At 70.9% G+C, this 57671-nt stretch carries 53 protein-coding genes and 1 pseudogene (2 of these 54 running past the window's edge); 26 read left to right on the forward strand and 28 right to left on the reverse strand.

Translation table 11 applies throughout. From position 1 onward, the window contains the following. From QRO03_RS12020 to QRO03_RS12050, 7 genes and pseudogenes are all read right to left on the reverse strand, one after another. Positions 1-328: the 5' portion of a hypothetical protein gene (locus tag QRO03_RS12020; protein ID WP_285137735.1), read on the reverse strand. The gene continues 290 nt to the left of window position 1, outside the view; 328 of the gene's 618 nt are visible here — the first part of the coding sequence; its start codon is at positions 326-328; its stop codon lies beyond the left edge, outside the window. Between the two features lie 191 nt (positions 329-519). Continuing rightward, positions 520-1374 (reverse strand): 3-methyl-2-oxobutanoate hydroxymethyltransferase, encoded by an 855-nt coding sequence (panB, locus tag QRO03_RS12025; protein WP_285137736.1) that lies wholly within the window; start codon positions 1372-1374, stop codon positions 520-522. Then, positions 1371-2252, reverse strand: coding sequence for a pantoate--beta-alanine ligase (gene panC / locus QRO03_RS12030; protein ID WP_285137799.1), 882 nt, complete (start codon positions 2250-2252; stop codon positions 1371-1373). The genes panB and panC overlap by 4 nt, the downstream gene beginning before the upstream one ends. 2 nt (positions 2253-2254) lie before the next feature. After that, positions 2255-3019, reverse strand: a complete 765-nt coding sequence (locus QRO03_RS12035; RefSeq protein ID WP_285137737.1) for a DUF2520 domain-containing protein — start codon at positions 3017-3019, stop codon at positions 2255-2257. Positions 3020-3108: 89 nt separating this feature from the next. After that, positions 3109-4137, reverse strand: a complete 1029-nt coding sequence (locus QRO03_RS12040) for an agmatine deiminase family protein (protein WP_285137738.1) — start codon at positions 4135-4137, stop codon at positions 3109-3111. 29 nt (positions 4138-4166) lie between these two features. After that, on the reverse strand, positions 4167-7040 hold the full coding sequence (locus tag QRO03_RS12045) for an aminotransferase (protein WP_285137739.1): 2874 nt from the start codon (positions 7038-7040) through the stop codon (positions 4167-4169). A gap of 359 nt (positions 7041-7399) precedes the next feature. Beyond that, positions 7400-9079: pseudogene (locus tag QRO03_RS12050) on the reverse strand (amidase); the annotation flags it as partial. 118 nt (positions 9080-9197) lie between these two features. Between QRO03_RS12050 and QRO03_RS12055 the strand changes: the two are divergent. Then, positions 9198-9878 (forward strand): phosphatase PAP2 family protein, encoded by a 681-nt coding sequence (locus tag QRO03_RS12055; protein ID WP_285137740.1) that lies wholly within the window; start codon positions 9198-9200, stop codon positions 9876-9878. 16 nt (positions 9879-9894) lie between these two features. Next, on the forward strand, positions 9895-10716 hold the full coding sequence (locus QRO03_RS12060; RefSeq protein ID WP_285137741.1) for a DUF1206 domain-containing protein: 822 nt from the start codon (positions 9895-9897) through the stop codon (positions 10714-10716). A 133-nt stretch (positions 10717-10849) separates the two neighbouring features. Here the strand turns inward: QRO03_RS12060 and QRO03_RS12065 are convergent, their stop codons facing one another. Continuing rightward, on the reverse strand, positions 10850-11476 hold the full coding sequence (locus QRO03_RS12065; RefSeq protein WP_285137742.1) for a TetR/AcrR family transcriptional regulator: 627 nt from the start codon (positions 11474-11476) through the stop codon (positions 10850-10852). Positions 11477-11670: 194 nt separating this feature from the next. Here QRO03_RS12065 and QRO03_RS12070 point away from each other — a divergent pair, with 194 nt between their 5' ends. Then, positions 11671-12789, forward strand: coding sequence for a PQQ-dependent sugar dehydrogenase (locus QRO03_RS12070; RefSeq protein ID WP_285137743.1), 1119 nt, complete (start codon positions 11671-11673; stop codon positions 12787-12789). Between the two features lie 2 nt (positions 12790-12791). On the opposite strand, the gene QRO03_RS12075 is transcribed toward QRO03_RS12070, so the two are convergent. The 3 genes from QRO03_RS12075 to QRO03_RS12085 all read right to left on the reverse strand — a co-directional run bounded on the left by QRO03_RS12075 (position 12792) and on the right by QRO03_RS12085 (position 14831). Beyond that, positions 12792-13355 (reverse strand): TetR/AcrR family transcriptional regulator, encoded by a 564-nt coding sequence (locus tag QRO03_RS12075; protein WP_285137744.1) that lies wholly within the window; start codon positions 13353-13355, stop codon positions 12792-12794. Further along, positions 13352-13936: a sugar O-acetyltransferase gene (locus QRO03_RS12080; RefSeq protein WP_285137745.1), complete on the reverse strand. Its 585-nt coding sequence runs from the start codon at positions 13934-13936 to the stop codon at positions 13352-13354. The genes QRO03_RS12075 and QRO03_RS12080 overlap by 4 nt, the downstream gene beginning before the upstream one ends. A gap of 88 nt (positions 13937-14024) precedes the next feature. Beyond that, on the reverse strand, positions 14025-14831 hold the full coding sequence (locus QRO03_RS12085; protein WP_285137746.1) for a DeoR/GlpR family DNA-binding transcription regulator: 807 nt from the start codon (positions 14829-14831) through the stop codon (positions 14025-14027). Between the two features lie 233 nt (positions 14832-15064). Between QRO03_RS12085 and QRO03_RS12090 the strand changes: the two genes are divergently transcribed. From QRO03_RS12090 to QRO03_RS12110, 5 genes are all read left to right on the forward strand, one after another. Continuing rightward, on the forward strand, positions 15065-16360 hold the full coding sequence (locus tag QRO03_RS12090) for an ABC transporter substrate-binding protein (protein WP_285137747.1): 1296 nt from the start codon (positions 15065-15067) through the stop codon (positions 16358-16360). A 70-nt stretch (positions 16361-16430) separates the two neighbouring features. Then, a complete protein-coding gene (locus tag QRO03_RS12095; protein ID WP_285137748.1) occupies positions 16431-17360 on the forward strand; it encodes a carbohydrate ABC transporter permease in 930 nt (309 codons plus the stop codon). 1 nt (position 17361) lies between these two features. After that, positions 17362-18258, forward strand: a complete 897-nt coding sequence (locus tag QRO03_RS12100; RefSeq protein ID WP_285137749.1) for a carbohydrate ABC transporter permease — start codon at positions 17362-17364, stop codon at positions 18256-18258. A 34-nt stretch (positions 18259-18292) separates the two neighbouring features. Further along, positions 18293-19156, forward strand: coding sequence for a ketose-bisphosphate aldolase (locus QRO03_RS12105; RefSeq protein WP_285137750.1), 864 nt, complete (start codon positions 18293-18295; stop codon positions 19154-19156). Positions 19157-19175: 19 nt separating this feature from the next. After that, a complete protein-coding gene (locus tag QRO03_RS12110) occupies positions 19176-20417 on the forward strand; it encodes an ADP-dependent glucokinase/phosphofructokinase (RefSeq protein ID WP_285137751.1) in 1242 nt (413 codons plus the stop codon). A gap of 29 nt (positions 20418-20446) precedes the next feature. Here QRO03_RS12110 and QRO03_RS12115 read toward each other — a convergent pair whose 3' ends face one another. Beyond that, a complete protein-coding gene (locus tag QRO03_RS12115) occupies positions 20447-21550 on the reverse strand; it encodes an FUSC family protein (protein ID WP_285137752.1) in 1104 nt (367 codons plus the stop codon). 98 nt (positions 21551-21648) lie between these two features. Then, positions 21649-22614, reverse strand: coding sequence for an alpha/beta fold hydrolase (locus tag QRO03_RS12120; RefSeq protein ID WP_285137753.1), 966 nt, complete (start codon positions 22612-22614; stop codon positions 21649-21651). A 78-nt stretch (positions 22615-22692) separates the two neighbouring features. On the opposite strand from QRO03_RS12120, the gene QRO03_RS12125 reads away from it, so the two are divergent. Continuing rightward, complete coding sequence (locus tag QRO03_RS12125) at positions 22693-22932, forward strand: DUF3072 domain-containing protein (protein ID WP_285137754.1); 240 nt, start codon at positions 22693-22695, stop codon at positions 22930-22932. A gap of 27 nt (positions 22933-22959) precedes the next feature. Here QRO03_RS12125 and QRO03_RS12130 read toward each other — a convergent pair whose 3' ends face one another. Further along, complete coding sequence (locus tag QRO03_RS12130) at positions 22960-23448, reverse strand: MarR family winged helix-turn-helix transcriptional regulator (RefSeq protein WP_285137755.1); 489 nt, start codon at positions 23446-23448, stop codon at positions 22960-22962. A 136-nt stretch (positions 23449-23584) separates the two neighbouring features. On the opposite strand from QRO03_RS12130, the gene QRO03_RS12135 reads away from it, so the two are divergent. Next, positions 23585-24112, forward strand: a complete 528-nt coding sequence (locus QRO03_RS12135) for a MarR family winged helix-turn-helix transcriptional regulator (RefSeq protein WP_285137756.1) — start codon at positions 23585-23587, stop codon at positions 24110-24112. A gap of 97 nt (positions 24113-24209) precedes the next feature. After that, entirely contained in the window at positions 24210-24464 is a 255-nt protein-coding gene (locus tag QRO03_RS12140; protein ID WP_285137757.1) for a three-helix bundle dimerization domain-containing protein, read from the forward strand. 1 nt (position 24465) lies between these two features. Here the strand turns inward: QRO03_RS12140 and QRO03_RS12145 are convergent, their stop codons facing one another. Then, the gene (locus QRO03_RS12145) at positions 24466-24777 is read right to left on the reverse strand and encodes a DUF7882 family protein (protein WP_285137758.1); all 312 of its coding nucleotides are present in this window, start codon (positions 24775-24777) and stop codon (positions 24466-24468) included. 114 nt (positions 24778-24891) lie between these two features. Between QRO03_RS12145 and QRO03_RS12150 the strand changes: the two genes are divergently transcribed. Continuing rightward, positions 24892-25209, forward strand: coding sequence for a DUF7882 family protein (locus QRO03_RS12150; protein ID WP_055959437.1), 318 nt, complete (start codon positions 24892-24894; stop codon positions 25207-25209). Between the two features lie 41 nt (positions 25210-25250). On the opposite strand, the gene QRO03_RS12155 is transcribed toward QRO03_RS12150, so the two are convergent. Then, entirely contained in the window at positions 25251-25577 is a 327-nt protein-coding gene (locus QRO03_RS12155; protein ID WP_285137759.1) for a DUF7882 family protein, read from the reverse strand. Positions 25578-25694: 117 nt separating this feature from the next. On the opposite strand from QRO03_RS12155, the gene QRO03_RS12160 reads away from it, so the two are divergent. The 7 genes from QRO03_RS12160 to treZ all read left to right on the forward strand — a co-directional run bounded on the left by QRO03_RS12160 (position 25695) and on the right by treZ (position 34515). Then, positions 25695-25832: a hypothetical protein gene (locus QRO03_RS12160; protein ID WP_183418583.1), complete on the forward strand. Its 138-nt coding sequence runs from the start codon at positions 25695-25697 to the stop codon at positions 25830-25832. Between the two features lie 43 nt (positions 25833-25875). Further along, entirely contained in the window at positions 25876-26553 is a 678-nt protein-coding gene (locus QRO03_RS12165; RefSeq protein WP_285137760.1) for a GTP pyrophosphokinase, read from the forward strand. A gap of 50 nt (positions 26554-26603) precedes the next feature. After that, a complete protein-coding gene (locus QRO03_RS12170; RefSeq protein ID WP_285137761.1) occupies positions 26604-27473 on the forward strand; it encodes a transposase in 870 nt (289 codons plus the stop codon). Beyond that, on the forward strand, positions 27470-27958 hold the full coding sequence (locus tag QRO03_RS12175) for a glutaminase (RefSeq protein ID WP_285137762.1): 489 nt from the start codon (positions 27470-27472) through the stop codon (positions 27956-27958). The genes QRO03_RS12170 and QRO03_RS12175 overlap by 4 nt, the downstream gene beginning before the upstream one ends. Positions 27959-28039: 81 nt before the next feature. After that, positions 28040-30262, forward strand: a complete 2223-nt coding sequence (gene glgX / locus QRO03_RS12180; RefSeq protein ID WP_285137763.1) for a glycogen debranching protein GlgX — start codon at positions 28040-28042, stop codon at positions 30260-30262. Positions 30263-30267: 5 nt separating this feature from the next. Further along, on the forward strand, positions 30268-32673 hold the full coding sequence (gene treY / locus QRO03_RS12185) for a malto-oligosyltrehalose synthase (protein ID WP_285137800.1): 2406 nt from the start codon (positions 30268-30270) through the stop codon (positions 32671-32673). Between the two features lie 90 nt (positions 32674-32763). After that, complete coding sequence (treZ, locus tag QRO03_RS12190; RefSeq protein ID WP_285137764.1) at positions 32764-34515, forward strand: malto-oligosyltrehalose trehalohydrolase; 1752 nt, start codon at positions 32764-32766, stop codon at positions 34513-34515. Positions 34516-34639: 124 nt separating this feature from the next. Here treZ and QRO03_RS12195 read toward each other — a convergent pair whose 3' ends face one another. After that, positions 34640-35758 carry an ROK family transcriptional regulator gene (locus QRO03_RS12195; protein ID WP_285137765.1) on the reverse strand — a complete coding sequence of 373 codons (1119 nt, stop codon included), beginning with the start codon at positions 35756-35758 and terminating at the stop codon, positions 34640-34642. Positions 35759-35817: 59 nt separating this feature from the next. On the opposite strand from QRO03_RS12195, the gene QRO03_RS12200 reads away from it, so the two are divergent. Continuing rightward, entirely contained in the window at positions 35818-37968 is a 2151-nt protein-coding gene (locus QRO03_RS12200) for an alpha-galactosidase (RefSeq protein ID WP_285137766.1), read from the forward strand. A 13-nt stretch (positions 37969-37981) separates the two neighbouring features. Here QRO03_RS12200 and QRO03_RS12205 read toward each other — a convergent pair whose 3' ends face one another. The 5 genes from QRO03_RS12205 to QRO03_RS12225 all read right to left on the reverse strand — a co-directional run bounded on the left by QRO03_RS12205 (position 37982) and on the right by QRO03_RS12225 (position 41732). Next, positions 37982-39028, reverse strand: a complete 1047-nt coding sequence (locus tag QRO03_RS12205; RefSeq protein ID WP_285137767.1) for a sodium:calcium antiporter — start codon at positions 39026-39028, stop codon at positions 37982-37984. A 62-nt stretch (positions 39029-39090) separates the two neighbouring features. Next, positions 39091-39237 (reverse strand): hypothetical protein, encoded by a 147-nt coding sequence (locus QRO03_RS12210; protein ID WP_285137768.1) that lies wholly within the window; start codon positions 39235-39237, stop codon positions 39091-39093. An 18-nt stretch (positions 39238-39255) separates the two neighbouring features. Then, a complete protein-coding gene (locus QRO03_RS12215) occupies positions 39256-40071 on the reverse strand; it encodes a TspO-related membrane protein (RefSeq protein WP_285137769.1) in 816 nt (271 codons plus the stop codon). A 91-nt stretch (positions 40072-40162) separates the two neighbouring features. Further along, entirely contained in the window at positions 40163-40891 is a 729-nt protein-coding gene (locus QRO03_RS12220; protein WP_285137770.1) for a glutamine amidotransferase-related protein, read from the reverse strand. Between the two features lie 265 nt (positions 40892-41156). Then, positions 41157-41732, reverse strand: a complete 576-nt coding sequence (locus tag QRO03_RS12225) for a LysR substrate-binding domain-containing protein (RefSeq protein WP_285137771.1) — start codon at positions 41730-41732, stop codon at positions 41157-41159. A gap of 181 nt (positions 41733-41913) precedes the next feature. Between QRO03_RS12225 and QRO03_RS12230 the strand changes: the two genes are divergently transcribed. After that, entirely contained in the window at positions 41914-42306 is a 393-nt protein-coding gene (locus tag QRO03_RS12230) for a DUF1304 domain-containing protein (protein WP_285137772.1), read from the forward strand. A gap of 82 nt (positions 42307-42388) precedes the next feature. Here the strand turns inward: QRO03_RS12230 and QRO03_RS12235 are convergent, their stop codons facing one another. From QRO03_RS12235 to QRO03_RS12255, 5 genes are all read right to left on the reverse strand, one after another. Then, positions 42389-42796 (reverse strand): transferase, encoded by a 408-nt coding sequence (locus QRO03_RS12235; RefSeq protein ID WP_055959412.1) that lies wholly within the window; start codon positions 42794-42796, stop codon positions 42389-42391. 546 nt (positions 42797-43342) lie between these two features. Continuing rightward, positions 43343-44119, reverse strand: a complete 777-nt coding sequence (locus QRO03_RS12240) for a DNA-formamidopyrimidine glycosylase family protein (RefSeq protein WP_285137773.1) — start codon at positions 44117-44119, stop codon at positions 43343-43345. Positions 44120-44358: 239 nt separating this feature from the next. Beyond that, a complete protein-coding gene (locus tag QRO03_RS12245; protein WP_285137774.1) occupies positions 44359-49041 on the reverse strand; it encodes an ATP-dependent helicase in 4683 nt (1560 codons plus the stop codon). 104 nt (positions 49042-49145) lie between these two features. Continuing rightward, positions 49146-50741: an ABC-F family ATP-binding cassette domain-containing protein gene (locus QRO03_RS12250; RefSeq protein WP_285137775.1), complete on the reverse strand. Its 1596-nt coding sequence runs from the start codon at positions 50739-50741 to the stop codon at positions 49146-49148. A gap of 282 nt (positions 50742-51023) precedes the next feature. Next, positions 51024-51782, reverse strand: a complete 759-nt coding sequence (locus tag QRO03_RS12255) for an IclR family transcriptional regulator (protein WP_285137776.1) — start codon at positions 51780-51782, stop codon at positions 51024-51026. An 84-nt stretch (positions 51783-51866) separates the two neighbouring features. On the opposite strand from QRO03_RS12255, the gene QRO03_RS12260 reads away from it, so the two are divergent. The 4 genes from QRO03_RS12260 to QRO03_RS12275 all read left to right on the forward strand — a co-directional run bounded on the left by QRO03_RS12260 (position 51867) and on the right by QRO03_RS12275 (position 56073). Beyond that, complete coding sequence (locus QRO03_RS12260; protein WP_285137777.1) at positions 51867-53318, forward strand: GntP family permease; 1452 nt, start codon at positions 51867-51869, stop codon at positions 53316-53318. After that, the gene (locus tag QRO03_RS12265) at positions 53315-54541 is read left to right on the forward strand and encodes a CaiB/BaiF CoA transferase family protein (RefSeq protein WP_285137778.1); all 1227 of its coding nucleotides are present in this window, start codon (positions 53315-53317) and stop codon (positions 54539-54541) included. Before QRO03_RS12260 ends, QRO03_RS12265 begins: the two co-directional genes overlap by 4 nt. Further along, positions 54538-55452: a hydroxymethylglutaryl-CoA lyase-like TIM-barrel protein gene (locus tag QRO03_RS12270; RefSeq protein ID WP_285137779.1), complete on the forward strand. Its 915-nt coding sequence runs from the start codon at positions 54538-54540 to the stop codon at positions 55450-55452. The genes QRO03_RS12265 and QRO03_RS12270 overlap by 4 nt, the downstream gene beginning before the upstream one ends. Before the next feature lie 186 nt (positions 55453-55638). After that, positions 55639-56073 (forward strand): YybH family protein, encoded by a 435-nt coding sequence (locus QRO03_RS12275; RefSeq protein ID WP_285137780.1) that lies wholly within the window; start codon positions 55639-55641, stop codon positions 56071-56073. A gap of 198 nt (positions 56074-56271) precedes the next feature. Here the strand turns inward: QRO03_RS12275 and QRO03_RS12280 are convergent, their stop codons facing one another. Next, positions 56272-56940: an alpha/beta hydrolase gene (locus QRO03_RS12280; protein ID WP_285137781.1), complete on the reverse strand. Its 669-nt coding sequence runs from the start codon at positions 56938-56940 to the stop codon at positions 56272-56274. Positions 56941-57196: 256 nt separating this feature from the next. On the opposite strand from QRO03_RS12280, the gene QRO03_RS12285 reads away from it, so the two are divergent. Further along, positions 57197-57671, forward strand: partial view of a DUF4916 domain-containing protein gene (locus tag QRO03_RS12285; RefSeq protein ID WP_285137782.1) — the 5' portion only. 140 nt of this gene lie beyond the right edge of the window; the window shows 475 of its 615 coding nt (coding positions 1-475); the start codon lies at positions 57197-57199; the stop codon falls past the right edge of the window.

Genomic DNA, 57671 nt, shown 5'->3' on the forward strand with positions numbered 1-57671 from the left:
CGGGCAGGTCCCACATCGGTGTCGCCGCACAGCTTTCGGCATCGGGTTCTCCGGGCGAGGTGCGGAGGGTGATCATGGCCGCGGTCTGCTCGTCGACCCACGTCGCCGACAGTCCGTCGTCGTTCGCCGGTCCGACCGATTGCGACGCGAGGTCGTACCCGTCGACCCGGGTCGTGAAGACGAGGGCGGGGTCGATGTCGAGCAGGGCGGCCTTTCGCGAGATCGAGGCGCCGTCGGCCGGCGTTGGCGTCCCTCCGCAGGCGGTGATGGCGAGGGTGACGACCGCCGCGAGGCCGGCGAGGAGCGGAGCACGGGAGGCGGAACGCATGACAGCATCTTCGCTCAGCGCGCCCGTGCGGTCGATGGCGCGCTCATCCGCAGCCCGGATCGAGGGGATGCCTGAACCCGGCACGCGTTGCCGCCCGGCCGATCGGCGTCGCCGAATCAGTGGGGCCGATCGGCGTCGCCGAATCAGTGGGGCCGATCGGCGTCGCCGAACCCGCGGGTGGACGGCGCAGGTCAGAGCCCGTCGATGAACTCCCGCACCGCCGTGGCAGCCTCGGCTGCGGCCGGGTACGTGTGCTCGCTCGCGGGGAAGACGCCCTCGCGCACCTCTCGGGCGTACGCCTCGACGCCCTCGACCATCGCATCGCCGAGTGCGGCGTAACGCTTGACGAAGACGGGTGCGCGGCCCTCGGTGATCCCGAGCAGATCGTGCTGCACGAGCACCTGCCCGTCGGCGGTTCCGGCGCCGATGCCGATGACGGGGATCCGCAGGGACCGGCGGATCTCGGCGACGACATCGGCGGGCACGGCCTCGATGACCAGGAGGAAGGCGCCCGCCTCCTGCACGGCGAGCGCGTCGCGCGCGACTCGGACCGCCTCGTCGGACGTGCGTCCCTGGGCGCGGAGCCCGCCGAGCGCGGTCGCGGTCTGCGGGGTGAGACCCACGTGCCCGACGACCGGGATTCCGGCGTCGACGATCGCCCGCAGGCGCGACAGTCGTGCCGGGTTCGCCCCCTCGATCTTGACCGCCTCGGCGCCGGCCTCGTGGACGAAGCGGATGGACGTCTCGACCGCCTGCTCGTCGCTGAGCTCGGTCGACCCGAACGGCAGGTCGCACAGCAGCAGGGGGGTCTCGATCGCCCGGCGGACGGCTTTCGACAGGGTCAGCATCTCGTCGAGCGTCACCGAGGTGGTGTCGGGGTGCCCCAGCACCACCTGGGCGCCGGAGTCGCCGACCAGCACGATGTCGACGCCCGCGCGTTCGGCCACGCGGCCCGACACGTAGTCGTAGGCCGTCACCATGACCAGCGGCGTGCCGGCCTCGGCGAGCTCGCGGAGCCGGCGGAGCGTCACCTTGCGGCGGGTCATCTCAGGCTCCCCTCGAGGGCGATGCGGTCATCGACGCCCGGATCGAGCACCACGTTGTCGATGAGTCGGACCTGCCCCACCCGGACGGCGAGGGCGAGCAGCGCCGGGCGCGCGATATCGGTGAGGGGTTCCAGGCTGTCGGCGTCGACGATCCGCACGTACTCGTGATCCAATCCGGCTTCGGTGAGTCCCTCGTGCACGAGGGACGTGAGGCGATGGGTGTTCCGGATGCCGGAGGCGAAGGCATCCTGAGCGGCGCGGAGCGACCGCGGGATGACCGCTGCGAGTCGCCGTTCCTCAGCCGACAAACGCGCATTGCGGCTGGAGCGGGCCAGACCGTCGGCGTCACGGGAGGTGGGGCGCGCCACGATCTCGACGGGGATGCGGAGGTCGGTGACCATGCGCCGGACGACCACGACCTGCTGAGCGTCCTTCGCCCCGAAGTACGCGCGGTCGGGTCCGACGGCGAGCAGCAGGGTGGCGACGACGGTGGCGACGCCGTCGAAGTGCGAACGACCGCGGACGGCGCCCTCGAGCGTCGAGGTGAGTGCGCCGTGAACGGAGACGGTCGTGGCGAAGCCCGCCGGGTACATCTCGGCCGCCGACGGCGCGAAGACGATGTGGGTGCCGGCGAGCGCGGCCAGTTCGACGTCGGCCTCTTCCGTACGCGGGTAGGCGTCGAGGTCGGCGGCTTCGCCGAACTGCGTCGGGTTGACGAAGATCGACAGCACCACGGTCTCGTTCTCGGCCGCCGCGGCGCGCAGCAGCGAGAGGTGCCCCTCGTGGAGGGCGCCCATCGTCGGCACGAATCCGATCCCTCCGCCGCGGTGGGGTTCGAGAGCGGCGCGCAGCTCGGCGACGGTGCGCACGATGCGAATGGTCACGGGAGGGACTCGATTCCGGGTCGTTGTGCGGTGGCGAGGTCGCGCGTCGCGTCGACGAGCGCGTCGAAGAGCGCCAGACGGTCGGGGAGACGCTCGGCGACGGCCCGCCGTTGCCGAGCCACCGTGGCGTCGTCGCCGCGCGAGACCGGGCCGGTGAGGGCGGCGACCGCTCCGCGTTCCGCCCAGTTGTCGACCGCGGCGCGCACGAGGGGGACGAGGGCTTCTCTCCCGATCCCCGCGGTCGCGGCGAGCTCCTCGGCCATCCCCTCGAGCGTGACGAGGAAGTTCGCGGCGACGGAGGCGGCCGCGTGGTACGCCGCGCGGTCCTGGTCACGCACCTCCACGCCCGTCATCCCGAGGACCTCGGCGAGGGCCGAGGCGATCGCCGAGCCCGCGGGAGTCGTCGCGGCGAGGGCGGCCGTCACCCCGGCGAACGATGCCCCGGCCGCCGTGACCGTCATGAGGGGGTGGATGCTGAAGGCGTCGTGGGGGTGGAGGACCGAGAGGTCGAGGGCCCCCGAGAGGTGGCCGACGGTGCGACCGGGGGCGATGGCGCGCGCGGCGGTGGCGATCGCGGCATCCGGGACCGCGAGCAGAACGATCGCGGCATTCGCCCCCGATGCTCCCCGACCCGCCGGACCGACGACCGGCACCCCGGCGGCGTCGAGGGCGGCCACGAGAGCGCGGCCCATGCGACCGTCGCCGACGACGAGGACGGGGCCCGGCAGCTTCAGGGCGGAGGGGAGGAGTGGCGGTGTCATATGCGTGTGGCGCCGACCCCGGGGGCGGCTTCGCCGCCTTCCACCGTACTCGCTCCCGCCTCGCGCGGAGCAGGGCTCGGGATCGGCCCTCAGCCCACCCGTGGCTGCTGCTGGGTGATGCAGTGGATGCCGCCGCCGCGGTCGAAGATCGGGCGGGCGTCGACCAGAACCACGCGACGCCCCGGGTAGGCGTCGCCGATGATCTCGGCGGCGCGCGCGTCGGCGGCCTCGTCTCCGAAGCCGCAGAGCACGACGCCGTCGTTGGTGACGAGGTGGTTGATGTAGCTCCAGTCGACCCAGCCGTGTCCGTCGTGCAGGGTCGAGGGGGCGGGCACCCCGGTGACCGTCACGGAGCGCCCGAGCGCGGCGAAGGCGGCCGCGAGTTCCTCTCGGACGACGCGCGACACCTCGTGATCGGGGTGGCCGGCATCCTGCTGCTCGTGAACGAGGACGTGATCGGGAGAGGCGAAGGTCGCGACGATGTCGACGTGCCCGTTGGTGCCGAACTCGTCGTAGTCGCGGGTGAGGCCGCGCGAGAGCCAGACGGCATCCGTCGCGCCGAGCGTCCGGGCCATCTCGGCCTCGACGCGGGCGCGGTCGGCGTGCGGATTGCGGCGCGGGTCGCGCTGCACGGTGTCGGTGAGAAGTACGGTGCCGACGCCGTCGACGTGCAGGCCTCCGCCTTCGGCGACCAGCAGCGAGTCGATCACCTCGGCGCCCACGTGCTCGGCCACGACCCGCGCGAGCAGAGCGGACTTCTGCCACTCGGCCCAGTCGGGAGCGCCCCAGCCGTTGAAGATCCAGTCCACCGCGCCGAGGACGCCCGGCCGGTCGGGGTCGGTGACGAAGGTGGGGCCGACGTCGCGCATCCAGAACTCGTCGAGCGGGGCCTCGACGATCTCGATCGACGAGTCCAGCAGGCGACCGGCGCGGGCGATCTCGGTCGGGTCCACCACCATCGTCACGGGCTCGAACTGCGCGACCGCGTGAGCGACCTCGGTCCAGGCGCGGTACCCCTCTTCGCGCGCGGCGGCGGTGTCGCCGAGGGTGACGCCTTCGCGGGGGAACGCCATCCAGGTGCGCTCGTGGGGGGCGGTTTCAGCGGGCATGCGCCACATGGCGTGCTCCTCCAAGGTCGGGTCGAGGGTCAGTAGCCGGTGGTCAGCACGTGATCGAGAGCGTCGACGAAGACGTCGACCGACGCCTGCGTGACCACCAGCGGCGGCTTGATCTTCAGGACGTTCTGGAAGTCGCCGGTGGGCTGCATGATGACGCCGAGCCCGAGCAGGCGGTCGCAGATCGCGGCGGTCTCGGCGGTGGCGGGCTCGAGCGTCTCGCGGTCGCGGACGAATTCGACGCCCACGTACAGCCCCGAGCCGTGCACGGTGCCGATGATCTCGTGCCGGCGGCCGAGGTCTTCGAGGCGCTGCTTCAGGTGTCCGCCGACGACCCGCGCGTTCTCCTGCAGGCCCTCCTGCTCGATCACGTCGAGCACCGCCATACCGATCGCCGACGACACCGGCGAGCCGCCCGTCGACGAGAAGAAGTACCCCTGCGTGCGGTAGCGATCGGCGACCTCGCGCCGCGTGATCACGGCGCCGAGCGGGTGCCCGCCGCCGATCGACTTCGCGACGGCGACGACGTCGGGCACCGCCCCCTGCTGCTCGAAGCCCCAGAACCACTCGCCGAGCCGTCCGTAGCCGACCTGCACCTCGTCGGCGATCGCGAGGCCGCCGTGGCGCCGGATCGCGGCATAGACCTCGCGCAGGTAGCCGTCGGGCAGGGCCACCCCACCGGCGTTGCCGAAGTACGTCTCGGCGATCATCCCGGCGGGAGGGCGACCGGATGCCGCGAGCTCGTCGATCACCGCGACGGCCTCGGGGGCGTAATTCACGGCATCCGGTCCGCGGTGCTTCCCGCGGTAAGAGTTGGCGGCGTCGACGGTGTGCACCCACTCGGGGCGGGTCTCGAGCGCGAAGGGGTTGTCGGCGATCGAGGTCGACACCGCATCGCTCGCGTACGTCCAGCCGTGGTACGCCTCGCGCATCGCGACGATGTCGGGGCGCCCGGTCGCGGCCATCGCCAGGCGGATCGCGAGGTCGGTCGCCTCGGAGCCGGAGTTGACGAAGAACACGGTGTCGAAGCCGTCCGGGAGGGTGGCGGCGATGCGGTCGGCGAAGTCGGTGATCGCGCGGTAGTGGAAGCGCGAGTTGGTGTTCAGCAGGTGCATCTGGCCGGTGCCGGCCGCGACGACGTGCGGGTGGGCGTGACCGACCGAGGCGACGTTGTTCACCATGTCGAGGTACACCCGCCCGTCGACGTCGATGAGGTGCTCGCGCCACCCGCGCTCGATGCGCGGTGGGGCGGCGTAATAGTGCTCCTGAACCTCGGCGAGCACCTCGTGTCGTCGGGCGAGCACGTCGTCGGTCTCGGGGTGGGGCGCCGAGATGCCGAGGGCGGCCCCGGGGTCGCCGGCGAGCTCGCGCCACGCGTCGGCGAGCGCGCGTGTCGTGCGCGGCGGCGGAACGTGGCCGTCGAGGAGCCGGCGCACCGACAGGCGCGTGCGCGCTGGAAGGACCCCGGATGCCGTGCCGGCGGGCACCCCGTCGACCGTCAGGGTCCCGGCATCCGACGTCAGGGTGCGCGCGTCGCCCTCCGTCCCCGCGACGGCGTCGAGTGTCACCGGCTCGGCGAGCCACACGAGCAGGTCGGTCGGCACCGTCTCGGCGGTCGAGGGGAGGGGCGTGGTCGTCCCGGTGAGGCGCGCGCGCCACGCGGAGACGGTGACCACGTCGGCGCCCGCGTCGAGGGCGGCGAGGGCCGCTTCGTCGAGGGTGGCCGCGTCGAGCCATGCGCCCGCGTCGTTCAGCGGCGACTCGGTCGAGGCGTCGAGCTCGACGTGGCGACCCAGCGCGAGCACAGGGGCGCCGGTCCACGCGGGCCGGGCGGCGCGCGTCCGGCCGAGCGCCGCCCGGGTCGCCGCCGTGAGGACGGGGATGGGAACGGATGCCGCCTGCACGAGGATGCGGAACTCGCGGTCGAGCGCGGTGCTGGCGTAGTCGTTCTCGTCGTCGAGGCGCACCTGCGCCCGTCCGCTGAGCACGAGCACCGCGCCGCGGAGGATGACGAGCGGCCAGAGCGCGGTCAGCTCGTCGTCGGAGAGATCGCGCACGCGGTCGAACGCGCGGATCGCGGGCAGGGCGCTCTCGGGGGTCGCGCCGTCGTGGTGCAGCACCGACGAGACGGTCACCGCGATCTCGCCGACCCGCCACGACGCGCACACGTCGCCGAAGTCGATGACGGCGTCGGGCACCGCGGCGCCCGGGGCGCGCAGCACGTTGTCGTCGGTGACGTCGAAGTGCCCGGCCTGTACGGGCAGGGTCTCCTGCACCGGCGCGAGGGCCGCGCGGGCGGCGTCGGCCGCGCGCTGCACGATCGTCCGCACCTCGGCATCCGGTTCGAGGGGGAGCAGCGTGTCGATGACGCGCCCGGCGTGACGGAGGTCCCACTGCAGTACGCGGCCGCTCGCGGGGTGGGTGAAGTCGGCGAGCGAGAGGCTGACCGCACCCGACAGGGCGCCCATGCTCTCCACCACCGCGGGGGAGAGGTAGCCCGACCCCATGAGTGTCTGCCCCGCGATGTTCTCGATCACGCGGGCGTGGATGCTGCCCTGGCTCGACTCCCACCAGGCGGACATCGCGCCGCGCGGTCCCTCGACGATGCGCGGGATGCGCACGTGCGGGCTGCGCTCGGCCACGAGGGCCGCCGCGGCATCCTGCATCTCGATCTCGGCCTCGCTGAAGACGGGGTTGCTGAGCTTCAGCACGCCCAGCGGCTCGGCCCGGCCGCGGAGGAAGACACGGAAGTTCTGGTCCTGCTGGCTGCCGAGCGCCTGCACGTCGACGTCGACGCCGAAGGTGTCGGTGAAGAGCCGGCGCACCTCTTCGTCGGAGAGCGTCGGGGTGGGCAGGTCGACCTGGCTGAAGTAGTCGAAGACGGGGGTCGGGGCTGTCTCGGTCACGGTGTGTTCCTCGGGTGATTCGGGCGTCACAGGGGAGAGTCGGATGCCGTGGCGACGGCGCCCGCGACGGCTCCGTCGGCGTCGCGGACGACGACGACGACCAGCGGGCCGTAGGGCGCGATCCACTCGCTCACGGGCTCACCGTACGGCTCGGCAGCGACCTCGGCGGTCAATCGGCCGTTTTCGAGACGCGCGGGGATACGGACGCCGTCGATGAACAGGGCGGCGTCGACGGCCGTCGCCCCCGCTACGGTGGCGGTGACGCTCACGCGCCCACCCTCGCGCACGACCCCGTCCACCGTGACCGACAGATCGCCCGCGGCCGCCGGACGCGCGTCGGTGAAGAGCGCCTCATCCGTCAGGGCGGGGGTGCGCGGGGGCGTCGTGCGGCGCTCGCCGAGTGCCGTGATCGCCTGTGCGAGCTGCACGAGGCGGGTGTCGCTGTACGCGGGGCCGGCGAGGGTCAGGCCCACCGGCATCCGGGTGTCGGCCATGGTTCCCATGGGGACCGTGACGGTGGGGATGCCGAGGTGGCGCGGCACGAGATTGCCGTTGGAGACCCACACCCCGTTGCGCCACGCGACGTCGGCCGCGGCGGGGTTCACGTCGGCGTCGGCGGGGCCCACGTCGGCCTGGGTGGGGAAGACGACGGCGTAGAGGCCCTCGGCTTGCATCCACTCCTCGAAGTCGACGCGGCGCGTGTGCTCGAGGCCGCGGAGGCCCTCCTCGAGGCTCGCCACACTCTTCCAGTCGGGTTCCCACTCCCGGGCGCGGGTGACGTACTCGCCGATGTCGTACGAGATGTCGTAGTGCCAGATGCCGTAGCGGTCGGGCAGGGCTCCCGGCGGGTGCGGGAAGATCAGGGCGGCGTCGGCGTCGGCGTCGGCGAGGCGGGGGAGTCGCGGGTCCGCGTTCGTGCGCAGGAACGTATCCATCGCCCAGACCGCCAGGTCGCCGACCTCGTCGTCGAGGAAGGCGCGCGTGACGAACCCGCGGTCGAGGAAGTCCTCGTCGCCGTCGTGCAGCTTCTCGTAGCGGTCGACCGCGGGGAAGTCGGTCTCGACCACCTCGGCGCCGGCGGCCTCGAGGTCGGCCCGCAGGTCGTTCCACAGCGCGATCACGCTGTCGCGCGTGACGATGGGCGAGGCGTTGTCGGGGTCGCCGTTGACGTAGATGCGCGGGACGGCGAGGCGCAGACCCGCGAGCGGCAGCGGCTCGAGGGCGGCGAACGAGGCCGGACGCACCTCGGACGGCCGCGGGAGCTCGATGAACGGCTGCGTGCGCCACAGGTCGCCCTCCGTCTCGGGGTCGTCGACGACGACGGCGTCGAGCACGTGCATGAGGTCGCCGACCGATCGCGTGTGCGGCACGACGACGTCCATGGTCGGCACGAGCGGCCAGTTGCCGCGCACCGAGATCACTCCGCGTGAGGGCGTGTAGGCCACGAGGGCGTTGTGCGAGGCGGGGGCGCGACCCGACGACCAGGTCTCTTCGCCCAGGCCGAAGGCGCAGAAGCTCGCCGCGGTGGCGGTGCCCGACCCGTTGGAGGAGCCGGAGCCGAAGGCGGACGCGAGATAGTCGCCGTTGTAGGGCGATTCGGCGCGGCCGTAGACCCCGCGCTGCATGCCCCCGGCGGCCATGGGCGGCATGTTGGTGAGCCCCAGGAACACGGCGCCGACCGCGCGCAGGCGCTCGACGGCGAAAGCGTCGTCGCCCGCGATCAGGTCGCGGAAGGCCGGGGATCCGGATGCCACGGGCAGGCCCTCGACGCGGTAGCTGTCCTTCGCGGTGAAGGGGATGCCGTCGAGGGGGCCGAGCGTGCGCCCCTGTGCGCGGCGTAGGTCGGAGGCGCGGGCCGCGGCGAACGCGCGGGGGTCTAGCACCGGCACGCTGTTGAGGCGGATGCCGGAGCGGTCGTAGGCCGCGATGCGGTTGAGGTAGCGCGCCACGAGCTCGACGCTGGTGATGTCGCCGGCGTCGAGTGCTCGGCGCAGACTGTCGACGTCGGCGTCGACGACGGTGAAGGCCTCGGAGGTCATGGCAAAAACCTACACTGTTTGTTTTACGGTTTCGAGAGGCAATTCCGGATCGCGGAACCACTCAAGCCCCCGCGGCAATGGCTACCGCTCCGACGCCAGGGCCTGACACGATTCCCGGATGGATGCCACCACCGATGAGTCCGCGCTGCTGCCCGATCGACCGAGGGTCGACGCGCGCCGCCCCATCGCCCTGATCGTGGGCGTGATCGCGACGGTGCTGTTCGTCGCGCTGCGTCTGGCCGTCGATCTCGACGGCGGAGCGCCGCTGGCCTTCGATCAGTGGTGGGACGACACGATGGCCGCGCTGGCGAATCCCGTCGGGGTGATCATCGCGTGGGTCCCGGCGATCGTGGGCGGCACGATCGGCATGATCGTGATCGGCATCTCGACCACCATCGTCTTCCTCTTGATCAAGCGCCCCTGGGACGCCCTCAACGTCGCGGGGGCGATCGCGCTCGTCGTGCTGATCGGCGCTCCGCTCGCGGCCGTGATCGCGCGCGCCCGGCCGTCCGACTCGCTCGCCGAGACCCAGGCGACCTCCTTCCCCTCCGGCCATACCGCCGTGGCGACGACCATCGCGATCACGCTCGCTCTCATCCTCCGACGCGGGTGGATCTGGGTCGCCGGGACGGTGTGGGTGCTGCTGATGATGTGGAGCCGCACGTACCTCCACGCGCACTGGCTCTCCGACGTGACAGCGGGCTTCCTCGAGGGTGTGGCCGTGTCGACGCTGGTGTGGGCGCTGGTCGAGGTGTGGAGGGTGCGCCGCGCGCAACGGGTGGTCGACGCGACCGCCTGAGCGCTATCGTGCCCGGATGACTTCCGCCTCCGCCTCCGCTTCCGCCGCCGCCGACAAGGCGCAGGATTCCACCGCGTTCCGCGTGGCGGCGCGCGTCGGCTACGTCGTCCTGGGTCTGCTGCACCTGCTGATCGGGGTGATCGCGATCTCGATCGCCACCGGCACCGGCGGCGGCGGTGACAGCGCCGACCAGAGCGGCGCAGTGGGGCAGGTCGCGAAGGCCCCCGCCGGGATGGTGCTGCTCTGGGTGATCGTGATCGGTCTCGCCGCCCTGGCGGTCTGGCAGATCGCCGAGGCGATCGGCGAACGCGACTCCGACGTGAAGAAGCGCTGGGCGCACCGAGCGAAGGACGTCGGAACCGCGGTCGCCTATGGAGCGATCGCGATCACCGCCTTCACCGTCGTCTCGGGGGGCAGCTCCGATTCGTCCGAGCAGTCGCGCACCATGAGCGCACAGCTGTTGGCGACGCCCGGCGGCATCGTGGTCCTGGTGATCATCGGTCTCGCGGTGGCCGTCATCGGTGTCGCCTTCATCGTCCGCGGGTTCACCAAGGCGTTCATGAAGAACATCTCGAGCCCCGGCGGGACCGCGGGTCGCGGCATCGAGACCTTCGGCATGGTGGGCTACATCGCCAAGGGGATCGCGGTGGGTGTCGCGGGGATCCTGTTCCTGGTCGCGGCCTTCGCACACGACCCGAATGCGGCGGGCGGGCTCGACGCGGCGCTGCGCTCGCTGGCGGGGCTGCCGTTCGGTCAGATCGTGCTCTGGCTCGTGGGCGCCGGCCTCGTCGTGTACGGCCTGTTCTGCTTCGCCCGCGCGCGTTACGCGCGCATGTGAGGCCCGCCCGCGTCACGCGCGCAGGTGCGCCGGGCGTTCGGTGCGTGGGTGAGCCGGGTGTTCGGTGCGCGGGTGAGCCGTGTGCTCACTGCGCGGGTGAGCCGTGTGCTCACTGCGCGGGCGAGCCGGGTGCTCACTGCGCGGGCGGCCGGGCTCCCGCGATGAGCAACGACAGGCCGAGTTCGAACGCGCGCGTGGCGACCGGGTCGGCCGGGTCGTGGCGCGAGAGTGCGGCATAGGCCGCGGCGAACCGGGGGACGTCCTCTTCCTGGCCGGAGGGGTCGAACATCACCGAGGGGCCGGTCATGTCGAGCACGCTGCCGATGATGAACGACTCGAAGGCCGTGAGCAGCGGCAGGATGTCGTCGCTGGACCATCCGACGCGCTCGGCGGCGATCGCGAAATCCTCGTACTGCGTCATCAGTAGGGGGGCCGACGAACTCTGCGACATCAACAGGGGGATGGCCTTCGGATGCCGGCGGAAGGCGTCGCGGTAGGAACGCGCCCACAGCAGCAGGCCCTCCTCCCACTCGCGCTCGCGCAGGTACGAGGAATCGATGCGCGCCGAGACGAGCGCGCGGACGTCCTCCACCAACGCGGCGAGATTGGGCACGTGGTTGTAGAGCGAGGTCGGGTGCACCTTGAGGCGGTCGGCGACGCGGCGGATGCTCGCCCCCTGGCTGCCGTCGCGGTCGACGAGGGCGAGGGCTGCGCGGGCGATGGCGTCGCGCGAGAGCTTGGGCTGGGTCGGCCGGGGCACGGCGGGCCTTTCGGTCGGGTCCGACCACGCTACGCGATGTCGTGTGTCCCGAGCGTGCAAGGGGTCCGTGACGAGTCGGCGAAAAGGTCGGGTCGGTCCACCGCCTCCCAGGCCGCGGGGGAGAACGCAACCCTCGCCGCGCATTCAGGTGGGGCGGGTATCACGGGGGTCCACTCACCTCGACGAGGAGACCCATGACCACCGCCACCCTCCTGCTTCGCGCGACCGCGGCCACGGTCGGGGCGTTCGCGCTCGCCGCGCTCGCCGGCTGCACGGCCGACCGACAGACGGGTGCCGGGGCTCCCGCTCCTGCGCCCTCCTCCGTCGCGCCACCGACGTCGACGTCGACGAGTGGGGCGCTCGATCTCGGAACACCGCCGACCAGGGTCGTCGGAGGGCTCACGACCCCCTGGTCGGTGGCGGTCGTCGGCGAGAGCGCGCTGGTCAGCCAGCGCGACACGGGGGAGGTGCTCGAGATCGTCGGGGACGCGACGAGGGTGGTCGGCGAGGTGCCCGGTGTCGCCCCGCGTGGCGAGGGTGGCCTGCTCGGGATCGCCGTCCGCGACGGCTACCTGTACGCGTACGCGACCACGACGGACGACAACCGCGTGCTGCGGCTCCCCCTCGAGGGTGAGCCGGGCTCGCTGCGCCTGGGTGCCGACGAGATCGTCCTCGGCGGCATCCCCTCCGCGAACATCCACAACGGCGGGAGGATCGCCTTCGGCCCCGACGGCATGCTGTACGTCACCGCGGGCGACGCCGCCGACCCCGACGCCGCGCAGGACCCCGACGCGCTGGGAGGGAAGATCCTCCGGGTGACGCCCGCGGGCGAGATCCCCGCTGACAACCCGTTCCCGGGATCGCCGGTGTGGAGCCTCGGGCACCGCAACCCGCAGGGGATCGGATGGGATGCCGCGGGGACGATGTACGCGTCGGAGTTCGGGCAGGACACCTGGGACGAGCTCAACATCATCGAGCCGGGTGCGAACTACGGGTGGCCCGAGGTGGAGGGCATCGACGGCCGCGAGGGTTTCGTCGACCCGGTCCAGCAGTGGGCACCCGCCGACGCCAGTCCCAGCGGTCTCGCCGTCGTCGACGGCTCGGTGGTCATCGCGAATCTCCGCGGCCAGCGGCTGCGGGTCGTTCCGACGGCCGATCCGTCGAGCGCGCAGGAGTACTTCGTGGGCGAGTTCGGTCGCCTGCGTGATGTCGTGGTGTCGCCGGGCGGCGACCTCTGGGTCGTCACGAGCGACACCGACCGCGCCGGCGGGAGCGACGACGAGATCCTCCGCGTGCCGCTCGCCCCGGCCTGAGGTCAGAGACCGGCGACGATGCGTCGGACGCTCTCCCTCGCGAGGCCCGGGGGGACCGGTCCGAGGTCGAGGGCGCGGTGGAGGGACAAGCCCTCCACGACGGCGTCGAGGATGCGGGCGGTCGTGGCGTCGAAGTGCCGCTCGAGGGCGGAGCGACTGCGCGTCATCCAGTCGGTGGTCAGCGTGCGGTAGCGGGGGTCGTGCGCGGCGAGGGTGTAGAGCTCGTGCGTGAGCACGAGGTCGCGCCGATCGCCGAGGAGGTCGTGGTCGATGTGCGCGACGAGGGCGTCGAGAGCGTCGTCCCGCGTGCGGGTGGAGCGCATGCGTTCGTCGATGCGGTCGCTCACCGCGGTCGCGAAGCGCGTGAACGCCTCGTGGATCAGTTCCTCCATCCCGACGAAGTGGTAGGTCATCGACCCCAGCGGCACGCCGGCGGCCGCCGCGACCTTGCGGTGCGAGATACCCGCGACGCCCTCGGCGACGATGACCTCGAGAGCCGCGTCGATGATGCGATCGCGTCGCTCGGGGTCGTTCCGCCTCCCCTTCGAGACGGTGTCGTCGGTCACCCGATCTCCCGCACGACGCGAGCGGGGTTGCCGACGGCGATCACGTTCGCCGGGATGTCACGGGTGACGACCGCGCCGGCACCGATGACGGAGTTGTCGCCGATCGTGACACCGGGGCACACGATCACGCCGCCGCCGAGCCACACGTTGTCGCCGATGGTGATCGGCTGCGCGGCCTCGAGCTTGTCGCGTCGCGGCTGGGGCTCGATCGGGTGCGTCGGCGTGAGCAGCTGGACGTTGGGCCCGAGCTGGCAGTCCTCCCCGATGCGGATCTCGGCGACGTCGAGCGCGGTGAGGTTGTAGTTCACGAAGGAGCGCGCACCGAGGTGGATGTTCTCGCCGTAGTCGACGAACAGCGGCGGTTTGACGTAAGCGTCCTCGCCCAGGGTGCCCAGCAGATCCTCGAGGTGCGCGCGGGCTGTGTCGGGCGCGGTGGCGGATGCCACCTGGTAGGCGTGCGTCAGCTCGAGCGCGCGCTGCGCGAGGCGCGCACTCTCGGGGTCATCGGCGATGTAGAGCTCGCCCGCGAGCATGCGCTCGCGGTTGGTGCGGGGGTCGCCGGCGAAGTGATCGATGGTCATGCACGCACCCTACGCCATGTGTACGATCGTACGCATATGGTGCGCCGCGTCTCACGCGCGGGAGGCGCGGCGGGGTTCGAGCCCCCGCCTAGGGTGTGAGCACCGTCACACCCGCCTCGGCGAGAGCGGCCGCGAGATCGGGCGAGGGCGGGGCGTCGGTGACGAGGTAGTCGGCCTTCTCGAGCGGTGTCACCTGCGCGAAGAGACGGCGATCGAGCTTGCTCGAGTCGGCGAGGATGACCGTGCGGTCGGCGCGCTGGATCATCTCGCTCATCATCGTCGCGTCGCCGAGATTGCTCGTGGAGTACCCCGAGGCGTCGACCGCGCCCACGGCGATGACCGCGTAGTCGCAGCGGATGTCGACCTCGGTGGTGTTCGAGTTCATCGCGAGCGTGACCGGGCCGGTCGTCGCCTGTGTGATCGTGCGGACGGCCCCGCCGAAGATGTAGAGATCGCGGAAGACGCTGGGGGAGATCTCCGCCGGGATGCGCAGGTTGTTCGTCGCGATCGTGAGGTTGCGGTGACTGCGCAGCGCCCGGGCGACCGCCAGTGTCGTCGTGCCGGCGTTGAGCATGAGGACGGAGCCGTCCTCGATGAGCTCGACGGCGAGGGCGGCGATGCGCTCCTTCTCGGAGATCTGCATCTGGAGACGAACGTCGAGGCCGCGATCGCGGCCGGGTACCGACATCGCGCTGACCGCGCCTCCGTGCGTGCGGACCACGATGCCCTCGCGGTCGAGCTGATCGAGGTCGCGCCGCACGGTGTCGATCGACACGCCGAAATGGGAGGCGAGATCGACCACGGTGACCTGACCGGATTCGGCGACGTACGCGGCGAGTTCCGCTTTGCGTCCCGCGGGCAGTCGCCGCTTCGTCATGGCTGTGGGTGCGTCCATGCCGTCATCTTTAGCACAGCGCGGCATCGGAACGGAGTCGAAAATCGAGAAAAACGCAAGAATCGGCACTGATCCTGCAGGATTTGCCGTTTCGGGTGCACACCGATGCCCCTATTGTCACGAATCTGCATCAGCGCCTTGACGATCGCTGCACGTCGGCGCATACTCTTGCTTAAAGCAGCAAGAACGCGCAGAAGAGCGCGAAACAGTGCATATCTCAACGAGGAGAAACGATGGACAACAGCGGGCGCCGGCGTCGGAACGCCATCAAGCTCGTCGGTGTCGCAGCAGCGGCCACGACCCTCCTGGCGATGGCGGGGTGCTCGTCGAACAGCACCGGAACCGCCGCAGACGGAGGAGACGTCACGATCGAGTTCGCCCAGTGGTGGGAGCCCGAGCTCGGCGATGGCGAGTTCCGCGGTCTCATGGACCAGTTCGAGCAGGAGAACCCCGGTATCAAGGTCGATCTGGTCAGCGGCCCGTACGCGTCGACCAAGGAGCAGCTCTTCGCGGGCGCCGCCTCCGGCACCATGCCCGACGTCGTCGGTCTCGACGGTGCCTGGGTGAGCGACTTCGCCAAGCAGGGCGTGATCGCCGACCTGACGCAGCTCATGAGCGAGGCGGGGTACGACGACAGCCAGCTCGCCAGCCAGATCAAGGTCGACGACAGCACCTACATGATCCCGGTCGTCAACTTCGTCTACCCGATGTTCACGAACGACGGCCTGCTCTCGCAGGCGGGTGTCACGGCTCCGCCCTCGACCCGCACCGAGTTCGCGGACGCGGCCAAGAAGATCACCGCCCTCGGCGGCGACGTGTCGGGATGGGTGCTCCCCCTTTCGCTCGAGGCGCCGAACGGCGTCCAGAACGACGTCATGTCGTGGGTCTGGGCCTCCGGCGGTTCCATGCTGAAGGACGGTCAGCCCGACCTGACCAACTCCGACGTCGCCGACGCGACCGACTACATCCAGCAGCTCTGGTCCGACGGCGTCATCGCACCCGGTTCCTTCACCATGAAGGAGCAGGACAAGGTGGAGGAGTTCACCAACGGCCGCGTGGGCATGATGATCGACTCCCTCGCGCACATCAACCTCATCCGCGAGTCCAACCCCGATCTGAAGTTCTCCATCTCGGCGATCCCCGCCGAGGACGGCTTCTCGGGTGAGCGCGGCATCCCCTACGCCTCGTGGGGCATCGGCGTCGCCGAGAACTCCGAGCACAAGGACGCCGCCTTCAAGCTGGTGCAGTTCCTGATGGGCAAGGACGTCAACAGCGAGCTGTCGACGATGGCCAAGGCGTTCCCCGGCAACACCGAGAGCGTGCCGACCTTCGTCGAGGACGACGAGCTGTTCAAGACGGCGTTCGAGATCTACAAGGACGGATACCCCGCGAACGAGTTCACGGGTCTGCCCGTCGCCGAGGAGCTCATGCGCCAGTTCGGCACGCAGTTCCAGTCGGCGCTGGACGGTCAGCAGTCGATGAGCGACGCGCTCACCAAGACGCAGGACGAATGGACGTCGGAGTTCTGATCCGACGCTGATCCGGGATGCCGCATCGCCCCCCGCGGTGCGGCATCCCGCCCATCGAAAGCCGCACACCATGACCATGCGCACCCTCACACCCCCCGACACCGAGGTGATCGTCACCGGACGACCGGCCTCCCGCCGTACGCGGCAACTCCGGAAGGCCGGCGAGGCCTACGTCTTCCTCTCGCCGACCCTGATCCTGCTCTTCGTCCTCATGATCGTCCCGATCGTGATGGTGATCGGCTACTCGTTCCAGGACAACGTCATCCTGAACAAGAGCCCCGATCTCGTGGGCGTCGACAACTACGTGGCGATCCTCACCGACCCGGGCTTCTGGAAAGCCACGGGCAACACCCTCTTCTTCACCATCACCAGCGTCGCCGCCCACCTCGTGCTGGGCCTGTCGTTCGCGATGCTCCTGAACAGCACCCTGATCGGCGCCGTGCCCCGCGCGATCTTCCGCGGCCTGTACGTGCTGCCGTGGCTGTTCACCGTTGCCGTCATCGCGGTCCTCTGGCGGATGCTCCTCGCCCCCAACGGCATCGTGAACTTCCTGCTCAACACCGACATCGAGTGGCTCGCCTCGCCGCAGCTGGCTCTGGGGACCGTCACGTTCATCAACATCTGGGCCGGGTACCCCTTCTTCATGGTGAGCCTGCTCGCCGGCCTCCAGGGCATCCCGAGCGACCTGTACGAGGCCGCGACCGTCGACGGGGCCAGCCCCGCTCAGCGGTTCTGGAACGTCACCATCCCGCAGCTGCGCCCGATCATCGTCAGCCTCCTGCTGCTCGACCTGATCTGGACCTCGCAACAGTTCGCACTGATCTGGCTGACCACCGGCGGCGGTCCCATCGACGTCACCGAGATGCTCAGCACCTTCACCTACAAGCTCGCGTTCGCCCAGTACGACTTCTCGATGGCCTCCACCTCCGCGGTGCTGGTCCTGGCGATGTCGATGATCGTCGCGGTGCTCTACGTCCGCCACCAGAAGGCGAGGGACTGACATGGCCCTGACCACCACCGCGCGCCGAGGCGCTGCCACCCCCACGCGTCGGCGCGCGACCAGCACCGTCACGCGTCGCCGCCTCGCTCAGGCCGGGGTCCTCCTCGGCCTCCTGCTCGGCGCGGTCTTCGCGGCCGGCCCCGTGCTCTGGATGCTGTCGAGCTCGTTCAAGTCGAACACGCAGATCTTCGAGCTGCCGCCGCGACTGGTCACCGAGACCTTCTCGTTCGACGCCTACATCTCGATCTTCACCAACCCCGAGACCGTCCGCTTCTTCATCAACAGCTACGTCGTGGCGGGAGCGGTCACGATCCTGACCCTGCTGGTCGCGATCCAGGCGGCGTACGCGTTCAGCCGCTTCGAGTTCCGGGGCAAGCGCATAGTCAACGTCATCATCGTCAGCGTGCAGGCGGTGCCGCCGATCACCCTGCTCATCCCGTACTTCGGGCTGATGGTGGGTCTCGGGCTCTACAACACCTACCCGGGCCTCATCTTCACCTACATGGTGTTCACGCTGCCCTACGCGATCATCATGATGACCGGGTACTTCAACACCCTGCCCAAGGAGCTCGACGAAGCCGTCCGCGTCGACGGTGCGGGCTCCTTCACCGCCCTCTGGCGCGTGCTCGTGCCGATCTCGATCCCGGGGATCGTCTCGGTCGGCATCTACACGTTCATGATCGCGTGGAACGAGTTCCTGTTCGCGCTGACCCTCACGCGCACCATCGACATGCGCACCGTGCCCATCGGCATCCAGTTGCTCATGGGGCAGCACTCGTACGAGTGGAACCAGATCATGGCGATGAGCATCCTCGGCTCGATCCCGGTGCTGGTGCTCTTCCTCTTCTTCCAGCGCTTCTTCATCAGCGGCCTCACGGCCGGCTCGGTGAAGAGCTAAGCCACCCGAACCCCACCCAACAAGGAGAATCTCCGTGCTCTACACCGGCAAGTCCATCCTCGACGTGGCCAACGCCCACAGCTTCGCCATCCCGGCGTTCAACATCAGCGACTGGGCGATGTTCACCGGGATCATGGACATCAGCGAAGAGAAGTCCGCTCCGGTCATCATCGCCATCCACCCCGACGAGGTCTCGCACATCACCACCGACCTGATCCCCGCGATGCACGCCCGCGCGCACCGCTCGAGCGTGCCCGTGGCCATCCACTGGGACCACGGCGGAACGTACGACCAGATCATCACGGCGATCAAGGCCGGCTTCACCTCGGTGATGATCGACGCCTCGCTCGAGCCGTTCGAGCAGAACGTGGCGCTGACGCGCAAGGTCGTCGAGGCCGCGCACGCGGTCGGCGTGCAGGTCGAGGGCGAGCTCGGAACCATCGGCGCCAACGACAGCTACGGAGAGTCGGGGGCCGCCGAGATCATCTACACGAACGTGGATGACGCGGTGCGCTTCGTCGAGCAGACCGGCGTCGACAGCCTGGCCATCGCGATCGGCACCTCGCACGGGCTCTACCCGGCCGAGAAGAACCCGGAGCTGCGCCACGACCTGCTCGAGCAGATCAAGGCCGCTGTCGGCATCCCGCTCGTGCTGCACGGTGGATCGAGCAACCCCGACGCCGAGCTGTCGCGTGCCGTGTCGCTCGGCATCAACAAGATCAACATCTCGAGCGACATCAAGGTGGCCTATCACGACCGCATGCGCGAGGTGCTGGGCACCGACCGGCGCCTCCGCGAGCCCAACGCCATCCAGCCCGAGTGCATCGCCGCGATGAAGGTCACCGCGGCGGAGAAGATCGACCTGTTCGGCGCCGCCGGCAAGGCCGACCTGTACTAAGAGATCGGAGACCTGCGACATGGGGGGAGACCTCGTCCTCGGACTCGGCGGCACCGTCGACTACGAGATCGGATGGGATGCCGACGTGCTCTCGGCGCTCGCGCAGAGGTACGGCATCCGTCTCGACGAGCTGACCACCACGACGCCGGTCATCGACGAGCGCGCACTCGTCGTGACGGTGCTCGCCTTCCTCGCCACCGGCGGGGGAGGCGAGCGCTTCGTCCTCTCCAGCGACATCGTCGAACGCTTCGCGGCGCACTTCGACGTCGAGATCACCCTCGGAGGCACGGGCGTGCGCGCGGGCATCGCCCTCGACCGCATCGGCGTGCCCACGGTGCAGCACCTCGTGAGCATCGACGACAACGTGCGGCGCCTGCTCCCGGCGTCGATGCGCATCGTGTCGTCGGCGACGAGGGACACCCTCGATCCGCACCTCATCGTGCAGTACCCCGAGGGCACGACCGTCGCGTTGGCGGATGCCGCGGTGACCGCCCCGGCATCCAACCGCCTCATCTTCGCCAACGACGCCCCCAACCGCGAGATGGCGATCGCCCCCGACCTCGGCGGTGCGCTCGCGGGAGCGGCGGCCTTCCTCGTCTCGGGGTTCAACACGATGCAGGATGCCGCGCTGCTCGAGCATCGTCTGGACGACCTCGGCGCCGCGATGCGGCACCTCCCCGCCGATGCGCTCGTGTACTACGAGGACGCCGGGTTCTACCAGCGCGAGCTGTCGTCGCTCGTGCGCAGCCGCCTGCTCGATCGCATCGACGTCTACGGCATGAACGAGGACGAACTGCAGGAGTACCTCGGTCGTCCGGTCGACCTGCTCGCACCCGACGACGTCGTGGCCGCGCTCGCCGAGGTGCACGAGGTGATCCCCGCGAGGGCGCTCGTAGTGCACACGAAGTACTGGGCGATCGCCGTCGGTCCCGACTCGCCCCGACACCGCGCGGGTCTCGAGAGCGCGGTGCGCACGGCCGCCACCCGTTACCGCCTCGGTGACACCTGCACGGTGGACGACCTCGACGACACGGCGCGGCTGCCGCGGCACGCGGGCGGGACGGCCGTCGTCGCCGCGGCGGAGAGCAGGCGGGGGGCGACGGGCGTGCCCGCGTTCCTGGTCGACACCGCGCATCCCACGACCATCGGCCTGGGCGACACGTTCGTCGGCGGCTTCCTCGCCGCGGTCCCCGCGGCCGCGCGTCTCGCGACGGCCGCGGCCCTGGAGCGCGCTCTCGACGCGGCGTCGCCCGTGCGCTGACCGGTGACCGGGGGTACGCCGCGACCGGGTCACGGCGTCGCGGTGTCGGCATCCGGATCGGAGAACGGCCCGCACGCGGCGATGACGCGGCGAAGACTCACCGCAGCCTCCCACGCGTCGAGCGGCTCCTCGTGCGCCTCGAGGGCGCGGAGTCCGTCGGTGTAGCCGGTGAGGGCCTGCTCCGCCGCGCGCAGCTGCTCCGCGGTGCCCTCGGGCTCGGGCGGCGTCACGACGAGCTGCGACACGGCCTCCACGGCGTCGGCGAGGGCGCGCCGCGCGTCGGCGGGGAGGCGCGTGTCGACGTCAGGGGCGGCGGTGAGACGCGTGAGAGCCGCGGACAGCTCCCGGGTGGCGTCGGCCGTTCCGGTGAGCGCGTCGAGGCGTCGACGGTTGAGGTCGCGCGGCATCCGCAGGCGGCGGCCGCGCGGGTTGTATCGGCGGCTCTCGTCCGCGAGGTCGACTTCTTCCCGCACCTCCGCCAGCGTGCCCATCAGCCCGGCGGTCGCGGCATCGGCGGTGGCGGGATCGAAGGCGCGGCCGGCGAGCGAGTCCGCGATGCGGTGGAGGGCGCGACCGAGATCGTCGCGCAGCAGCGAGAGGCGGTCCCGGGCGCGTTCGACACGCAGCGGCGGTACCACCATGAGGTTCACGATCACGCCCACGAGTACGCCGAAGCCCATCGTGATGAGGTACGACGACGAGTAGCCGTCGGGGTCGGCACCGCCCAGCAGGAGCACGAAGAGGGCGGCGATGGCGACCCAGTCGCGCCCGACCCCCAGGGCGCGCACGCCCGCCAGCAGAACGCCCAGAAGGATGACGATGGCCACGGCGACGATGCGCGGCAGGCCCAGCCCGACCACCGAGAGGCTCGCGAGGCCCAGGCCGATCCCGAGCGCCAAGCCGACCACCGCCTGCAGTCCGCTCGAGGCGGAGCGCGCGACGGTGGGGTACATGCTCACCAGAACGCCGAGCGGGGCGTAGTACGAGTACTCGCTCTGGGCCAGGGGGACGAACGGGGCGAGGTACCAGGCGAGGGCGGCGGCCGCGGCGGTCTTCGCGGCCAGCACGAGCCGGTCGGCGGTCATCGCATCGGCCCACCACCGGCGGGGATCGAGGGCGGCGGGAAGCCTCATGGGCGCGGAGCACGGGGACGAGTGGACACCCTCCCATGCTGTGCGAGCGGATCCGCGACGTCGCGGGGGTTGCCGACCCGGAGCCCTCGGGTTAGCCCTCAGCGCGTGGGGCGGTACGCGTTCCACAGCACGCGCGCATGTCGGGCCTTGGCGCGTTGCACGCCGTGCTCGTCCTTGCGCGCGGCGCTGACCCACTCCGCCAACCGGCTGGCCATCGCCCCGAGCACCATGCGGATGTCGGCGTGAGCGGCGGGCGGGACCGCGGCGTCGGCCGCCGGCATCCGCCCCTTCGGTGCGAGCTCGTCGCGCACGTGCCGCATCGTGAGCCGGGCGACGCCGACGGCGTGACTGTTGACGACGCAGTGTGCCGCGCCCTCGATCTCCCACCGTCGGGCCGCGTGGGCGCGGGCGACCAGACGCGAGTGGAGGCGGCGGGGGGAGGGGCGGTCGAACTCCCCCCGGATGAGCAGCACGGTGGCACGGCCCTCCCCGATGCGTTCCGAGATCCGGTACCGCAGCATGTGCGGGAGCGTCTCGAAGAAATAGAGGAACCCGCACAGGAGGTAGGCCGACACCGCCAGGAGGGCGATGTGCATCGACTCGCGCACGGTGGACTGCACGAAGCGCACGGCCTGTAGCAGCGCGGTCGACTCGGTCTCGTCGACCACGGGGCTCACGAGGACGGCGTGCGTCAGATGGCGGCGTCGCGCCAAGACCTCGGTGACGACCTGCGTGCCCATCGAGTGACCGATCAGCACCGGCTCGGCGAGACCGTAGTGATCGAGGACGCCCTCCACCTGATCGGCGAAGAACCGCGCGGTGGGATGCTCGCCGGATGCCGGGACCCCACCGAATCCGGGAAGGTCCAGCGCGTACACCTCGCCCTCCTCGGCCAGCAGGGGCGCGAGGTACTCGAAGTACGACGAGGCGACCCCGATGCCGGCGACGAGCACGAACGATCGGCCCGTGTCGGTCCCCGTCGACACCCGCGTCACCCGCGTCCGCGCGTCACCTCGGCGGTACGTGTCGACCCGAACGTCGGCGGGGCGGGAGTCATCGGCCATCCGACCAGGATGCCGTACCCGCCTGAGCGCTCTGTCAATCCCGGGCCCGGCGCCGCTGATCGCACCTAGCCTCGGGTCATGAGCGATTCCTCCCGTGAAGAAGAGACCCTGGGCGCCGTCCGCGAGGGTGACAACCCCGCCGAGAAGGACCCCTCCGACTGGGTCACCGGCGACGAGCCGATGACCGCTCCCCAGCGCAGCTACCTCGACACCCTCGCGCGTGAAGCCGGCGAAGAGATCCCCGCCGACCTCACGAAGGCCGAGGCCTCCGAGCAGATCGACCGTCTGCAGAACGAGACCGGTCGCGCGACCGAATAGAACCGTCGCACGAGCGCCCCGCACCCCTCACGGAGTGTGGGGCGCTTCGTCGTGGGGGCACATCTCGCCCATGTCCTCGGTCTCGCCACGGGCGATGTCGTCGAGGAAGTCGGCGACGATGCGGCGCTCCTCGGGTCCGAGACGCTCGGCCGCGGCGACGGCGGACGCACGCCGGACGGCGAGGATGCGGCGCGCGGGAGAGCCGGCGTCGATGGTCTCGCGCACGACGATGGAGCGCCGATCGCCGGGGTAGGGCTCTCGCGTCACCCATCCCGCGTCGGCGAGTCGGTCGATCAGAGCCGTCGTGGCCGCCGACGAGATGCCCAGCATGGCGGCGAGCATGCGGGGGGTGACGGGTTCGGCGTCGTCGACGCGCTGCAGGAGGAAGCGCAGCACCTTCGCGTCATTGGGCCCGATGCCCAGGGACTGCAGTGCTGCGCGCTCGGAGGCGATTCCCGAATCGGTGAGGTCGTTGAGCGCCTTCACCACGTCGTCCGCCGTCGCGGGATCTCGCATCTCGCCTCCTCAGATGTTTCGATGGGTTAGTGTCTTCGGCGCCGATCAACTAGGCAACCGCCCTAATCGAATGGTACCCGCCCGTCAGATGCGTGGGCAGGGGGCTGGACGAGCGGGGCTGTCATAAGATGCCCAGGTGGAAAACGGGTCGGAGACGTCGCGCTACTGGTACGGCGCGAGCGAAGAGGATCGCCGTCGGCGTGCCGTCGACGTGCTCCAGGCCTTCCGTGTGTACCGGGCCGCCGAGGTGGCGATGAGGCGACGCACCCGCGATTCGATGTCGATGGGCGAGAACGAACTGCTGGTCCTGCGGTACCTGTTGCGGGCGGCGGGTCAGGAGCGACAGGTCTCACCGAGTGAGCTGACGCGCTACCTGGGGGTGTCGACGGCATCCACCACCGCGATCGTCGACCGCCTCGAGAAGTCGGGCCACGTGGTGCGGGTGCCGCACCCCACCGACCGTCGCAGCATCTTCATCGTCGCGACGGCCGTAAGCGACGAAGAGGTGCGCGCCACCCTCGGATCCATGCACTCGCGCATGATGGCGGCCGTCGTCGACATGAGCCCGGAAGACAGCGCGGCCGTCATCGCCTGCCTCGGTCGGCTTCAGGATGCCGTCGACCAGGTCGACCCGCACCCGGTCGAGGCCGATCTCGCGCAGTGACCTCGCCTTCGATGATGAGTCGGCGTGCGAGAAGGTCGCCTAGCTACTCGTCCCCGGAGTATTAGGCCGCGGCGGTGCACCGTGAAACCATCGACGTATGGACGAACGCGCTGTCGAGACGATCTCGCCCGCGCGCCCGGGTGAGATCGTCGCCGTCGTCGACGGCACGCCGGTGGTGTCGTTCCGCGAGGTGGTCGCGCGCCTGCGCGCGGAGTACCCCCACGAAGACCCCGTACACATCGAAGGCGTCGTCCTGCGCGAATGGGACGCCTTCTCGGCGGGTCGCCCGCTCGTCGTGCCGACCGCCGTCGAAGACGGAGCCCGCGAGATCCTCGATCAACCGCGCGTCTGACTCACGCCCCGGGGTGCGGGGGCTCGTCGACGAGGAGCAGTCCCCCCGACGAGTTGGCCGAGTTCGCCAGCGCCTCGATCCACGAGCGGCTCAGGAGCGCCGGCTCGGGCTCGTCGAAGACGAAGCGCAGCGGAATGGAGGGGTGCAGCCACACCGTGCTGCGTCCCACCTCCTGGTCGGGCCCGTGCGTCCACGACAGGGTGAAGCTCTCCCCACGACGCAGCTTGGTGGCGATGACGACCTTGACGTGCGCCAACGCACGGTCGTCTATCTCGATCGGCGTCGCGGCGTCTCCGTAGTAAAGGGTTCCCACATGAGCACGTTAGTCGCGCCGCGCGACGGAGGCTCGAGGGCTTGATTCGGGTGAGCCGGCATGGCATCCCCGAAAGCGGATGACGCTCTGCGTTCCTCGACTAGGCTCGTCGGCATGGGCAGATTCATCTACGACACCGTGGCCAATGCGGTCGACATCGATGACCGCACGCTGGCGCACCTGCGCATCGTCGTGATGAACAAACTGCGCCGCTCGGAGTCGTTCATGTTCGACGTCGAGGTCGGCGACGGCAGCGGGCGTCGTAGCTTCTGGATGCACCCCTCGGTACCCATCCAGTTCCACTTCTACGGCAGCCGGCAGCCGCGCATCAACCGCGTCTGGGTCGAAGACCTCATGCTCGCGGCCTCCGGTCCGAACGGCCTCGCGATCACACCCGAACCCAGCGAAGACGCGCACGTCGAAGAAGGCTGAGCCCTCCTCGACGCGAAGACGCGCCGCCCTGAGCGCGGAACTCAGGCCGTGCCGGAGTGCTCGGCGGGGCTCATGTCTTCGGGGACGAGCATGATGCCGCCCGAGGAGTTGGCCGAGTCGGCCAGACGCTCGATCCATTCGCGGCTCAGGGTCGCGGGCTCGGCCTCGTCGAAGACGAAGCGCAGGGGGATCGCGGGGTGCAGCCACAGCGTGCTGCGTCCACGTTCTTCGTCGTCGCGGTGACGCCAGGAGAGCGTGAAGCTCTCTCCGCGGCGCAGCTTGGTCGAGATCACGACTTTGAGGTGGGCGAGAGCACGGTCCTCGATGTGGACGACCGTGCCGCTTCCGCCGTAGTGAATGGTCCCCATGCCGCCACGATACGCCAGAGTGCGGGGGAAGTACGTGCCGGATCGCGCGGTGTCAAGACCACCCGGGAGCGCGCGGCCGACCTGCGAGAGTGAAGGAACGCACGGAAGGAGACCGCCGTGACACACCCCCCGATCCCTCGGCATTCCGAGCCCGCGGACGACCCCGACCTGCCGGAGGTCTTCCGCAGCCTGATCGGCATCGACGTCATCGACGGCGAGTTGGTCCCGCGAGCGTCGGAGCCACCGCAAAGGTGAGGCTCCCAGCGGCCTCGTAGTCATCGTCGGTACCGTCGTGTCCATGTCGGATGCGCTGGACGATCAGCAGATCACCGTCTCCGGTGCGGCGTTGCGGGCGATGCGCGACGAGTTCCAACGCTTCCTGATGGAGTACCGGTTCGGCCTCGCCGAGGTCGAGACGAAAATCTCGATCCTGCGCGAAGAGTTCCAGGAGATGCACGCGTACAACCCGATCGAGCACGTCTCGAGCAGGGTGAAGTCGCCCGACAGCCTCGTCGACAAGGTGCGGCGCAAGGGCACCGAGGCCGACTTCGACTCGATCCGTTCCGCGATCACCGACATCGCCGGCATCCGCATCACCTGCAGTTTCGTCGACGACGCCTATCGTCTGTCCGACCTGCTCACGCGGCAGGACGACATCACGGTGCGCGACGTGAAGGACTACATCGCCCAGCCGAAGGCGAACGGGTACAAGAGCCTGCACGTGATCGTCGAGGTTCCCGTGTACCTGTCTACGGGGCGCGTCGACGTGCCCGTCGAGGTGCAGTTCCGCACGATCGCGATGGACTTCTGGGCCAGCCTCGAGCATAAGATCTACTACAAGTACGACCGTCTCGTGCCGGGGGAACTGCTCGCCGAATTGAAGAACGCCGCCGACACGGCATCGGAGCTCGACGCGCGCATGGAGCGGCTCCACCGCGAGATCCGCGGCCCGCGCCCGGGCATCGTCTCGCTCTGAGGGCGTGGCGGGCGGTGGTCACGCCCCTCCCGGGTGGCGACAATAGGGGGATGAGCGACGACGACGCACGCCTCGACGAGGTCGCCGCCGATCTGCTCGCCCTGCCGCCCGCGCGCTTCACCGCGGCACGAAACGAGCTCGCCGCCGAGATCGGCGGAGGTGTCGGCCGGCGCATCGCGAAGCTGCGCAAGCCCACCGTCGCCGCCTGGGCCGTCAATCTGCTCGTGCGCGACGGGCAGCTGGGCGAGGCGGTCGAGTTGTCGCGCGCGCTGCACGAGGCGCAGGACGACCGGGACGCCGCCGAGCTCGCGCGGCTCGGACGTCAGCGTCGGCAGCTGGTGGCGGCACTCGCCCGGCGCGCGGGGGAGCTCGCCTCCGATGCGGGCACACCGCTGAGTGCGGCGATGGCGGATGCCGTCGAGAAGAGCGTGAACGCCGCGATCGTCGATGAGACGGCCGCCGCCGCGATTCTGACCGGCCGGCTCGTGGCCGCCATCGACCTGGCCGCCCTCGAGGGCGACGCCCTCGGCCAGGCGGTCGCCGGCTCGCTTCCCGACGCCCTGCCGACGCCTCCACCGCGCGACGACCTCGCCGCACGTCGTGCGCGCAAAGCCGCCGAGCGAGCGGTCCGCGAGGCGGAACGGGCGCACGCCGACGCCGAGCGCGAGCGTGGTTCCACCGAGAAGAAGCTGGTCGCGGCGCGGGAGAAGGCCGACCGTGCGCACGAGCGCGTCGACGCCCTCCGCGCCGACCTCGCGCGCGCCGAGAAGGACGCCGCCGACGCCGACGAGGAGGTGGAGGGCCGGGAGGGCGAGCACGAGGATGCCTCCGACGCGGTGCGCACGGCCCGTCGTGCCGTCGAGCGTGCCGAGGCCGAGCGGGACGCCGAGGTGCAGCGAGACGAGGGGGATCGGGCATGACCGACGGGTCGATGGAGGAGCTGCTCGCCGCCGCTCGGTCGCGCCTCGACGACGCGCCGCGCGAACGGCTCGGCGAGCTGCAGGAAGGACGCCGGCTGCTCGGCATCCCCCGCGCGGCCCGTATCGTCCCGCGGGGGACGGCGTGGCACCTGGGCGTGCTCCTGCTGACCGACGACGGCGTGCTGGCCACCGGAGACATCGTGCGTTCGCACGCCGAGGTGCGCCGCGGTTTCGCGGCCGAGTCGCAGCGGCGCCGCGCGGAGCTGTCGGCGGCGGCGGCACGCGGAGGCGTCCCCGAGGGCGAGACCGTGCACATCGATTGGCACACGATCGATCCGGCCCGCCTCGATGCGGGATCGAGCCCGGTGGCCGTGCGCGGGGGAGAGGCTCTCGTGAGATGGAGTGCGGCAGGCGGCTACATGCCCCTCGCCCGTTACCTCGACGAACGGATCGAGCTGCTGCGGCACCCCCCGGAGCGCGCGTAGGCATCCGCGCGCATAGTCGGGACGGGGGGACCTGTCAACAGCGCTGACTGCGGTCAGAGCCGGAAACCACGCTGGTCTATCGTGAGCGACGTGCAGCAGGTATGGCCAGGATCCAGTTATCCCCTCGGGGCCACTTACGACGGTAATGGGACGAACTTCGCCCTGTTCAGCGAGGGAGCAGAGAAGGTCGAACTGTGCCTGTTCGACGAGGACGGGACCGAGACGTGCGTCGAACTCATCGACGTCGACGCATTCGTCTGGCACGCCTACCTCCCCAACGTGCAGCCGGGTCAGCGCTACGGCTATCGGGTGCACGGGGAGTACGACCCGGCGAACGGCAAGCGCTTCAATGCCCGCAAACTCCTCCTCGACCCGTACGCGAAGGCCGTCGAGGGTCAGGTCGACTGGGGACAGCCCGTCTTCAGCTACGAGTTCGGCGATCCCGACTCGTTCAACGACGAGGACTCCGCCCCCCACATGATGAAGGGCGTGGTCGTGAACCCGTTCTTCGACTGGTCGGGCGACCGTCAGCCGAAGACCCCGTACGCCGAGAGCTTCATCTACGAGGCGCACGTCAAGGGCCTCACCCAGCTACACCCCGACGTGCCCGAAGAGCTGCGCGGCAGTTACGCCGGCATCGCTCATCCGGCCGTCATCGACCACCTCAAGAAGCTCGGCGTGACCGCCATCGAGCTCATGCCGGTGCACCAGTTCGTCAACGACTCGACCCTCATCGAGAAGGGGCTGTCGAACTACTGGGGCTACAACACGATCGCGTTCCTCGCCCCGCAGAACACCTACTCCTCGACCGGTGGTCACGGTCAGCAGGTGCAGGAGTTCAAGGCGATGGTCAAGGCTCTGCACGCGGCCGGTATCGAGGTCATCCTCGACGTGGTCTACAACCACACCGCCGAGGGCAACCACATGGGCCCGACCCTGTCGATGCGCGGCATCGACAACGAGGCCTACTACCGCCTCGAAGACGACGACAAGCGCTACTACACCGACTACACCGGCACCGGCAACAGCATGAACGTGGGCAATCCCCACACGCTGCAGCTGATCATGGACTCGCTCCGCTACTGGGTGCTCGAGATGCACGTCGACGGTTTCCGCTTCGACCTCGCGTCGACCCTGGCCCGCGAGTTCTACGAGGTCGACAAGCTCGCGACCTTCTTCGAGCTCGTGCAGCAGGACCCGGTGGTCTCGCAGGTGAAGCTCATCGCCGAGCCGTGGGACGTCGGCCCCGGCGGTTACCAGGTCGGCAACTTCCCGCCCCAGTGGACCGAGTGGAACGGCAAGTACCGCGACACCGTCCGCGACTTCTGGCGCGGCGAGCCGCAGGCCCTCGCGGAGTTCGCGTCGCGCCTCACGGGCTCGGCCGACCTCTACGAGCACTCGGGCCGCTTCCCTGTGGCATCCATCAACTTCGTCACCGCCCACGACGGTTTCACGCTGCGCGACCTCGTGTCGTACAACGAGAAGCACAACGACGCCAACGGCGAAGACAACAACGACGGCGAATCGCACAACCGCTCCAGCAACATGGGCGTCGAGGGTCCCACCGACGACCCCGAGGTGCTCACGCGCCGCGCGCAGCAGCAGCGCAACTTCATCGCGACGCTGCTGCTCAGCCAGGGCGTGCCGATGCTGCTGCACGGCGACGAGCTCGGCCGCACGCAGGGCGGCAACAACAACGGCTACGCGCAGGACAACGAGATCACGTGGGTGGACTGGTCGAGCATCGACCACCCGCTCATCGAGTTCACCGCCGCCCTCGCGCGACTCCGCAAGCAGCACCCGACCTTCCGCCGCAGCCGGTTCTTCGACGGCCGCCCCGTGAAGATGGAGGAGGGGGCGCCGATCCCCGACGTGGTGTGGCTGCGTCCCGACGGTTCGCTCATGCAGCCCGAGGACTGGGACAGCGGCTTCGGCCGGGCCGTGGGCGTCTTCCTGAACGGACAGGGCATCCGCGAGCGCGACCGCCGCGGTGAGTCGATCAGCGACGACCATTTCCTCGTGCTGTTCAACGCCGGCGACGAGCCGGTCGATTTCCAGCTCCCGGCCTTCGAGTACGCCCCCAAGTGGGACGCGTACGTCGACACCGCGGGTGAGCGGGCGAACACCGAGCCCCTCGATCCGGGGGAGACCCTGCCGATCGAGCCGAAGTCGCTCATCGTGCTGCGCGAGCACCACCTGCCCGAGCCCGAGGTCGACCACTCCGTCGCCGCCTCCCTCACGGCGCAGATCCAGGTGATCGGCGCCGACGACCTCCCGGGGCAAGCGCCCAAGCCGGAGCTGTGACCGAGATGCGGCATCCGCTCTCGACCTACCGCCTGCAGATCCGCGAATCATTCACCCTCGACCAGGCCGCCGAGGTCACGGACTACCTCCGTGACCTCGGGGTCTCGTGGGCGTACCTTTCGCCGATCCTCGAGGCCACTCCGGGCTCGGACCACGGCTACGACGTCGTCGACGTCACGCGGGTGGATCCGGCCCGGGGCGGCGCCCTCGGCCTGGAGCGCTTCGCGGCCGCCGCGCGCGCCGAGGGACTCGGCATCCTGATCGACATCGTGCCCAACCACATGGGCGTGTCGGAACCGCGCACGAACGCGTGGTGGTGGGACGTGCTGCGCCAGGGGCGCGCCTCGGCGCACGCGACCGCGTTCGACATCGACTGGGAGTTCGGCGGCGGCAAGGTGCGCGTACCGGTGCTCGGCGACCACCTCGACGCCGTCATCGACGAGATCTCGTACGATCCGACCCCGGCCGACGACGCCCCCGACGGGCTGATCCGGTACTACGACCACGTCTTCCCGGTCGCACCGGAAACGGGGACGGATGCCGCGGCCTCGGGCTCGCGTGACGCCGTCGAGGCTCTGCTCGACGCGCAGAACTTCGAACTGCGCTTCTGGCAGGACGAGGCGGCGGATCTGAACTACCGCCGGTTCTTCGCCGTGACCACCCTCGCGGGTGTGCGCGTCGAACTGCCGGAGGTCTTCGAGGCCACTCACGCCGAGATCCTGCGATGGGTGCGCGAGGGACTCGCCGACGGCCTGCGGGTCGATCACCCCGACGGTCTCGTCGACCCGGGTGGATACCTCGACCGGCTCGCCGCCGCGCTGACCGCGGCGAGCGGCTCCGAGGTGGGCTACGTGCTGGGGGAGAAGATCCTCGAGCACGGCGAAGCCCTTCCCTCGTGGTGGAAGACCGCCGGCACCACCGGCTACGACGCACTGGCCGAGATCGACCGCGTGCTGACCGATCCCGCGGGTGAGGCGGCGCTCGACGCGCTCGACGCGCGACTGCGCGTCGACAGCGATCTGCCGGCCCTGACCGGCTGGCACGACCTGATCCACGACACCAAGCGCAAGATCGCCGACTCCATCCAGGTGTCGGAGATCCGCCGGATCGTGCGGGGCCTTCCTGCACCGCTGCGCGACGAGTTCGAGGCCGACGTGCTGCAGGACGCGCTCGCCGAGATCCTCGCGTGCTTCCCCGTCTACCGCTCCTACCTCCCCGCCGGTCGCGCGCACCTGGACGCCGCCGCGGGCGAGGCCGAGGTGCGTCGTCCCGAGCTCGGCGACGTCATCGAGAAGCTCGTGCCGGCGCTGGTCGACACCGACCTCGAGATCGCCTGGCGCTTCCAGCAGACGACCGGACCCGTGATGGCGAAGGGCGTCGAGGACACGGCGTTCTACCGCTACACGCGTCTGGGCTCGCTCACCGAGGTGGGCGGCGACCCGGGGCAGTTCGCGCTCGACGTGGCCGGCTTCCACGCCGCGCAAGCCGCCCGGCACGCATCATGGCCGCTCGCGATGACGACCCTGTCGACCCACGACACCAAGCGCGGGGAGGACACGCGCGCCCGCATCGCGGTGCTCGCCGAGATGCCCGAGCGGTGGGCGGCGCGCCTGGAGCAGTTCCAGGGCATCGCCTCGACCGGTCACGGTCCCTTCGACGCGCTGCTGTGGCAGGCGATCGTCGGGGCGTGGCCCGCGTCGGCATCCACTCCCGAGGGACTGAAGGTGTACCGCGAGCGCCTGCACGCCTACGCCGAGAAGGCCGCACGGGAGGCGAGCGAGGTCACCGGCTGGTGGGAGCAGGACGAAGCGTTCGAGGAGCGCATGCACGCGGTCGTCGATGCCGCGACCGGCCCCGCCGCCGAGCGGGTCCGCGCGTTCGTCGACGAAATCTCGGCCGCGGGCTGGTCGAACGGCCTGTCGGCGAAACTGCTGCAGATCCTCGGCGCCGGCGTTCCCGACGTCTACCAGGGCTCGGAACTGTGGGAGCAGTCGCTCGTCGACCCCGACAACCGCCGCGCTGTCGACTTCGCCGAGCGGCGCCGACTGCTCGCCGAGATCGACGGGACGGATGCCGTGCACCCGCCCGTCGACGCGACCGGCGCCGCGAAGCTGCTCGTGACCTCGCGCGCGCTGCGCGTGCGCCGCGACCACCCCCTCGACGTCTATCGGGCGCTCGAGGCGGCGGGCGTGGCATCCGATCACGTGGTCGCCTTCGACCGCGGCGGAGTGTCGGCCGTGGCGACGCGTCTGCCGTGGGGTCTCGCCGAGCGCGGCGGGTGGCGCGACACCGTGCTGCTGCTGCCCGAGACGCCGGTCACCGACGTCTTCACCGGTCGCACGTACCCGGGCGGTCCGACCGCCCTGTCGGACCTGCTGGCGACGTACCCCGTCGCCCTGCTGGTCTCGTAACCCCGCCCTCGCGTGAGTCGTCAGGATTCGTCGCCTCACGCGCCTCCCAAGCGACAATTCCTGGCAACTCACGGGAAAGGAAGAACCCACATGAGCATCGACGTCTGGGCACCCAAGGCGAAGCGGGTGCGGCTGCGCCGACTCGACGACAGCGGTGACACGGTCATCGAGGACGTCGAGATGACGGCAGGTGCTGCAGGGTGGTGGACGGCCGCCGTCGACCTCGCCGACGGAGAAGGCTACGGCTTCGTGCTGGGCGAAGGCGACGACCTGCGCCCCGACCCGCGCTCGCGGCGACAGCCCGGCGGCGTGCACGAGGCGTCGGCGTGGTTCGACCCGTCGGTGTACGCGTGGAACGACGCGGGCTGGACGGGCAAGCAGCTCGCGGGCGGACTGATCTACGAGTTGCACCTGGGCACCTTCACCCCCGAGGGGACCCTGGATGCCGCGGTCGGCCGTCTCGACCACCTCGTCGACCTCGGCGTGACCCACGTCGAACTGCTGCCGGTGAACGGCTTCAACGGCACGTGGAACTGGGGATACGACGGCGTGCTCTGGTACACAGTGCACGAGGCCTACGGCGGACCGGAGGCTTACCAGCGGTTCGTCGATGCGGCGCACGCGGCGGGCCTCGCCGTCATCCAGGACGTCGTCTACAACCACCTCGGCCCCTCGGGGAACTACCTGCCCGAGTTCGGCGAGTACCTGCGCGAGGGCAGCCGCAACACGTGGGGCGATTCGGTCAACCTCGACGAAGACGCCGTGCGCGCCTACATCGTCGAGAACGCTCTCATGTGGATGAGCGACTACCACGTCGACGGCCTACGCCTGGATGCCGTGCACGCGCTGCTCGATCACCGCGACCCGCACGTGCTGCAGGAGATCGCCGAGCGCACCGACGCCCTGTCGGCGCACCGCGGCATCCCGCTGACGACCATCGCCGAGAGCGACATGAACGACCCGAAGCTCATCTTGCCGCGCGAGGCCGGTGGCTACGGCTTGACCGCCCAGTGGTCGGACGACTGGCACCACACCGCCCACGTGGCGCTCACCGGCGAGACCATCGGCTACTACGAGGACTTCGCCGACATCGAGGCGTACCGCAAGGTCAGCGAGGGCGGTTTCTACCACGACGGCACGTACTCGAGCTTCCGGGAAGAGAAGCACGGCAAGCCCATCCCGACCGACGTGCCCAACTGGCGCCTGGTGACCTTCGCGCAGGACCACGATCAGATCGGCAACCGCGCCGCCGGCGACCGGCTCTCCCAGTCGCTCGGCTACGACCGGCTCGCGGCGGCCGCCGTCCTGACGCTCACCGCGCCGGGGACGCCGATGCTGTTCATGGGCGAGGAGTGGGGCGCGACCACGCCGTGGCAGTTCTTCACCTCGCACCCCGAGCCCGAGCTCGGCAAAGCCACCGCCGAGGGGCGCATCGCCGAGTTCGAGAAGATGGGCTGGGACGAATCGACCGTCCCCGACCCGCAGGACCCCTCGACGTTCGAGAACTCCAAGCTGGACTGGGACGAGGTGGGCGAGGGCGATCACGCTCAGCTGCTCGGGCTCTACCGCGAACTCGCGAAGCTCCGTCGCGAGCGCCCCGAGCTCACCGACCCCTCCCGCGAGGGCCTGTCGGCCGAGGCCCACGAGGCCCGCGGCGGACGCGTCTACGAGCTGCGCCGCCGCGACCTCGTCGTGGTCGTCAATCTGTCGGATGCCGAGGCCACGGCATCCGTCGTCTCCGGCGCCCGGGTGCTGCTGGCCACGGCGGAGGGTGTCGTGCTCGACGCCACATCGGTGACGGTGCCCGCGGGAGCGAGCGCGATCGTCGGTCCGGCTCTCTGACACGTTCTCGACGGCCCCGTCCCCTCGGGGGCGGGGCCGTCTGCCGTGCGGGCGAGGCGCGGGCTCCGGGTGCTCAGGCTTCGGCGATGATGAGGGGGGGGGCGGGTCCGCCGACGCGTCCGGCTCAGTCGTTCAGCGAGATGCGACCCATCGCGGCCTGGATCGCCACCGCCGCAGCTCCCCGCGCCCAGGCCGAGAAACCCGAGCGGTCGGGGTGGATCGCGACGGCGGATGCCGAGCCCGCACGTCCCCGCGAGAGGGCTGCATCCACCCGCTCGCGAACGAGATCGAACGCCTCCACACCTTCGCCGGCCAGGACGATGTCGGACTGCAGGGACAGGTTTGCGGCGAGGGCGAAGAGGGTGCCGAGGGCGTCGCCCGCGGCGTCCATCACCGCCGTCGCGGCCGGGTCGCGATCGCGGGCGAGGTTCATCACCTCGTCGTACGTGACGTCACGCGCGAGGGCCGCCGACACCTGAGCCGAGATGGCGGACGTGGTCAGCAGAGCGGCGGCGCATCCCCGGTGCCCCAAGGGGCAGGTGGGGCCGTCCGCACGGAGGGGGAGGTGGCCCACGGTGCCGACGCCGGCGTCGGGTGTGCGGACGGTGCGCCCGTCGATGACGAGGCCGAAGCCGACGCCGGCGCCGACGGTGACGATCGCGAAGCCCGGGAGGTCGCGACCCACGCCGAACCAGCGCTCCGCCTCGGCCAGGGCGACGACGTCGTTCTCGAGAGTGATCGGGATGCCGAGACGTGCCGCGAGTGCGTCGGCGAGGGGCACTTCCTGCCAGCCGAGGAAGGGGGCGTCGACCGCGACTCCGGCCCAGACGTGGCCGCCGAGGCTCACGCCGACACCGCGGAGGTCATCTCTGCCGAGAGCGGTGACGGCCCTTGCGACGTCGTCGATGACGGCCCGTGGTTCGGTGGAGGCGAGTGATCGATCGGTGCGATCGCGGACCTCCGCCCGGATGTCGGTGGCGACGAGGTGGAGATGGTCGCTCGTGAGTTTGACACCCACGAACGTCCCCGCCGAGGGCGAGACGTCGAGCGGCCGCGAGGGGCGCCCGACCGAGCCGTCGGTCTCGTCGTCGCGTTCGATCAGGATGCCGGCGTCCACCAGCGGGCGCGTCAGCCGAGTGAGACTCGGCGGAGACAGATGGAGGCGCGCCGCGAGCGCGCGGCGCGAGAGGGGGCCGTGGATGACGACGGCGCGGGCGACGGCGGCTTCGCTCTCGGTGAGCATCGCACCTCCCTCTTCCCGGCCCGGACGGCGGGCATTTGTTCCGTGGTAGAAATAATGCCATGCCGCACACCGTCGTCGCCCCCGAGACCGTCCCCGTCGTGCACCTGCGCGCGGGCGGCACGAGCGTCGTCGTCGACCTCGCCGCGCACCCCGCCCCCGCGATCATCCATTGGGGACCCGACCTCGGCGTGCTCGGGATGGATGCCCTGACGTCGATGGCGGTCGCCGCACGTCCGCAGCGCGTCTCGGGGGGCATCGATGAAACGCCCCGACTCACGATCGTCCCGACCGCCGCGGCGGGATGGCCCGGGGCGCCCGGCTTCGAGGGTGGACGCGGCGGTGTCGTGCAGGGGACGGTGTTCACGCTGGCATCCGTCGATTCCGACGCCGACACCCTCGTGCTGCACCTCGTCGACCGCCAGCGCGCGCTGCGCCTGCGCGCCGACCTGCGGGTCGAGGCGTCGGGGCTGTTCTCGCAGACGCTCACCGTGGTCAACGACGGCGCCGACGACGTCGTGATCGCGGCGCTTCAGCCCACTTTCCCGCTGCCGTGGGAGGCGACCGAGATCCTCGACACGACCGGCCGGCATCTGCGCGAGCGTTCCGCCCAGCGTCACGCGTTCACCTTCGGCACCCACCTGCGCGAGAGTCGCCGCGGTCGCCCCGGTGCCGACGCAACACTGCTGCTGGCGGCGGGTCGCCCCGGCTTCGGGTTCGAGGCGGGGTTGGTGCACGGCATCCACGTCGCCTGGAGCGGCAATCAGCGCGTGTTCGCCGAGCGGGTGCCGCTGGGGGAGGCGCTGCTCGCCGGCGGTGAGCTCGCCGCGTGGGGAGAGATCGTGCTCGCGCCGGGGGAGGAGACGTCATCACCGACGGTCTACGGCTCGTGGGGTGACGGCCTCGACGACCTCGCCGCGCGCTTCCACGACACCTGGCGCGCGCGTCCGCACCACCCCGTGCGGCCCCGCCCGATCACGCTGAACACCTGGGAGGCGGTCTACTTCGACCACCGCCTGCCGAAGCTCACCGCGCTCGCCGACGTCGCCGCCGAGATCGGCGTCGAACGCTTCGTGCTCGACGACGGGTGGTTCCGCCATCGCCGTGACGACACCGCGGGCCTGGGCGACTGGTACGTCGACGAGGACGTGTGGCCGGAGGGCCTGAGCCCCCTCGTCGAGCACGTCACAGGCCTCGATATGGAGTTCGGGCTGTGGTTCGAGCCCGAGATGGTCAATCCCGACAGCGACGTCGCCCGTGCGCACCCCGAGTGGATCCTGCGCGGACGCGAGGAGTTGCCGCCCTCGGCCCGCCAGCAGCAGGTGCTCAACCTCGCGCACCCCGACGCGTACGCGTTCATCCGCGATCGCATGAGCGAGGTGCTCCGGGCCTACCCGATCGCCTACGTGAAGTGGGACCACAACCGCGACCTCGTCGATGCCGCGACCGGGCCGGGCGGCGGCTCGGCCGTCCACGCCCATACGCTCGCGGTGTACCGGCTGATCGACGAGCTCAAGACCGCGTTCCCGCGCCTCGAGATCGAGAGTTGCGCCTCCGGCGGAGCGCGGGTGGACCTCGGCATCCTGGACCGCACCGACCGCATCTGGACGAGCGACTGCCTCGACCCCGTCGAGCGGCTCGAGAACCAGCGCTACACCGCGTTGGTCGTGCCGCCCGAGATGATGGGCATGCACCTGACCACCCCGCACGTGCACTCGACCGGTCGCACGGTCTCGCTCGCCTTCAGCGGTGCCGTGGCCCTGTTCGGGCACTTCGGCATCGAGTGGGACCTCACGACGCTCGACGCGCGCGACCGGGCCCTCGTGGGCGAATGGGTCGCCCTCGCCCGCCGCGTGCGGCCCCTGGTGGCGACGGGGCGTGTCGTGAACGCCGACGTGACCGACCCCGGTCTCGACGTGCGCGGCGTCGTCGGAGCCGATCGCGACCACGCCTTCTTCACCATCGCGCAGACCCAGACGCTCATCTCGTCGCCCGCCGGCCGCGTGCGCTTTCCGGGCCTCGACCCCGACCGGGCGTACCGGGTGCGCCTCGTCACCCCGGGCGGCCTCGTGCAGGAGCCCGCGCAGTCGCCCCTGGCCTGGGCGCACCACGACACGGTGCTGACCGGGCGGCAGCTGGCCGTGACCGGCCTCCGTCCGCCCGTGCAGAATCCGCAGCGGGCCGTGGTGGTGGAGCTGACGACGGCGCGCTGACGCGATCCGGCGGTCAGGCGGAGATCGCGAAGAGGCCGCCGATGCCCAGCACGTAGAGCGCGAGCACGATGAACGAGTCCACCCCCATGCCGAGGATCCGCCGCCGTGGGCGGAAGATGAGCCCCACGACGTAGACGAGCGTGAGCAGGGCTGCCAGGGCCGTCAGGTAGATGTCGGACGCGTTCGCGCTCGGGAGCACCGCCGATCCCGAGATGACGGTCGCCACGAGGAACAGCACCGGGAGGAAGGCGTTCCCGCCGAAGATGTCGCTGATGGCGAGGTTGTCGTCACCCTGCTTGATGGCCTGCAGGCCCGTCGATATCTCGGGCAGCGAGGTGGCCAGGGCGAGCACCGTCGCGCCGAACAGCACCCCCGACAGGCCGATCTGCGATGAGGCGGCGTCGCCCGCCCGTTCCAGCACCACGCCGGCGACGAGCGTGGCCAGCGCCGAGATCGAGAAGACGATCGTCGCCTTCTTCGTGCTCATCGCCTTCGTCGGGTCGCTCTTCTGCGGCTTCGGGGTGGCATCCGGGGCACGTCCGTCCTCATGCCACGGCAGGTGCGACCCGGCGCGCTGCACCAGCACCAGCCCCACGATCCACAGCGCCGCGATGAGCACCACGTCGGGGGTGAGGCGCAGCACCTCGAGTCGGTCGGGCAGTTGGCTCCCGGCGATCACCACCGCCAGCACCGCGACGACGACCAGGCCCTCGAGCACCAGCGTGAGCGAGGCCGCACGATAGGTCAGTGGCTTGACGCCGCGCCCGCGCTTGCCGAATGCGTCGAGGATCACCAGGACGACCGTCTGGAGCGCGATGCCTCCGAGGATGTTGCCGACCGCGACATCGAGATTCCCCGAGATCGCTGCCGAGACGGTGATCGCGATCTCCGGGAGGTTCGTGGCGACGGCGAGCACGATGAGACCGCCGAGTGCGCTGCCCAGGTGCAAGCGGGCGTCGAGGACGTCGGTCGCCTTCGACAGCTGGATGCCGGCGACCCACACCACCGCCGCGGCGGCGACGAAGATCGTGACGAGCAGGGCGAAGGGCAGTGAATCCACCGCCCGATTACACCGCCCGCCGCCGCGGCATCCGAGGCTCTTGCGTGGCGGGTGCCCGAGGTCTAGGGCGCCGATCGATCAGGCGGCGTGGGCGGTTCCGGATGCCGTGCGCGCCGGATGCCGCGGCGGTGCCGGCCCGCGGTCAGGGCGTCGAGGGCGTCGAGTGCGGAGCCGATCAGCGAGACGACCAGCTCGACGACGGCGCTCATCCCGGGCGCGGAGGGCGATCAGTCGACGCTGGGGCGGACGAGACGCAGCAGGCTCACGATGACCGGCGGCACCAGCACGACGATCGCGACGATGATCGCCGTCACACCGATCGGGGTGCTCTGCGGTTCGCCGCCGAAGCGTTCGACGGCCAGCCAGCTCAGGCCCCATGCGAGGGCGATGGCGGGCGTGACGCGCCACGAGCTGCGCCACGCGATCGCGAGTCCGATGAGCGCGACCACGATGAGCACGGCGATGCCGATGGCACCGGCGGCGTCCTCCCAACTGGGCGGGACGACGGTGGTCAGGTACGCCGCGGTGTTGGCCACGGTGGCCAGCGTTACCCATCCGAGGTGGAGGCCCGTGACGCCGTCGATGAGGACGGAGTCGACCACCCCGCCACGCGGCTCGCGGGTGGCGACGGCGACCTTGAAGGTCCAGCCGAGAGCGGCGAGGAGCAGCACGATCACCACGACCGTGAGGAAGAGGGTGCCGAAGCGGGCGGCGACGAGCCAGAGGCCGTTGAACGTCATCGTGAGCGCGATGAGCCATCCGAGCGCGCGCTGGCGCGGGTTCGTCCGCTGGCCGGGAAGCGCCTGCCAGATTCCGTACACGATGAGGCCGAGGTAGATCACCGACCAGATCGAGAAGGCGGGGCCGGCGGGGGCGAGGTAGGAGCCGTCGGTGTCGAGGGCACCGCCCTGCTGATCCTCGACGGCGGAGTTGCCGAAGGCCCCCGCGCCGATGACGGCCGCGATGAGCATGAACGACAGCGCGGACAGGACGACGATCTGGCGCGCGAGGTCGGAGCCCCGCCAGGTGCGTGAAGCGTTCATACCGAGAACACTAGAAAAGCTAGGTAAATGTGCTCGGTGGGCTTGACACGGGCCCGAGGCGCGGATGCGGGAGCGGAACCCGGATCGCGGGTCAGGCGGCGACGGCGCGTGCGGCGAACGAGCGCAGCAGACGAGTCGGCTGCTCGACCGACGCCGTGCGCACGTGCGCCGAAACCTCGTCGAAGGCATCGGCGTCGAAGTACCCGGCGTCGCGATAGACCCGCATGCGGGCGACGAAGGCGTCGGTGGTCGGCTCAGGGTGGAACTGCGTGGCCCACAGACCCGCACCGGCGCGGTAGGCCTGCACCGGGCACGCATCGTTCTCGGCGAGGAGGGTCGCTCCGGGTGGAACGCTGTCGGTGCCCTCTTTGTGTGCGGTGAGCGCCTCGAACCGGGGGCTCAGGATGCCGAACAGGTCGTCGCCGCGCCCCGCCTCGGTCAGCACGATCTCGGCGGGACCGGTGTCTTCGGGGTGCTGCAGCGTCACCGTTCCGCCCAGCAGGCGGGTGACGACGCCGATGCCGAAGCACGTGAAGAGGACGTTGATGCGGCCCTCGATGGCCGTCGCTGCGAGGCGTTCAAGGTCGCGTTCGAGGCGGCGCTGCTCGTCGGTCTTATCGGGGTCGGTGACGTTGAAAGGGCTGCCGCCCACCACGACGGCGGCGAAACGCTCGAGGTCGGCGGGCAGAGGCTCGCGCACGAGGTCGTGGTGCTGGAGGTCGGCGTCGCCGACACCCAACCCGTCGCGGAACGAGGCCCACTCGGCCACGGCCGCAGCACGCTGCGGGCGGGCGCAGACGTAGAGCAGTGAGGCGGTCACCAGGAGATTTTATGCGGCGCGGCCCCCGCGCGGGGTGGGGGTGGAAACGCGGCGAAACGTTCGAGCGGCGGTGAGCGGGCCGCGTGGACGCCCGCGCATAAACGCGATCCGTGCGCGGAAACACGTCAGGAGAGCGTTTATGCGCACGAATCGCGTTTATGCGTGAGCCGGCCCATCGGGTCTCGCGCTTCGCGGGAGCGGCGGGCGGGCCATGCGCGGGAGCGGCGGGCGGGCCGTCCGTGGAGGCCGCGGTCGGAGGGGCGCCTCAGCGCGACGAGCGGGCGGTGCGTCCGCGCACGATGCCGACGAACGCCTCGACGTCGGGCGTGGTGCGATCGCGTAGCCAGACGAGGGCGACGGGGGACTCCGGCCCGTCGGACAGCACGCGGTACTCGACGTCGCGGCGGCGGTGGGCCCGCGCCAGAGACATCGGCACGATGACCACGCCCACTCCGGCCGCCACCGTGGCGATGGCCTCCGCGGTGTCGACCGGTGCCGCGAACGTGGGGGACACGGCATCCGGGACCTGGATACCCAGCACGTCGTCGGCGGGGACGATCACGACCTCTCCGGCGAGGTCGGCGAGCTCGATCTCGTCGCCGGCGGTGAGGTCGGCGTCGGCCGACATGACCACCACGGGCTGCTCGTCGTAGAGCGGGATGACGTGGAGGTCGTCGGGTGCGTCGATGGGCAGCCGCACGAGGGCGGCGTCGACGTGGTCGAGCACCGTGCGCTGGTCGGCGACCGCGATCTCGCGCAGCACGAGCGTCACGTGCGGCATCCGCTCGCGCCAGAGGCCGATCCACTTACCGGGGGTCGCACCCGGGACCGCGCCCAGCACGAAGTCGCGGGGTTCCTCGCGAGGGGGCGGCTCCGGCCTGTCGCGCTTCGGCGTCTTCGCACGGGCGCGGGCGGGGGAGGGGGGCTTTCCACCCCCGGTGCGACGGGGTCCCCCGGTGCGCCCCCGAGACCCGCCGCCGTTCGCCATGGTTCCAGGCTAGCCGCGGGGGTAGCGTTGACGCATGATCGGCACTCTCGCCGCGCTCGTCTTCGCGGGGCTCGCGGCCCTGCTGCACGTCTACATCTTCGTGCTCGAGAGCGTGCGGTGGACGAAGCCCGCGACCTGGCGGGTATTCGGCATCGCCGACCAGCAGACGGCCGACGCCACCAAGCCCATGGCCTACAACCAGGGGTTCTACAACCTGTTCCTCGCGATCGGCGCCGCGATCGGCATCGTGCTGTGGATCGTGCATGGCACGAGCGATGTCGCCGGGCGCACGCTGCTCATCTTCTCGCTGGGCTCCATGGTGGCCGCCGCCCTCGTGCTGGTCACCTCCGGGCGCAAGTACCTGCGGCCCGCGAGCATCCAGGGAACGCTTCCGCTGATCGGCCTCGTGCTGACGATCCTCGCCTGAGGCGCCTACGAGGAGTTCGGGGACGAAGAAACCCGCACGCTCCGAAGAGTCGTGCGGGTCGCGATTTCGTGTTCCGCTGGCGTCAGGCTGCCAGGCGCAGCCCCCGCTGGTCGGTGGCGACCGCTTCGCCGTCGTTGATGATCTCGTCGTCGCCGATCAGCGAACCGACCGCGATGCGGGCGTTGTGGCCGACCTGCGTCCGGACGCCGATGTGGGCGCCCGCGCCGATGACCGCGCCGGCGCAGATGTGCGCGTGCGGTTCGATGTGCGCCTCCGGTCCGATCACGGCGTCGGATTCGATCCAGGCGCCACGGCCGACACGAACACCCGCGGCGATCTGCACGCCGGGTTCGACGTAGGCGCCGTTCTCGACAAGCGCCGACGGGTGGACCTTCGCGCCGTGCGCGACGAGTCCGCGACCGTTGACGTGCTTGCGATAACGCAGCGTCTCGCCGTGGTCGTTCTCGATGTCGATGTAGTTCTTTCCCACGATCCCCTCCGGTCGGTCATCGGGTCTGCCGACATGTATGACAACTGGTCGGAAGTACCCTTCATTCCCTCGAATGGTTCTTCGTCGCCCCTACCGGTATCGGTTTTCTCGATGTCGAGAGACCTGCCGCCGTGGTGTCCTCCCCCTTGTTCTCGCATGTCGGGCATGTCGCCGCGGGCGGGTTGACACGCGGGGCGGAAGCAGTCGAGCGCGTCGACGCGCGCGCGTCGGGCCCGCAGGGTGGCGGTGGCGGGGAGCGGGAGAACGGATGCCGGCAGGCCGACCCGGCGCATTGCTCCTCCGGGGGACCCGCCGCGTTTCGGTGCGGGGAGATGCGACCAGGCGGGGCCCTACGGCCGGTCGACCGTGCGCCGAGCGCGGGGAGGGGCGACTACGTGTGCCGTCTTCGATCGGGCGACCGTGGGCCGGGCGTGGGGAGGGGCGACTGCGTGTGCCGTCTTCGGCCGGGCGACCGTGGGCCGGGCGTGGGGAGGGGGACTGCTAGTGCCCTCTTCGGCCGGCGACCGTGCGCCGGCGTCGGGACGCTCAACCGGGCTGGCAGGTGGGGCACCAATAGACGTTGCGCTCGCTCGTCGCCGACGCCCCCAGGCTCGTCGCTCGGATCGGCGTGCCGCAACGTCGGCACGGTGCGCCGTCGCGGCCGTAGACCCAGAAGCGCCGCCCGGGGCGGGTGTCGCCGGTGAAGGTGCGTTCGGGCCGCGGGAGATTGGCGCGGATCATGCGCTCGCCCAGGGCGATCGTCGCCTGCACGTCGATCTCGGTCGCCGGTGTCGTCGGCGCGATCCCGCGCACGAACAGCAGCTCGTTCGCGTAGACGTTGCCGAAGCCCGCGACGTTGCGCTGATCGAGCAGCGCCACGTGGGCGGCGCGGTCGTCGGCGGCCACGCGGCGGACGGCTTCGGCCTCATCCCAGTCGTCGGCGAGCAGATCGGGGCCGAGATGGCCGATCACCGTGTGCTCGTCGACGGTGCGCAGCACCTCCACCATCGCGAGGTCGAAGCCGACGGCGTCGGCCCCGGCGACGCCCACGATCGCGCGGGCCTTGAAGGCCTGGCGCCGCCAGCGCTCGCCCGGACGGTACACGTCCCACCGACCCTCCATCTTCAGGTGGGAGTGGAGGGTGTATCCGCCGATGCGGTGCAGCAGGTGCTTGCCGCGCGCGGCCACCTCGTGCACCGTCTCACCGCGCAGGTCGGCGGTCGCGCTGCCCGGTACGCGGATGTCGAAGCGGGTGACGACCTTGCCCGCCAGCGCCGCGGTGAGCTTCGCCGCGGCCCGGTAGACGGTGTCGCCCTCAGGCACGGTCGACCGCCGCGTGTGCGACCGGCGCGACGGCGCGCACCGGATGCGGCCGTGGGCCGCGCGGGATCGGCGCGAGGGCGCGCACCGGGTGCGGCCGAACACCGTGTGGGATCGGCGTGAGGGCGCGCACCGGGTGCGACCGTGGGCCGCGCGCGATGGGCGTCGCCGACGGCTGCGGCATCCGTCGTCGGGCATGCCGTACGCGCGTGCGGGCGGCGGAATTCGGTGGAGTCGACATCTCAGGCACGGGCCGCCTCCCGCAGGGTGTCGCCGGCGGTGAGCTTGCGCAGCGTCAGGCCCTTGGGCGACTCGACGAATCCGGCTTCCCGGAGCGCGCGGCCGACCGCGGTGCCGTAGACGAACTCTCCGTTCACCTGCTCGACCGTGAGGGTCTCGAGTCGCCGCTTCTTCGCCGTCTCGGCGAGGTGGCGCGCGGCGGCGAGCAGGGGGGCTTCGGCGTCGGTGAAGGCGAGGGCACTGCGGCCCCCGCGCTCCAGGTACAGCGTCAGCTCGCCGTCGACCAGCACGACCAGCCCGCCGGCCTTCCGGCCCGGACGGTGGGTGACGCCCTCGATCGCTGGCCAGCCGAGGGCGGCGCCGTACGGGTTCGCGGGGTCGGTGGCGGCGAGGGTCACCGTTCGCAGCGGCGGCGGGTCGGCCACGGCGGCGAATTCGCGGAGGCGGTCGACCGTCGCCGAGGCGGCGAACTGCGCCGCACCGAGCTTCTCGATCACGTAGCCGCGACGGCAGTGCCCCGCCTCTTCGAACCCGGCGAGGATGCGGTACACCTGTGCGAAGCCGCCCGGCACGCCCTCGGACTGCACGGCGCCGCGGGTGACGACGCCGTACCGGTCGAGCAGCAGGCTCGCCGTGGCGGTCGCGCGGGCCGCGGCATCCGGTTCGCGCTCGGGGAGGAGCGACCATCGGCCGCCCAGGGTGGGCGGGCGGGGAGCGGACGTCGCGCGCGGCATCGTCGCGCCCCGATACATGCGGGCGCGGGGGGCGCGGCGGGCCACGCGGTGCGATTGTCCGCCGCCGCTGAGTAGCGTGCGCACGGGCGCGAACGTGTCGTTCGTGACCCGCCCGGCCCAGGTCAGCGCCCACAGGGCGTCGTTGACCGACTGCTCGTTGTCGGCACCCGCCAGTTGCTTCAGCTGCGAGGCGAAGTACGCACCCCCACCGGCCAGGGCGGTGAGCAGGCGCGCCTCCAGCGAGTCGGGCGCGGGGTCGTCGGCGTCGGACGGGTCTTGCAGCGTGAAGGGTGCGGCTTCGGCCGGGTGCAGAGCGATCCACCCGTCACGGCCGGGCAGGGTGCCGTGCCCCGACCAGACGACCTCGCCCGTCGCGGTCAGCTCGTCGAGGAGGGCGGGGGAGTAGTCGGCAACCCGCGACGGCAGGATGAGCGATTCCCAGGCGCTCGCCGGGATGGGCACGCCCGCGAGCTGCTCGACCACCGCGAGCACCCCGTCGACGCCTTCAAGCGGACGACCGAGGTGCTGCCAGACCGGGAGGAATCGGGCGTAGGCCGCCGGGGGTACGGGCTCGACGCTGCCGCGGATCGCGGCGAGCGAGCGCATGCGCAGGCGCCGGAGCACCTCGACGTCGCACCACTCGGTGTCGTCGCCGCGGGCGCCCCCCGACGCCGCGGGAAGGAAGAAGCCGCTCGCGAGCCGCCCCTGCGACTCGAGGCGCTGGAGCGTGAGACGGGCGACGGCGATGCCGACGCCGAGACGCTCGGCCACCGCGTCGGTCGTGAAGGGGGCATGGGTGCGGGCGTATCGCGCGACAAGATCGCCGAGGGGATCGGCGAGGGGTTCGAGGAAGGCGTTCGGGATGCCGACCGGCAGCGCCGCACCGAGGGCGTCGCGAAGACGCCCGGCGTCTTCGATGCCTGCGACCCGCGGGACGCCGCCGAAGGTGACGCGGATGGCGCGTCGGTCGTCGACGAGGGTCGCCAGGTGCTGCTCCGCCTCGCTGAGGGCGTCGGACTCGGCATCGAGGCGCGCGGCGACCTCGGTCGCGTCGAGAGGGCCGAGGATGCGCAGCAGATCGGCCACACCCTCCACGCCTCGGGCACGACGGTCGGGGTCGAGGCGCTGGGCCTCGCGTTCGAACTGGGCGATGACCTCGGGATCGAGCAGCTCCCGCATCTCGACCTTGCCGAGCAGTTCGCTCAGCAGGGCGGGATCGACCGAGAGGGCTGCGGCCCGGCGCTCGGCGAGGGGGGAGTCGCCCTCGTACATGAAGGCGCCGACGTAGCCGAAGAGAAGGTCGCGGGCGTACGGCGAGGGCTGCGACGTCGTGATCTCGACGAGGCGGATGCGCCGCTCGCCGATCTGGCGCGTCACGCGTAGAAGGGCGGGCAGGTCGTAGACGTCTTGCAGGACCTCGCGGAGCGTCTCGAGGATGATCGGGAACGCGGGGTGGCGCTTGGCCACCTCGAGCAGCTGAGCCGACCGCTGGCGCTGCTGCCAGAGGGGGGAGCGACGGTTGGGATTCAGTCGCGGCAGGAGCAGCGCCCGCGCGGCGCACTCGCGGAACCGTGAGGCGAACAGCGCCGAGCCCCCGACCTCGTCGGTGACGATCTGCTCGAGTTCCTCGGGTTCGAAGACAAAGAGGTCGGCCCCGGGCGGCTCGGCCGCGGCATCCGGAACCCGGGCGATGATGCCGTCGTCGCTCGCGACGGCGGCGCCCTCGACACCGAGGCGCTCGCGGATGCGCGCGTTCACCGCCAGCGCCCACGGCGCGTGGACCTGCATGCCGTACGGCGAGTGCAGGATGATGCGCCAGTCGCCGACCTCGTCGCGGCTGCGTTCGACCGTGAGGCTGCGGTCGGTCGGGAGGCTCCCGGTGGCTTCGCGCTGTTCGGCGAGGTACGACAGCAGGTTCGTGATGGCGTAGTCGTCGAGGCCCGACTCGCGCAGGCGCTCCTCGGCCTTCGCCCGCTCGGCACCGGCGATGTCGCGCGAGAACTTGCCCAGGGCTTCGCCCAGCTCGGCGGGTCGGCCGATCCCGTCACCGTGCCAGAACGGCAGCTTGCCGGGCTGGCCGAAGGCGGGCAGCACGTTGACGCGGTCGTGGGTGATCTCGACGATGCGCCAGCTGGTCGTGCCGAGCGTGAAGACGTCGTTGACGCGCGACTCGTAGACCATCTCTTCATCGAGCTCGCCGACGCGCGCGTTCTGCGATTCTCCCGCCACGAACACCCCGAAGAGGCCACGGTCGGGGATCGTGCCGCCGCTGGTGACGGCGACGCGTTGTGCGCCCGGGCGCCCGGTGAGCGTCCCCGCGTCGCGGTCCCACACCAAGCGGGGTCGCAGCTCGGCGAACTCGTCGGAGGGGTACCGCCCGGCGAGCAGGTCGAGGGTCGCCTCGTAGGCCGAACGGGGAAGGGAGCGGAAGGGCGCGCTGCGTTTGACCGTCTCGAACCACTCCTCGACGTCGATGGAGCCCAGGGCGGATGCCGCCACCGTCTGCTGCGCGAGGATGTCGAGCGGGTTCTGCGGCACCGAGATGGCCTCGATACGCCCCGCGAGCATGCGCTCGGTGACGACGGCCGTGTGCAGCACGTCACTGCGGTGCTTGGGGAAGAGCGCGGCCCGGCTGACCTCTCCGACCTGGTGGCCGGCGCGTCCGACGCGCTGGAGACCGGATGCCGCGCTCGGCGGCGCCTCGACCTGGATGACGAGGTCGACGGAGCCCATGTCGATGCCGAGTTCGAGGCTGCTCGTCGCCACGACGCAGCGAAGGACCCCCGACTTGAGCTCGTCTTCGACCTGGGCCCGCTGCTCCTTCGACACCGAGCCGTGGTGGGCCTTGGCGAGGATCGCGGGGACGCCCGCCGACGACCCCGCCTGCGCCATCTGGGCCGCGGGCACCGTCGGATCGGGGACGTCGATGCCCTGACGCTCCGCGTAGATCTCGTTGAGGCGGCCGGTCAGCCGCTCGGCGAGACGGCGGGAGTTCGAGAAGACGATCGTGGAACGGCGCTGCAGGATGCGGTCGACGATCGCCTCTTCGACGTGCGGCCAGACCGAACCGGCCATCTCGGTGCTCTCGGGGCGCTCCGAGAACCACTCGCCGTCGCCCGCCTCGTCGGGGGCGGGGGAGCCCGGCGGCGGAGGCGGGTTGAGCATGTCTTCGATCGGCACGACCACGGACAGGTCGAAGGCCTTCGTGGCTTTGGGGGCGACGATGTCGACGGGCTGCGCGCCGCCGAGGAAGCGCGCCACCTCGTCGATGGGGCGAACGGTGGCCGAGAGGCCGATGCGCTGCGCAGGCTTGTCGAGCAGTGCGTCGAGCCGCTCGAGACTGACGGCCAGGTGGGCGCCGCGCTTGGTCGCGGCGACCGCGTGCACCTCGTCGATGATGACGGTGTGCACGCCGCGGAGGGTCTCGGCTGCTTGGCTGGTCAGCATGAGGTAGAGCGACTCGGGCGTCGTGATGAGGATGTCGGGCGGGGCGGTGACGAGTTTGCGCCGGTCGCTCGAACTCGTGTCGCCGGAGCGCACGCCCACCGTCACCCCCGGCACCTCGATACCGAGACGCCGAGCCGACTGGCCGATGCCGACCAGGGGGGAGCGGAGGTTGCGTTCGACGTCGACACCGAGCGCCTTCAACGGCGAGATGTAGAGCACGCGCGTGTTGGTGGGAGCCGCCTTCGGTGCTTTCGGCGCCGAGCGCGCCGCACGCCGGACGGGCTCCGCGCCGACGACCTCGGGCGACTTCTCGCGGAAGATGCGGTCGATCGCGAAGAGGAACGCCGAGAGCGTCTTGCCCGAGCCTGTGGGCGCGACCACGAGGGCGTTGCGCCCCGACGACACGGACTCCCACGCGCCCTTCTGCGCATTCGTGGGAGCGGCGAAGGCGCCACGGAACCAGTCCTGCGTCGCAGGACCGAATCTCTCCAACACGTCGGCCATGCCGACATCCTCTCTCGGACCTCCGACATCGGGTCGGGGTTGACGTTCGCCGGCCGCGGAACGGCCCCCGGCGGTGGACCGAGGAGCGACGGCGGCCGCCGACGTCACCGCCCGCTCTCCTGCACACGTCCCCCCACGAGTTCGAGGCGCAGGTCGAGGTCGAGTCGCGCGAGGAACGCGTCGTCGTGGCTCACCACCAGGACCGCGCCCCGGTACGCGCGCACAGCCGCGACGAGCTGGTCGACGGTGTCGAGGTCGAGGTTGTTCGTCGGCTCGTCGAGGACGAGCAGCTGCGGCGGCGGATCCGCCAGCAGCACCCGCGCCAGTGCCACGCGGAAACGCTCCCCGCCCGAGAGCGTCCCGACGCACCGGCTCACGGCGTCGCCCCTCACGAGGAACCGCGCCAACCGGTCGCGCAGCTGCGCCGTGGGAACGGTCGGCGCCGCGGCGGCGACGTCATCGAGGACGGATGCCGTGTCGTCCAGCCCGTCGAGTCGCTGCGGCAGATATCCGATGCGCTCCACGCTCGCCACCGCGTGAACGGATGCCGAGTCCCCACCGCGGTGCACGAGTCGTTCGAGAAGTGTCGTCTTCCCGCTTCCGTTGGGCCCCTCGAGCGCCACGCGCTCGCGGCCGGTCACGACCCACTCGCGTTCCGCGTCTCCGATGGAGAAGACGCGCCGGCCGGGGGAGTTCTGCGGGTCGGGCAGGTCGATGCGCACCACGTCGTCGTCGCGCACGCGCGCCGCGGCGTCGGTGAGCGCCGCCCGCGCGGCATCCTCCTTGCCGCGCATCTCGGTCCGCAGACGCCCCGCGCTCACCTGCGCCGCGCTCGCGCGCAGGCCCGCGGCGATACCGGGCACCCGTTTCTCGGCCTGCGCCGTGCGGGCGGTGCGTGACCGGGTGGCGAGTTTGTCCTGTGCCGCGATGCGATCGCGACGCTCGCGGCGGAGCGCCTGCGTCGCGTCGCGCTCGACGCGGAGCGCGGCATCCTGCTCCGCGTCGCGGTGAGCGCGCCACACGCTGTAGGGGCCGCCGACCACGCTGAGGGTGTGGTCGTAGAGTTCGGCCGTGGCATCCATCTGCTCGAGGAGCTGCACGTCGTGGCTCACCACGACCACGGCGCCGGGCCATCGACGCAGCAGGTCGGTGACGCGGGCGCGGGCGCCTCGATCGAGGTCGTTCGTGGGTTCGTCGAGCAGGGTGACCGCCGCGGCCGCGGCGCGGACCCCGAGCAGCGCCACGAGCACGGCCTCTCCGCCCGACAGCTCACCGACCGTGCGGTCGAGGAATTCGGGAGGAAGGCCCGCCTCCGCGAGGAGCGCGTGCGCGCGGGCTTCGGCGCCCCAGTCGTCGCCGACGGCGTCGAAGTGACGCGGGTCGACGTCGCCCGACTCGATGGCGCGCACGCCGTCGAGGGCCGATTCGACGCCGAGGAGCGACGCGACGCGGCGGGACGGGTCTGCCGCGAGGCGCTGGGGGAGCATGGCGACCTCGCCAGACGCGGTCACGGTGCCCGACGTGGGAGGAAGCAGGCCCCCCGCGACCCGCAGCAGCGTGGACTTGCCGGTGCCGTTACGGCCGACGAGACCGCTGCGCCCGGGGCCGAAGGCGCCGGACACGTCGTCGAGGGCGACGGTCCCGTCGGGCCACACGAGGCGAACGCGGTCGAGGACGAGTGAGGGGGAAGGGTATGACACGAGGAACTCCGGTGGACGCAGGATGCGCGGACACCGGACCCGTCCGTGACAACGGAGGGCGGCCGAGAAAACGGCGGGTCGACGGGTCAGCGCGCGGACAGGGGCGCGGAAGCGTCGACGTTCTTCACCGGAGGAGACCTCGTTCTCGGGGACAGAGCTGCCCACGATAATCGAACGGCGGGCGTTGCGGTACCCCTCCGCCCGTGAGCGGGTGCGGGCGGCTCGGGCGTCCGGGGTGAAGTCGCCTCCGCCGCGGCACCGTCACGGCCCGTTCTCTCCGGTTCAGGCCGGCCGTCTTCCGCCGAACGCGGCGGTGAGACCGTCCGCGGCCAGCATGACCTCGTCGACGAGTTCCTCGCATCGCGCGGCGTCCAGCCTCAGAGTCGGTCCGAGCACCGTCAGCGCGCCGACGAGCGAACTGTGCTCGTCGAAGACAGGGGCTGCGAGCCCCGAGGCCGCCTCGAGACGTTCCCCCTCCGTGATGGCGTAGCCGCGGGACCGCGTGTCGTGGACGACGCGGCGCAGGACCGCCGGATCCGTGATCGTGGCGTCCGTCATCGCGCGGAGGGGCTCGGCGAGAACGCGCTCGAGCAGATCGGGGCGCCACGCCAGGATCACCCGACCGGCGCTTCCCACGTGCAGGGGCTGAATCTTGCCGACGTACATCTCGCGACGGAGGCCGTGCCGTGTCTCGGCCACCGCGATGCACACCCGCGAGAGGTCCTCCGCACGGAAGAAGCACGCCGTCTCGCCGGTGCTGTCGCGCAGAGCCTTGAGCTGAGGGCTGAGCAGCTCGATGCTGTCGCGCGCACGCGCCGCCGGCCCCGCCCAGAACGCCATGCGCGCCCCGATGCGGTAGACGTCTCCGCTCCGGTCGAGGAAGCCATGCTCGACCAGGTTCGCGACCAAGCGGTGGGCGGTCGAAGTCGGCAGCCCCGTGGCGTCGCGTATCTCGGCGACGGTCCGGGTGGGGGACATGAGAGTGAAGACGTCGAGGATGCGCGTGATCTTCTCCAGAACCAGGAGAGGCTGCTCTGCCATGGGTTCATCCTAGGGTCCCTCCCTTCCCTTCAAGCAGGAAGTTTCCTACTATGTGGGAAACATCCCTCAACGTGGAGGAACACCATGCCGGATTGGTACACCCTGGGCGTCGTCGCCCTCGTCATCGTCGGGGTGGTCCTGTCGATCGTCCGCTTCCGGATCAACCCGGTGGTCGCCCTCGGACTCGGAGCCGCCGCCATCGGTCTTCTGACGGGCCTCGGACCGGTCGACACCGTCACCACGATGACCACCGGGTTCGGCGAGGTGATGATGGATGCCGGTCTGCTCATCGCATGGGGTGTGCTGATCGGCGCGATGCTGAACGAGATGGGCGCGATCACGCGCCTCGTCGAGAAGCTGATGAGTGCGTTCGGCAGACGCGGAGTCCCCTATGCGCTGGGGCTCTCCCTGGGTACGTATCTGCAGACCATCTTCATCGACGTGATGATCGTCATCACCGCACCCCTCGCGCGCAAGATCGCTCCCCGACTCGGTGCCGCCGGGGTGGGGATCATCGGCGCATCGATGGCGATCAGCCTCGAGGTCGGCATCGTCATGGTGGTTCCCGGCTTCGCGGCCGTCGCGCTGGCGGGCCTGCTGAACGTGCCGCTGGGATTCATGCTCCTGGGTGGGCTCGCCGTCGCCGTCCCGACCATCGTGCTGTCCATCTTCCTGATGACCGTTGCCTTCCGCGCCGGGTTCTGGAAGCCCGCTCGCGACGAGGAGGCGAGCGTTCAGGACGACATCGCCGGCTCCGCCCCCGAGACCGTTCCCGCTCCCGCCTCGGCGAACGCGCCCACCCTCGACACCACGCGCACGGGCACCCTGCGCACGGCGATCGGCGGCGTGCCCCGCGGTGCCGGACCGGCCTCGTCGACGACGCCCGTCGAGCGACCGCTTCTGCTGCTCTTCGCGCCGATGCTCGGCGCCCTCGTGCTCATCGCGGCGCAAGCGGTGCTCAGCGTCGTCGGCGTCGAGGTGCCGGTCATGCAGTTCCTGGGTGCGCCGACCATCGCCCTGCTGCTCGCCGTCGTCGCCACCGGGCTGGTGGGTCGTTCCGCGATCGGCACCAAGCGCGTCGAGAAGGCGATGGTGCGCGGCTTCCAGGACGGCGGTCAGATCTTCGTGTTGACCGGTGTGGGCGGATCTCTCGCCGCGGTGATCGCCCAGGGCGACCTCGGCCGCGTCCTGGAGGGGTACTTCGAGGCGACGACCTGGGCCCCGATCCTGATCGTCTGGCTGATGGCCGCGGTCCTTCACGTCGCGGTCGGATCGGTGACGCTGTCGGCCATCACGGCGGCGGGCATCATCGCCCCGGCGGCGGCGAGCCTCGGCCTGAATCCGCTCGTGATCGCTCTGGCCGCGGGCGCGGGCGCTCTATTCTGCATCCACGTCACGTCCAACACGTTCTGGCTGCTGAAGACCTTCGTCGGCCAGTCCACCCGCGGTGCGCTCAAAACGGTCACCGTCGCGGTCTCCCTCGCATCGGTGATCGCTCTCGGCTTCACCCTGATCCTGGCGGTGTTCATTCGATGACCTACGACCTGCTCCGCGGCGTTCGCGTACTCGAGCTCGGCAACTACATCGCCGCGCCCACGACCGGACGACTGCTCGCCGACTTCGGCGCCGACGTCATCAAAGTCGAGCGGCCCCGGACGGGCGACGAACTGCGCCGGTGGCGTCTGTACGCCGGCGACACGTCGATGCTCTACCGCACCACGAACCGCGGGAAGCGTTCGATCGTCGTCGACCTGCGCAGCGACGAGGGGCGCGAGCTGGTGCTCGATCTCGTACGCGAGAGCGACGTGCTCCTGGAGAACTTCCGTCCCGGCACCCTGGAGAAATGGGGGCTCACCCCCGAGGTGCTCGACGAGGTCAACCCCCACCTCGTCATGGCGCGCATCTCCGCCTTCGGCCAGACCGGTCCGCTGTCGCAGCGCCCCGGCTTCGCCGCGGTGGCCGAGGCCTACGGCGGCTTCCGCGAGCTCGTGGGCGAGCCCGGCCGCCCACCGAGCCGCACCGGCGTTTCCATCGGCGACACCATCGCGGGCATCTACGGCGCCTTCGGCGTGGTCATGTCGCTCTTCGACCGCGAGCGTGGACGGGACGCGGGCGAGGGGGGACGCGGATGGGACCGCCGCGTCATCGACGTCGCGCTGAACGAGGCGATGCTGTCGGTGACCGAGTCGCTACTGCCCGAGTGGGAGGCGTACGGGATCAAGCGCGAGCGCACGGGTGGGCGCATGCAGGGCATCGCCCCCTCCAACGCGTACCTGTGCGACGACGGGAAGAGCATCGTCGTCGCCGGAAACGGGGATGCCATCTACCAGCGCTTCATGCTCCTGATCGGCCGCGACGACCTCGCCGTCGATCCCGCCCTTCAGACGAACGAAGGTCGCTGGGACCAGCGTGACATCCTCGACGCCGCGATCGGCGACTGGACGGCGCGTTATCCGAGCTCCGAAGCCCTGCGCCTGCTCGATGGGGCCGGGGTTCCCTCCGGACCGATCTACACCGCCGACGATCTCGGTCAGGACGAGCAACTGGCCGCCCGCCACATGGTGCAGCGCCTCGACGTGCACGACGGCGACCGGCTGCGTCGCGACGTCGGATTCCCCGGCATCGTCCCCGTCCTCGGCGGGCGCTCGGCGGACATCTCGTCCCTCGGGCCCGACCTGGGTCAGCACACGCGAGAGGTGCTGGCGGATCTGGGATGGGACGAGCAACGCATCACCGAGTACGAGGAGAGAGTCTCATGAGCTTCCGGTTCCGCGACGTCACCCTGCGCGACGGCTTGCAGTTGGCGGGCAAGCCCCTGCCCACCGCCGACAAGATCGCCCTCGTCCGCGAGCTGTTCGCGGTCGGGGTGGAAGAGGTCGAGATCGGCTCGATGGCGCGTCCCGACCTCGTGCCGACGCTCAGTGACACCCTCGACGTGGTCGCAGCCCTCACGCCCGAGGAGCTCTCGAAGAGCTGGATCTGGGTCGCCACGCCGCGCCACGTCGAGCGGGCGGCGGCGGCCGGCGCACGCAACTTCCAGTACTGCTTGTCCGCGTCCGACAGTCACAATAGAGCCAACATCGGCCGCGACACCGACACGTCACTGGCGGCGATGCCGGATGCCGTCGACATCGCCCGTTCGGTGGGTGGTGCCGTGCAGTTGTGCATCGCGACCTCCTTCACCTGCCCCTTCGAGGGCATCGTGCCGATCGAACGCGTCCGGTGGATCCTGGACGACGAGCGCACCGCGGGCGCGTCGCACGTCGTGATCTGCGACACGCTCGGCCAGACCGATCCCGGTGAGGTGGACCGACGCGTCGCCCTGGCGGCGCGTGAGAGGGCCGAGGCCGACGTCGTCTTCCACGGGCACGACACGTGGGGGATGGGCGTCGCCAACGCACGGGCGGCCGTCGATGCGGGCGCGAGCGTCCTCGACGGCGCTCTGGGCGGCCTCGGCGGGTGTCCGTTCGCTCCGGGGGCGTCGGGGAACACCGCGACCGAGGACCTCGCGTTCGCTCTGCGCCCCGACTGGTTGACTCCGGATTCCTTCCGGCGACTGGTGTCGATGGGCGAACAGGTCACGGCGACGCTGGGGGAACCTAACCGCTCCCGCGCCGCCGACGGCGCGCGCAGCAATGCCCGCGCCTTCCCCTGGGTCTTCGCGGAGTGAACCTCCGTGCTCCCGGTGGCGGCGGCTCAGGTCGAGGCGGGATCGAGGCATGGATGTGATGAGTGGACATCCGGAGTGCCGGGTCGTTCGAGTGTGAGGAAACTGACCCTCCGCGGGCCACGCGCGACACCGGCCGAGTCGGTCCATCGCCTATACGCGAACGGCTCGCAGTGGCATCCTGCTGGCATGTCGATCGACGATGCAGCCGACGAGCTCCGGGCACTGGTGGACGAACGGGTTCAGGCGATCAGGAACCGTGATGCCCGATACCTCGCCGACGCGCAGGATCAGGACGTCCTCGCCTACAACGTGCTGCCGCCTCTGTGGCTGCGCGGATCCGGTGAGGTGGCGGAGCAGACTCGCGCCTGGTTCGACGGGTACTCCCGTGGGCCGGATTACGAGGTGCGCGACCTCCAGATCGACGTCGACGGGAGTGTCGGGTCGACGGCGTTTCTCTACCACGTCACCGGGACGCTGCACTCCGGGGACGAGGTCTCCATGTGGGTGCGTGCCACGCTCGTGTGGCGGCGAGTCGACGGGACCTGGAGGATCGTCCACGATCACGAATCCGTCCCGTGGGACCCGAGCACCGGTGAAGGACGAATCGACCTCAAGCCCTGAGGGGCCGCCGGCCTTCAGCTGTGGGTGTTGTAGCGGAGCCGTACGAGCTGCGATCCGGGGAGCGTTGCGGCATCGGCGAGTGTCGATGCGGGCCGTGGAGAGCCGGCGTAAAGGGGTGATCCGCCGCCGGCAAGTCCAGCCCCCACGAGGACGATCAGCTCGTGATGGAGATTCTTCACCGCTCGCAGAAGGCTGTTCTCAGCTCGCAGTCGTCGCGTCCCTCTCCGCCAATCGCGCGTCGAGGAACGCCCGGACGTCGTCGAGCTCGTCCTGCGAGATCGAGTGGGTCAGCCCGGGGTAGACCCGACCGCTCAGCTCGCTGTGCACCGGGAGCCATTGCGCCGTCAAGTCGACCTGGGCGGAAGGGATGACGTCGTCAGCGGCGCCGCGCCCCCAGAACACCGGAGGCCGCTGCTCGGCCAGGACGGCGTCGCCCGGCAGCTCGCCGCCCGCGGCGTACCCGGCGAGGACGACCACGAACGACACGGCGTCGGGTGCCACACGCAGGGTCTGCAGCGCCACCGCGCCACCCTGCGAGAACCCCAGCAGGCCCACGGGCGCGTCGCCCACGGCATCCTGGATCCAGGCGAGCACCGCGCGCGCAGCGAGGGTCACGGCCGCGGGGTCGCGACCGTCGAGCCCCTCGATCGGGTACCACGAGGCCCCGGGCATGGGCCAGGGCGGTGCCAGCGGAGCGCGGACGCTCGCCACGACGAAGGCGTCGGGCAGGTACGACGCGAGGCCGAAGAGATCGTGCTCGTCTGAGCCGTAGCCGTGCAGGAATACCAGCACGGGCCGGTCGCCGCGCTCGTCGACGGGCACCGACCAGCGCACGACGGCGGGATCGAGGGAGGGATGCGCGCTCATGCCGCCATTGTGGCAAAACCCTCCGACATCGCGGTCGGACGGGTCGACCGGCTCCGGGGACGGAGGCCGTTCCGGCCGCGGAGGAGGCGCCGCGCCGGGCTCGACCTCCCCCCGCCCGGATCTCCTCCGCCGATGCCGGCTGCCCGCCGACCGATCGTGAGCGCGGGGGCCTGCGGACCGCATCCACGTCGGAGCTGCGGAGTCCACCCGCGCGGGACACGCGGCATCCGGCGCCGACGGTTGATATACAGGGGGTATGCCCGTGCGAACCCCCGACCCCGAACCCGGCGACAACGGCGACGAGCGCGAACCGCTCGGCTCCTCCTTCTCGGGCGCGTCCGCGGCCCCCAACCCGAACCCGGGCTGGCTCAGCGAGGTCGAGCTGGCCGAGGCGCGGCGCCGCCTGCCGATGCTCTACGTCGAGGCGCTGCCCGTGCGCACCGACGGCATGGGGGCGGTGACGCAGGTCGGCATCCTTCTGCGCGCGACGCCGCTGGGCGAGATGACCCGCACCCTCGTCTCGGGTCGCGTGCGCTACGGCGAGACCGTGCGCGACGCTCTCTTCCGTCACCTCGAGAACGACCTCGGGCCCATGGCCTTCCCGCTCCTGCCGCCGTCTCCGACGCCGCTCACCGTGGCCGAGTACTTCCCGCTCCCCGGGATGACCGCGTTCCACGACGATCGTCAGCACGCCGTCTCCCTCGTTTATGTGGTGCCCGTCACCGGCACGT

The organism is Microbacterium sp. lyk4-40-TSB-66 (genome assembly GCF_030209475.1).
In the GTDB taxonomy this organism is placed as follows: Bacteria; Actinomycetota; Actinomycetes; order Actinomycetales; family Microbacteriaceae; genus Microbacterium.

Coding starts and splice junctions, on each gene's coding strand:
- QRO03_RS12200 (WP_285137766.1), top strand. CDS start 35,818: ATGCCGCACACCGTCGTCGCCCCCGAGACCGTCCCCGTCGTGCACCTG.
- QRO03_RS12275 (WP_285137780.1), top strand. CDS start 55,639: ATGTCGATCGACGATGCAGCCGACGAGCTCCGGGCACTGGTGGACGAA.
- QRO03_RS12270 (WP_285137779.1), top strand. CDS start 54,538: ATGAGCTTCCGGTTCCGCGACGTCACCCTGCGCGACGGCTTGCAGTTG.
- panB (WP_285137736.1), bottom strand. CDS start 1,374: ATGACCCGCCGCAAGGTGACGCTCCGCCGGCTCCGCGAGCTCGCCGAG.
- QRO03_RS12085 (WP_285137746.1), bottom strand. CDS start 14,831: ATGGACGCACCCACAGCCATGACGAAGCGGCGACTGCCCGCGGGACGC.
- QRO03_RS12115 (WP_285137752.1), bottom strand. CDS start 21,550: ATGAGGCTTCCCGCCGCCCTCGATCCCCGCCGGTGGTGGGCCGATGCG.
- QRO03_RS12140 (WP_285137757.1), top strand. CDS start 24,210: ATGGACGAACGCGCTGTCGAGACGATCTCGCCCGCGCGCCCGGGTGAG.
- QRO03_RS12040 (WP_285137738.1), bottom strand. CDS start 4,137: ATGTGGCGCATGCCCGCTGAAACCGCCCCCCACGAGCGCACCTGGATG.
- QRO03_RS12255 (WP_285137776.1), bottom strand. CDS start 51,782: ATGGCAGAGCAGCCTCTCCTGGTTCTGGAGAAGATCACGCGCATCCTC.
- QRO03_RS12125 (WP_285137754.1), top strand. CDS start 22,693: ATGAGCGATTCCTCCCGTGAAGAAGAGACCCTGGGCGCCGTCCGCGAG.
- QRO03_RS12260 (WP_285137777.1), top strand. CDS start 51,867: ATGCCGGATTGGTACACCCTGGGCGTCGTCGCCCTCGTCATCGTCGGG.
- QRO03_RS12120 (WP_285137753.1), bottom strand. CDS start 22,614: ATGGCCGATGACTCCCGCCCCGCCGACGTTCGGGTCGACACGTACCGC.
- QRO03_RS12080 (WP_285137745.1), bottom strand. CDS start 13,936: ATGACCATCGATCACTTCGCCGGCGACCCCCGCACCAACCGCGAGCGC.
- QRO03_RS12055 (WP_285137740.1), top strand. CDS start 9,198: ATGGATGCCACCACCGATGAGTCCGCGCTGCTGCCCGATCGACCGAGG.
- treZ (WP_285137764.1), top strand. CDS start 32,764: ATGAGCATCGACGTCTGGGCACCCAAGGCGAAGCGGGTGCGGCTGCGC.
- QRO03_RS12265 (WP_285137778.1), top strand. CDS start 53,315: ATGACCTACGACCTGCTCCGCGGCGTTCGCGTACTCGAGCTCGGCAAC.
- QRO03_RS12155 (WP_285137759.1), bottom strand. CDS start 25,577: ATGGGGACCATTCACTACGGCGGAAGCGGCACGGTCGTCCACATCGAG.
- QRO03_RS12195 (WP_285137765.1), bottom strand. CDS start 35,758: ATGCTCACCGAGAGCGAAGCCGCCGTCGCCCGCGCCGTCGTCATCCAC.
- QRO03_RS12150 (WP_055959437.1), top strand. CDS start 24,892: ATGGGCAGATTCATCTACGACACCGTGGCCAATGCGGTCGACATCGAT.
- QRO03_RS12060 (WP_285137741.1), top strand. CDS start 9,895: ATGACTTCCGCCTCCGCCTCCGCTTCCGCCGCCGCCGACAAGGCGCAG.
- treY (WP_285137800.1), top strand. CDS start 30,268: ATGCGGCATCCGCTCTCGACCTACCGCCTGCAGATCCGCGAATCATTC.
- QRO03_RS12110 (WP_285137751.1), top strand. CDS start 19,176: ATGGGGGGAGACCTCGTCCTCGGACTCGGCGGCACCGTCGACTACGAG.
- QRO03_RS12100 (WP_285137749.1), top strand. CDS start 17,362: ATGGCCCTGACCACCACCGCGCGCCGAGGCGCTGCCACCCCCACGCGT.
- QRO03_RS12095 (WP_285137748.1), top strand. CDS start 16,431: ATGACCATGCGCACCCTCACACCCCCCGACACCGAGGTGATCGTCACC.
- QRO03_RS12130 (WP_285137755.1), bottom strand. CDS start 23,448: ATGCGAGATCCCGCGACGGCGGACGACGTGGTGAAGGCGCTCAACGAC.
- QRO03_RS12035 (WP_285137737.1), bottom strand. CDS start 3,019: ATGACACCGCCACTCCTCCCCTCCGCCCTGAAGCTGCCGGGCCCCGTC.
- QRO03_RS12245 (WP_285137774.1), bottom strand. CDS start 49,041: ATGGCCGACGTGTTGGAGAGATTCGGTCCTGCGACGCAGGACTGGTTC.
- QRO03_RS12230 (WP_285137772.1), top strand. CDS start 41,914: ATGATCGGCACTCTCGCCGCGCTCGTCTTCGCGGGGCTCGCGGCCCTG.
- QRO03_RS12215 (WP_285137769.1), bottom strand. CDS start 40,071: ATGAACGCTTCACGCACCTGGCGGGGCTCCGACCTCGCGCGCCAGATC.
- QRO03_RS12175 (WP_285137762.1), top strand. CDS start 27,470: ATGACCGACGGGTCGATGGAGGAGCTGCTCGCCGCCGCTCGGTCGCGC.
- QRO03_RS12170 (WP_285137761.1), top strand. CDS start 26,604: ATGAGCGACGACGACGCACGCCTCGACGAGGTCGCCGCCGATCTGCTC.
- QRO03_RS12280 (WP_285137781.1), bottom strand. CDS start 56,940: ATGAGCGCGCATCCCTCCCTCGATCCCGCCGTCGTGCGCTGGTCGGTG.
- QRO03_RS12210 (WP_285137768.1), bottom strand. CDS start 39,237: ATGAGCGCCGTCGTCGAGCTGGTCGTCTCGCTGATCGGCTCCGCACTC.
- QRO03_RS12090 (WP_285137747.1), top strand. CDS start 15,065: ATGGACAACAGCGGGCGCCGGCGTCGGAACGCCATCAAGCTCGTCGGT.
- QRO03_RS12070 (WP_285137743.1), top strand. CDS start 11,671: ATGACCACCGCCACCCTCCTGCTTCGCGCGACCGCGGCCACGGTCGGG.
- QRO03_RS12165 (WP_285137760.1), top strand. CDS start 25,876: ATGTCGGATGCGCTGGACGATCAGCAGATCACCGTCTCCGGTGCGGCG.